Below are 51,330 nucleotides of genomic sequence, written 5' to 3'. Positions count from 1 at the left end.
AAATCCGGGCTACGATCCTTCAGCACGCACTAGGCCACTTGCCCTTCGCCCACCAGCTTCAAGCCCACGATGCCGCCGATGATCATCACCAGGCACAGCCCGCGCATCATCCCCAGTTGCTCGCCCATGAACATCGTCGCGTAGGCCACGGTGCCCAGGGTGCCGATGCCTACCCAGACGGCGTAGGCCAGCCCCAGCGGCAGATCGCGCACCGCCAGGCTCAGCAGGTAGATGCTCAGCAGCAGGAAAAAGCCGCAATAGAGGCTCGGCCAGAGCCGGGTAAAGCCATCCGTACGCGGGATGATCGACGCATACAGCACCTCGCAGAGCCCCGCCAGGATCAGGAAACCCCATCCGTTCAACCATGCCATTCTTCACCTCTCCCTCTTGCCAAACCCTAATGAAAGCGCCGACGCAATGCGTCGGCGCTTTGGGGTTGCCTTCTACTCAGAGCGCGTCTTCGCCCATCTCTCCGGTGCGTATCCGCACCACGCTCTCCAGATCCTGGACGAACAACTTGCCGTCGCCGATCTTGCCCGTGTAGGCCGCCTTGAGAATGGCGTCCATGGCGGCCTGGCACAGCGCGTCGCTGACGACCAGTTCCAGCTTGATCTTGGGCAGCAGCTCCACCACGTACTCGGCCCCCCGGTAGACTTCCGAGTGGCCTTTCTGCCGGCCGTAGCCCTTGACCTCGGTGACGGTCACGCCGTTGACGCCGGCCTCGGTCAGCGCTTCGCGCACCTCGTCCAGGCGGAAGGGTTTGATGATTGCGGTAATGAGTTTCATGGCCATGATCCTCAGCTCGAGTACTTGTAGCCGACTTCGCCGTGGGCGGAGAGGTCCAACCCGTCCACCTCAGCCTCCTCGCCTACGCGCAGCCCGCCGCACAATGCCGAAGCCACCTTGAAGGCGATCAGGCTGGTCACGGCCGAGAAGAGGATGCTGAACAGGATGGCGCCGCCGTTGACCAGCAATTGGTCCACCAGATCACGGCCTTCGGGGAAGCCCTGGCCGCCGATGGCGGTGAGGGCGAACACCGGGGTCAGCAGGCCGCCGAGGATGCCGGCCACGCCATGCACGCCGAACACGTCGAAGGCATCGTCCAGGCCGATCATCGGCTTGAGCTTGTCCACCGACCAGACGCACACCGGTCCTGCGATCAGGCCGAGCAGGATGGCGCCCATGGGGCCGACATATCCACAGGCCGGGGTGATGGCGACCAGGCCGGCAATGGCACCGGATACCGCGCCGAACAGGCTCGGACGACCACGGTGTTGCCATTCCACCAGCATCCAGCCCAGCGCACCGGCGCAGCTGGCGAGCATGGTGTTAACCATTACCAGCATGGCGAAGCCGTTGGCGGCCAGCGCGCAGCCGCCGCAGAAGCCCAGCCAGCCCACCCACAGCAGCGAGCCGCCGGTAAGGGTCATGGTCATGTTGTGCGGGGCCAGTGTCTGGGTGCCGAAACCGCGCCGGCGGCCGAGCAACCAGGCGCCCACCAGGGCGGCGATGCCGACGTTCAGGTGCACCACGTTGCCGCCGGCGAAGTCCTGCACGCCCAGGTTGAACACCCAGCCACCGCCCCAGGCCATGTGCGCCATGGGGATGTAGTTGATGGTCAGCCACACCGTCATGAACACCAGGACCGCGGCGAACTTCATGCGCTCGGCGAAGGCACCGACGATGATCGCCGGGGTGATGGCGGCGAACAGCAGCATGAACAGGAAGTACAGGTACTCGGGAATGGTGCCGACCACCGAATCCTTGGTGATGCCACTCATGAACAGCTTGTCCAGGCCGCCGATCACCGCCTGCAGCGAGCCGCCGTCGGTGAAGGTCAGGCTGTAACCGTAGATGGCGAACAGCACCGACATCAGCGAGGCGGTGCAGAACACCTGCATGAGGATCGACAGCACGTTCTTGGTCCGCGCCATGCCGCCGTAGAACAGCGCCAGGCCGGGCAGCGTCATCAGCAATACCACCAGTGAGCAGAGCGCCACGAACGCCGTGTCGCCGCTGTTGATCGCAGGTGCTGCGTCCTCCGCATTGGCGGCGAAACTGCCCAACAGAAGGGAAAGGCCGAACATACCGCGGCCCACATGTGAAAACCGGATCATTGCCTGCTGCCTCCAACCGACGGGGAAATTGGCCGGACCTCTGTCGGAAGAGCGGCCCGGCTTCGCGCCCCGAGGAAGGAGGCCGGAACTGCGCCTTTATCTTCCTGTGGGGCAACTTTGTTTCCCTACAGGCATAGCAATTGGCCTGCCAAGGTCGCAGCAAGCGCTTACATTTGTACTAAGTCGTTGAATGGGAAACGCTTTATTTCGCGGCTTGGAGAGGCAGTGGATATCGATGGCAAGTCATGGCGCATTTTCTTGGTGCGAATTTGATTTTCCTGCCAATCAATAAAGCAATGCGTTCACCAGGATGGTGCCAACCGAAAAAGAAAAAGGCCGGCCTTCGTTAACCGCCTTCGGAGTCAGTTTGTAGGATGGGTAGAGCGAAGCGAAACCCATGCGGTTGGCGCTCGGGATTGATGGGTTTCGCAGGCTCTACCCATCCTACGGCCGAACTCCTCTCCCGGAGGGAGAGGGCTGGGGTGAGGTGGATTCTTGCAACGCCTCCGGAGTCAGTAGCCCTGGCCCGGAATCCAGCTGGTGCCGGCCAGGGGCACGCGGGCCATGGCGGCGGCTTCCACGGTCAACGCCACCAGGTCTTCGGGGTCGAGGTTGTGCAGGTGGGACTTACCGCACGCCCGCGCCATGGTCTGGGCTTCCAGCACCAGCACGCGCAGGTAGTTGGCCAGGCGGCGGCCGGCTTCCACCGGGTCCAGGCGCTTGGACAGTTCCGGGTCCTGGGTGGTGATGCCGGCCGGGTCGCGGCCGTTCTGCCAGTCGTCGTAGTAACCGGCGGCGGAGCCGATTTTCTTCAGCTCGTCATCCAGGCGCGGGTGGTTGTCGCCCAGGGCGACCAGGGCGGCGGTGCCGATGGCCACGGCATCAGCGCCCAGGGCCATGGCCTTGGCCACGTCGGCACCGTTGCGGATGCCGCCGGAGACGATCAGCTGCACCTTGCGGTGCATGCCCATCTCCTGCAGGGCCTGCACGGCCTGCGGGATGGCCGGGAGAATCGGGATACCCACGTGCTCGATGAACACTTCCTGGGTGGCCGCGGTGCCGCCCTGCATGCCGTCGAGGACGATGACGTCGGCGCCGGCTTTCACCGCCAGCTTGACGTCGTAGTACGGGCGACTGGCGCCGATCTTCACGTAGATGGGTTTTTCCCAGTCGGTGATCTCGCGCAGCTCGGCAATCTTGATCGCCAGGTCATCCGGGCCGGTCCAGTCCGGGTGACGGCAGGCGCTGCGCTGGTCGACGCCGATGGGCAGGGTGCGCATGCCGGCGACGCGCTCGGTCACCTTCATGCCCAGCAGCATCCCGCCGCCGCCCGGCTTGGCGCCCTGGCCGAGGACAATCTCGATGGCGTCGGCCTTGCGCAGGTCGTCGGGGTTCATGCCGTAGCGCGACGGCAGGTACTGGTACACCAGGTGCTGCGACTGGCCGCGCTCTTCCGGGGTCATGCCGCCGTCGCCGGTGGTGGTGCTAGTGCCGGCGATGCTGGCGCCACGGCCGAGGGCTTCCTTGGCGTTGGCCGACAGCGCGCCGAAACTCATGCCGGCGATGGTCACCGGGATTTTCAGGTGGATCGGCTTCTTGGCGAAACGGGTGCCGAGCACGACGTCGGTGCCGCACTTCTCGCGGTAGCCTTCCAGCGGGTAGCGCGACACGGAAGCACCGAGCAGCAGCAGGTCGTCGAAGTGCGGCAACTTGCGCTTGGTGCCGCCGCCACGGATGTCATAGATGCCGGTTTCGGCGGCACGCTGGATTTCCTGGATGGTCAGACGGTCGAAGGTGGCGGATTCGCGCAGCACCGGAGTGTGTTTTTCGCTCATGGAATTGTCCTCGCTGCGGATCAGTACGCGGATGCGTTATCGACTTTGAAGTTGTACAGCTGGCGAGCCGAGCCGTAGCGCTTGAAGCTGGCCGGGTCTTCGGCGAAGCCAGCGCGGTTGAGCAGTTCCTGCAGTTCTTCCAGGTGCTCGGCGCGCATCTCTTTCTCGATGCAGTCCGAACCCAGCGACTTGACCGTGCCCTTCACGTAGATGCGGGTTTCGTAGAGCGAATCGCCCAGCGCATCGCCGGCATCGCCACAGACCACCAGGCGCCCGGCCTGGGCCATGAAGCAGCTCATGTGGCCGATGCTGCCGCCGACCACGATGTCGACGCCCTTCATGGAGATGCCGCAGCGCGCGCCGGCATCGCCCTCGATCACCAGCAGCCCGCCGTGGGCGGTGGCGCCGGCGGCCTGGGAGGCACTGCCCTTCACCCGCACCGAGCCGGACATCATGTTCTCCGCCACGCCAACGCCGACGTTGCCGTGCACGGTGACGCTGGCCTTCTGGTTCATGCCCGCGCAGTAGTAGCCGGCGTGGCCCTGGATATCGATGCTCACGGCCTGGTTCACGCCCACGGCCAGGTTGTGCTTGCCGTCCGGGTGGGTGACGACCCACTCGCGGTCCTGCATTTCGCCATGCAGGGACTGGTTCAGTTCACGCACCGAGGCGCTGGAAAGATCGATCGTTTTCATGTGCGTGCTCCTCAGGCGCGTTCCCAGATGTACATGGTGGCCGGCTCCGGCTCCCACACTTTGGCTTTATCGATGCCCGGCAGACTGGCCAGCGCCTGGTACTCCGAGGCCATGGCCACGTAGTCGTCGGTCTCGGCGAGGATGGCCGGCTTGCAGGCGATCGGGTCGCGGATCACCGCGAAGCCATTGCGGGTGCCGATGGCGAAGGTGAAGAAGCCGTCGAGGTCTTCCAGGGACTTGTCCAGCGCTTCCTTCAGGCTGTCGCCCTGCTGCAGGCACCAGGTCAGGTAGCCGGCGGCCACTTCGGTGTCGTTCTCGGTTTCGAAGGTGATGCCCTGGCGCTTGAGTTCCTGGCGCAGGCGGAAGTGGTTGGACAGCGAGCCGTTGTGCACCAGGCAAAGGTCGGCGCCGGTGGAGAACGGGTGGCTGCCTTCCATGGTCACCGCACTTTCGGTGGCCATGCGGGTGTGGCCGATGATGTGGCTGCCCTTCATGTTCGCGAGGCCGAAGCGCTCGGAAATTTCCTTCGGCAGGCCCATGCCCTTGAGGATCTCGATGCTCTGGCCGGCGCTCATGATGCGCACGTCGGGGGCGAGGTCAGCGAGGGCGGCGCGTACGCGCTCTTCATCGCAGTTGACCTTGAGCACCGCGGCGCTGGCGTTCTGGAACCAGTCCAGCGAGCAGCCCAGGCGGCCTTCCAGCGATCCCATCAGGTGCTTCCAGCCGTAGTCGGCCTCGATGGCCTGCAGGGTCAGCTTGACCCAGCCGTCGGCCACTTCATCACCGTAGATGGCGAAGCCGGCGCTGTCCGGACCGCGGTCGGTCATGGCTTCGAGCATGGGTTCGAACAGTTTGCCGAGCTGGCCTTCCAGCTCGGGCTTCTTCAGGTAAAGACCTACGATTCCGCACATGGCGTGTCTCCTCGGGGCAGGTAAATGGGCGACGGGCTGTCAGAAAAATTCGGTGTAGCGCTGGATCTCCCAGTCGGAGACATGGCGGCTGTACTCCACCCACTCCATGCGCTTCTGCTTGATGAATTCGTCGACGATTTCGGGGCCGAGCACCTCGCGGAACAGCGGGTCGGCTTCCAGGGCGTCGGTGGCTTCCTTGAGCGACTGCGGCAGGGTCTTGATGCCGCGCGCGGCGATCTCTTCGAGGCTCAGGTTGTAGAGGTTCTCGTTGCAGATCGTGTCCGGCTCCAGCTGACGGTCGATGCCGTCCAGGCCAGCGGCGATGATCGCGGCGGTGACCAGGTAGGGGTTGCAGCCGGCATCCGGCAGGCGGAATTCCAGGCGGCCGTAGGGCACGCGCACCATGGCCGAGCGGTTGTTGGCACCGAAGGCGATGAAGGCCGGCGCCCAGGTCGCACCGGAGAGCGAGCGCCCCACCACCAGGCGCTTGTAGGAGTTGACCGTGGGCGCGGCGAAGGCGCACAGGGCCGGGCCGTGGGCCAGCAGGCCGGCGGCGAAGTGGTAGGCCATTTTCGACAGGCCCATGCCGCTGGGATCGTTCGGGTCGTGGAAGAGGTTCTTGTTGCTGGCGCTGGCGATGGACAGGTGGAAGTGCATGCCGTTGCCGGCGCGCTTCGGGTCGGGCTTGGGCATGAAGGAGCAGATCATGCCCATGTCGTTGGCGATCTCGCCGGCGGCCATGCGGAAGAAGGTGAAGCGGTCCGCCGATTCCATGGCGTCGCTGTAGGTGTAGTTGATCTCGAACTGGCCGTTCGCGTCCTCGTGGTCGATCTGGTAGATGTCGAAGCCCACCGGTTGCAGGGCTTCGGTCAGTCGCTCGAGGAATTCGCGGGAGCGCGACAGGCCTTTGTAGTCGTAGCAGGGCTTGTCCAGGTTGTCGGTGGCGTCCACCAGTTGCAGCTTGCCGTCGGCGCCACGGCGGAACAGGCTGAATTCCGGCTCCAGGCCGGTGTTCAGGGTCCAGCCCTTGTCGGAGAGACGCTGGACCTGTTGTTGCAGCACGTAGCGGGTGTCGTACGCCCAGGGCTTGCCTTCCACATGACCGATGCACACCACCCGGCCGTAGCCCGGCTGCCAGGGCACCGGGATCAGGGTGGAGAGGTCGCCACGGGCCATGAAGTCCGGACCATGCGGTTCCATGCCCATGCCGCAGATGGCGAAACCGGCGAACCCGGCACCGTCCTCGGCCACCGCCTTGAGGCCGGAAATCGGCACGGACTTGGTCTTCGCGGCGCCGTGGATATCGACGAACTGGGCCAGCACGTACTTGATGCCGTGCTGATCGATGATGCGCTGCGTTTCAGTTGGCAACATGGGTCTTCACTCCTGGAAAAGGGCAAGGCGGTCATTGGATGGCAGGCGATCGAAGACGGGGCGGCGCACGACTGCCACCGGGGTCCGGATCGTCTGAATGAGCAGGTAGCGGTCGGGCTTTTTCATTGAATTCCACACAGGAAACTTAGTTTCCCATCAGGAATGCAAGCAGCTTGCCAATCTGGAACGCGGAGGGAGGAAGCACTCGGTTTTGCGCCGAGCTACTGTTTATATGGGAAAATCCTTTTCACTGTGGGAAAGTCCAGAGCCTTGAACCGGGGCAGGACACCCGATCTCGCACTTTCTCAGTGCGAAATATAATTTCTTGAACTGAAACCGTGCAGGACTCACCGCCCATGACCACCGAAACCCCACCGCGCCTCCGCCTGGAGCAATACCTGGGCATGCAGATCAAGCGCCAGCGCCAGGCGCAGGAACTGAAGCTGGCGGACGTGGCCCGTATCGCCGGAATCAGTCAGGGCATGTTGAGCAAGATCGAGAACGCCCAGGTCTCCACCAGCCTGGATACCCTGAGCCGCCTCTGCGACGTGTTGGGCATGCCCATGTCCAAGCTGTTCAGCCAGTACGACCAGCCGGACGGCAACGCCATCCTGGTGAAGTCCGGCGAAGGCATGGAAGTGGTGCGCCGCGGCACCGAGAAAGGCCACACCTACCACCTGCTCAACCACACCCGTGGCCCGAAGAAAAACTTCGAGGCCTACATGGTGAGCATGGATGACGCCAGCGAGGAGTTCCCCACCTTCGCCCACCCCGGCACCGAGTTCCTCCACCTGCTGGAAGGCGAACTGGTGTACCGCCACGGCAACCAGCTGTACCACATGCAGGCCGGCGACAGCCTGACCTTCGACGGCGACGTACCCCACGGCCCGGAGAAGCTGCTGCAGGTGCCGATTCGCTTGCTGTCGGTGATGAACTACGGGAGCGAGTGATCGCCGGCCAACGCGAGGTGGGCTTGGGGTTTGGGCGTTGCCGCGCGTGTTGCTTCATCAGTCCGATGAAGTTCGAGCGGCGATGTGCGAGCAGTAGCGCTTAGCGATCAGCTTCAGGACAGGCCATCACTCATTCGCTCGGGCCTTTGTCGCCCTCCTCGACCCGGAGAGTTGCAGTTCCGCTGAGCGGACCCGTTTGCTTGCGTTGAGGCTTGGCGCCGCGAGCCGGTGTTCTGGAAACAGGTTGCGGCTGCCCAAGCGGCGGCGCGTAAGTGGTCCTGGCCGCCAAGCACAGCCCCAGGCGCAGCCCGAACTTCCGCAGGATGCCGTCGATGGTATTGATGGTCGGATTACCCTTGTCCTTCTCGATCTGGTACAGGGCCTTGGTCGACAGGGCGCACATGGTAGCGAAGGTGTCCTGATCGAGACCGGTCACCTCAAGCCGCAGTCGGCGAATAGCCGTTCCCAGGGTTTCCTCCCCCATCGCGTGCCGCATCATGATGTCGTCAATGAGCCGCTTGCGCTCTTCGTTGGTGATCGTTTTCATCGAAGCCCCCATTCAGCCAGGCGCTTATCCAGATTGTTCAGCGGGATGGACGGCGCACTTCTGATTTCCGCAGGAACTTCGACCAGCAGATCCGGCAAAGCCCGAAACAGCTCAGCGGCTCCGCGCAGCCGCTCGAAGAGAATGTCCGGGCTGATCCAGTCCCCGAAGTACCCGCAGATCGCTCTCCAGTCCGGGTTTCCCAAATGCTCGGGCACCCACTTGGTCACTCGCGTGACCCCTTCCGGGTCGAGCACCATCGGGGCGAGGTCGTAGACAAATGCGGGATGCCCCCTGCTATCGACCTGGTTCCAGTTCAGCGGAAGGTTCACGCTGATGGCCGGCTCGAATAGCGTCTCCAACTGCTCGATTAAGTCGAGCAAGTAGGGCTGCTCGTAGGACACCTTGCACGGCGGCTCTTGAGCCTTCACAGGGTCGGAGACTGAAAGCACCATGGCATCGCGCCAATGGCCTTCAACGTAGGTCTGGATCGTGAGATGTCCTGGCATGGGGTGCGCAAGCTAATCGGAACTATGATGCCGAATAACGTAGTTCGCTTCTCAGCTTCCAGCAATATAGTTCCGGTTTACACTGAATCAGCACGATAAATCGGCATTAAAATACCGAATAAGCCAGCCTGCAGCGTGATGAGGTTGGCGGGCGTGGCACCGAAAAGGGCCTCGCAAGGCAGCTGCTCGCAGCGGCTGGTGCGGGAAGTTTGTTTTCGGCGGGAAGCGCTCGGGGCTGAGGTACCATGCTGAGCCGAAACCTCCGTCGAACCCTCTGGCTGCTTATGTCCTCCAACGCGCTGTACACCGACCTGTCCACCTATTACGACCTGATGTGCGCCGACATCGACTACCGGGCGCAGAGCCACAGCGTGCGCCGGCTGCACCAGATATTCGGCAATCAGGGGCGCAGGCATCTGGATCTCGCCTGTGGCACCGGGCCGCACGTGCGCCATTTCCTCGACTTCGGCTACCGCAGTGCCGGCCTGGACATCAATCAGCCAATGCTGGATATCGCCCAGCTGCGCTGCCCCGAGGCACAGTTCAGTCGGCAGGACATGGCGAGCTTCCGAGTAGACGAGCCGCTGGATCTGATCACCTGCTTCCTCTACTCGATCCACTACAACGCCGGGCTGGAGCAGTTGCGGGCGTGCCTGGCCAGCGTGCACGGCGCGCTTGAGGAGAACGGCGTGTTCTGCTTCAACACGGTGGACAAGCGGCAGATAGACAACCGCTCATTTGTGCGCCACACCGTGGAGCACGAGGGCAGCCACTTCACCTTCGGTTCCGGCTGGTACTACAGCGGCGAGGGCGAGCAGCAGGCACTGCGCCTCAGCATCGAGAAGACCACGGCGGGTGTGACCCAGACCTGGCAGGACGAACATGCCATGGTCGCCCTGAGTTTCACCGAGCTTGAGCAACTACTGCAGCCGCACTTCGAGGTGCACGTCTTCGAGCATGACTACGAACGGATTACGCCCTGGGGCGGCACGTCCGGGAATGCATTGTTCGTCTGCGTGAAGCGCTAAGAACCGGCCAGCGATCTCTTGATCGCTGGCGCAGGAACAGCTGCAAGCTGGCCAATCTGGCCGTCAGTGAATCGTCGGGAAACGCTCTTTCACCAATGCCTGAGCCTGATGGGCCAACTGGTCGAGCAGGCGGTCGCGTTTGTTCTCGGCCTCGCTCATGGCCTTCTTGCCGTGTTGCTGCACCAGGTAGGCATGGATCTGCCGCACTTCCTTGGATTGGAATATCGGGGCCAGATCCTGCACCGCCACCATGCCGTCCGAGCGGTGATCGCGGGTGTTCAGCAGCACGTGCGGCCCCTGCGCTGCCAGTACCTGAAACCCCATCGACTCGAAAGTCGGCACCTTGCTCGCCACGCAGGCCAGCTCGGCGTGGGGTCGACACTTGACCATCTGCTGCAACAAAGCCCGGGCAATACCGCGTCGGCGGTGGCTGGCCTTGACGGCCAAATAGGCCAGAGTGCAGGCCTCGGCATCGTCCTGGCTAGGCAGGTACAGGGCAAAACCCAGCACCTGGGAGGGGTCTTCATCATCCAGGGCCAGGATCAACCGCGCGGTGCTATCCAGAGCGCTGTTCATGGCCTGCAGATACAGGTGCACCTCGTAGCCAATCACGTACTGATACAACTGATAGAGCGGATTGCTAGGCGTCAGCGACACCGGGCTGATGTCGCTGAAGTAGTCCACCACCATTTGTAGAACCTGACTCTTCAGAGATTCGGGCGGCGATGTGTCCAGGTTTACAAGGGTGAACATCTGAAGCTGGCTCCGGGCGTGCCCGATCGGGGGATCGGCGCGGGCGCCCATTGTAACGCCCGTGAGCATCGAGCGTTCCCGCCGGACTCCCAATGGGCACTGAATCGCCCCTGTGCTGTCTGCCAGGCTGAATCCCCTCACACGCAATCGCGACTAGAATTTCGCTGCCGACTCCTCTGAAGCCAGGTCAGATTTCCCCATGCAACGTCAGGTCACGAGCGTAAGTTCGGTCTCCAGGATACGGGTATGACAAATCGACATGATAAAGCTGAAGCCGACGAGGATTTAGCACAGCTGGTAATAGGCCACGGACCCTGCACTTATCTAATGCTGCTCCTACTGGGCTTGATCCTCCTGTTTCCCTTTCTTGAGGAAGGTATCTTCGCCCGCACATTGCTCGGCATTCTGTTTTCAATCGTGCTGCTCTTGGGCGCTTTTGCCACCAGGCAGACTCGGTGGGGGTTCAGTCTCAAACTGGGCTTGGCGTTGCTCGGGGTTGGCCTTCAATGGGCGGCATTGTCGACTGCGAGTATCGCGATTCTTAAACTTGCCGGGGTAGCTTATGCGACGTCTCTTGCCGTCTCGTTCAGCGGAGTGCTTCGCTATATTCTCAAGCGCGGGCCAATTACAGCCGACAAGCTGCATGGCGCGCTCGCGGGCTACATCATGCTGGCCTTCATGTGGTCCTTCATCTATGCCATGGTCGAGATATCCAGCGCTGGCTCATTTGGCCCTGGACACCTCGATTTCACACAGCCCGGCACTTTTTTCAAACTGATCTATTTTAGCCTGACGACGCTCACGACCACCGGTTTCGGTGATGTTCTTCCATTGACCAATCACGCTCGCTCACTTGTGATGGTCGAAGAATTTTCAGGCGTCTTTTACGTCGGTGTTGTGATAGCGCGGCTCGCCGGTCTTTATCCGTCGAATCAGACTAAGTGACGCTCGACTTGCCTGAGCCACCTACATACACAATCACATCAGTCGGGTAATCACTGAGATCGGCAATTCATCCCACCTACTCGGATGTGAAAATCACCTTGATTCTCTCGATAGGCCAAAGATCGCTTTTCGCCGGTCTCTGCCTGTCGCGATCGGCTGGCTTGGATCGACATCAGCCATTTCAGCAACCGCCTCTCGCTTGCCCTGACCCGGCCACGGTCAATCCCGTGCCCGGGTTTGGCAGCCCGCATACGTTGGTGCGAATGCGCCGCAAGGTGCATGCGAGAAACGACGGAGGTTTCTTGCGGGCATATGCTCGCATGCAGCTTTTATAGCGGCTCTGCTCTATGGCAGGTCGCGCGGGGAGCCCTTCGGGTCTGCCGGAGTCGACGTACCGGTCTGTCAACATCGTTCGGCCTCGGTCGAGCCTGCGTCGCCATCGAAGCGGGCTCAATCGCACTTCAGCGCCGCGGGCGCCTTATCCTTTGAACCCTTTCCCCACCAGATAAACCTCCCTCGACCGTGGCCGCGACGCCTCTGGCTTGCGTATCACTACCTTCTCGAATGAGGTGCGAACGTCTTTCAGAAACTCGTCAGAGCCTTCGCCCTGAAAGACCTTGGCCACAAAGGTGCCATTGGGCTTGAGCACCTGCCGGACCATATCGAGGACGAGTTCGACCAGGTACATCGAGGACGCCTGGTCGGCGGCAGCGACGCCGCTGATGTTGGGGGCGATGTCGGAGATGATCAGATCGGGCTGGTTGCCGTCGAGCTTGTCGAGGATCTGTTGGAACACGGCATCGTCGGTAAAGTCGCCCTGGATGAAGTCGACGTTATCGAGTGGGTCCATCGGCAGGATGTCACTGGCCAGAACCCGCCCCTTCTCGCCCACGAGACGCCCGGCTACCTGCGACCAGCCACCGGGAGCCGAGCCAAGATCCATGACCAGCATGCCGGGGCGTATCAGCTTGTCCTTCTCGTTCAGCTCGATCAGCTTGTAGCTGGCACGGGAGCGCAAACCATCCTTCTGAGCCCGTTTGACGTAGGGATCGTTGACGTGTTCATCCAGCCAGCGACGGCTGCTTTTGGATCGTTTCATGATAGAGCCAACCACGGAGAATCAATGTGAGGAGCGGACCGATGCACGGGGCAGAGGGGAAGCTGTCGGACGCTGAGCGGCGGCAATTATAAGCCGATAACACTGTGCAGGTTACATTCGCAGGCAGGATCGCACAGCGCCGGCCAGCACGGCGCCTTCCGGCGAACCATCGGGCCAGGCCTGACAGGTGCTGGCGGCGGCGGGTACAATTCGCGCCTTACTCTCCCCTCTGTTGCTTCCTTTGCCGGAGTCACCGGCCAGGATTACCGCCATGATTCGCATCAACGAACTGTCCCTGCCCCTCGATCACTCCGCCGATGAGTTGCGTAACGCCATCGTCAAACGCCTGAACATCAGCGACGCCGATCTGCTGAACTTCACCGTGTTCAAGCGCAGCTACGATGCCCGCAAGAAGAACAGCGTCATTCTGTTCATCTACATCATCGATCTGGAGGCCCGCGACGAGGCGGCGATTCTGGCGCGCTTTGCCGATGACCACAACATACGTCCGGCCCCGGACACCCACTACTATCCAGTGGGACAAGCGCCGGCCGACTTGAGCGAGCGGCCGCTGGTCGTGGGCTTTGGCCCCTGTGGATTGTTCGCGGCGCTGTTGCTCGCGCAGATGGGTTTCAAACCCATCGTGCTGGAGCGCGGCAAGGATGTGCGCAGCCGCACCAAGGATACCTGGGCACTGTGGCGCAAAAAGATCCTGACCCCGGAATCCAACGTACAGTTCGGCGAGGGGGGTGCCGGTCTGTTCTCGGACGGCAAGCTCTACAGCCAGATCAAGGACCCCAAGTTCTACGCCCGCAAGGTTGTGCACGAGTTTGTCCGCGCCGGCGCTCCGGCGGAAATCATGTACGTGAGCAAGCCGCACATCGGCACCTTCCGCCTCACCGGCGTGGTGTCCACCATGCGCGAGGAGATCATCGCCCTCGGCGGCGAGGTGCGCTTTGAAAGCAAAGTCACCGATCTGCTGATCGACGATGGCCAGCTTGAAGGTGTGGTGCTGGCCAGTGGCGAAACGATCCGCAGCCGCCATGTCGTGCTAGCGCTGGGCCACAGCTCCCGCGATACCTTCCGCATGCTGCACCGGCAGGGCGTGTTCATCGAGGCCAAGCCCTTCGCCGTGGGTTTTCGCATCGAACACCCGCAGGGCATGATCGACCAGGCCCGCCTGGGCAAGTACGCCGGACATCCGGAGCTCGGCGCCGCCGACTACAAGCTGGTGCACCACGCCAAGAATGGCCGCGCCGTCTACAGCTTCTGCATGTGCCCCGGCGGCACCGTGGTGGCGGCCACTTCCGAGCCGGAACGCGTCGTGACCAACGGCATGAGCCAGTACTCGCGCAACGAACGCAATGCGAATGCCGGCATCGTCGTCGGCATCAACCCGGAGGAAGATTTCCCGGGCGGCCCACTGGCCGGCGTGGAGTTCCAGGAGCGCCTGGAATCCCGCGCCTACGAATTGGGCGGCAGCGACTACTGTGCGCCCGCGCAACTGGTGGGCGATTTCATTCGCGGCGTGCCATCGAGCGAATTTGGCGAGGTTGAACCCTCCTACAAACCCGGCGTGCGCCTGGGCGACCTTGCGCCCTCGCTACCGGCCTATGCGATCGAGGCCATCCGCGAGGCGCTGCCGGCATTTGGCAAGCAGATCCGCGGTTTTGATCGCCATGACGCCGTGCTCACCGGTATCGAAACCCGCACGTCCTCCCCGGTCCGCATCACCCGCGACAACGAGACGCTGCAAAGCCTCAACCTGCGCGGCCTGTTTCCCGCTGGCGAGGGCGCCGGTTATGCGGGGGGCATTCTGTCGGCGGGCGTGGACGGCATCAAAGTCGCCGAAGCGGTGGCCAAGTCGCTGCTGTCTCAGACCAAAGTGCAGAGCAACTGAGCGCCGCATTGATGAAACTCGACGACATCAAGAAGCTCCACCAGAAAAAATACCGGGCCGAGTTCGGCCATTTTCTGGTGGAGGGCGAACATCTGTTGCTGGAACTGCAAAAAGCGGCCTTGCAGAATCCGCTGCTACTGCGCAGTCAGCTGTATGTGACCAGCGCCTACGAGCACTGGCAAAGCCCGTTTGAAACCCATGTGATCAACGACCGCCAAATGGCGCAGATCGCCGACACCAAAACACCGCAGGGAATTATTGCGCTGGTGCCAATGCCGGCGACCGCCGCACCGGTTGCGGCCCCCGCTACTAACGAGCGCGCCATCTACCTGCATGAAATCCAGGACCCGGGCAATCTCGGCACCATCCTGCGCACACTGGCGTGGTTCGGTAACTTTCGCTGCCTGCTCAGTCCCGGCAGCGTTGATCCGTATAACCCCAAAGTCGTGCGCTCCAGCATGGGCGCCATTTTTCATGCGCCCATGGAACTGGATGTGGAACTGGATTCCTTGCGCACACGCTTTGAACGCATCGCCTGCCTGGATATGAATGGCGAGCGCTTGCAATCCGCCAGTTTCAAATCGTTCGATTGTTATCTGTTCGGCAACGAAGCGCGCGGCGTGCCCCGCGAGCAACTGCTCGCACTCAACGCCCAGCCTTTCACGATTCCCGGCTGTGGCGCCATCGAATCGCTCAACCTGGCCGCGACGGTCAATATGTGCGCGTACGAGCTGAACAGATAAGGGGTTGCGGAGCCCGGCCAGTCCCGGGCCTTTCAACGACCCGGGATAGTTCGACGCAGGATTGATGGTCGTTGCTGGGCCGGCCGCATAAGGCTGAGTGCCATCGTCGCGATGCCGTCCTAGGTTGGCACCGAGCGCAGCGAAGCCCAATGCAGCAAGGCATGCGCGCATGGCCCACCCCGCCGATGGCTATCGCCCCGCTCGACCCATCCTACGCACGGTAGCGGGGTCGGCCGGGGGCGCCGGCTTCAGCCATGTTTTCACCCGCAAAACTTTCCTCTCAAGATAAAAATTTTCCCAACAGGCTAGACCTGCACCTTCGCTTCGCCTATAAAAGCGCCACAGGAATTTTATTTTCCTGCCAGTAAAAATTCTTCATGGACGAAATCCTGTTTTACCCATGCAATTTTTCCGCCTTGCGATGAGCTGCCGCCCCCCAATCGAGGACCCGACATGCAACATGCCACCAGCCACTTCATCCTCAAGATCAGCTGCCCGGCCACGTCCGGCATCGTTGCGGCGGTGACCACCTACCTGGCGGACAAGGGTTGCTACATCAGCGAGATGTCGCAGTTCGACGACGACACCAGCGGCCGCTTCTTCATGCGCGCGGTGTTCCGCTTTAACGACCAGTACGAAGGCGACATCGATGAGGTCGAGCAGGGTTTCGACGCGGTGGCCCGGCGCTTCGAGATGGACTGGTCCCTGCACGGCACTGCCCAGCCGATGCGCGTGCTGCTGATGGTGAGCAAGTACGACCATTGCCTGTCCGACCTGCTCTATCGCCACCAGAAGGGCGAGATGGACATGCAGATCACCGCCATCGTTTCCAACCACCTCGAGCTGCGCCCGATGGCCGAGCGCGAGGGCATCCGCTTCATCTACCTGCCGGTGACCCGCGACACCAAGGCCCAGCAGGAAGCGGCGCTGATGCAGATCGTCGACGAAACGCAGACCGAGCTGGTGGTCCTGGCCCGTTACATGCAGATCCTCTCCGATGACCTGTGCAAGCAACTCTCGGGGCGCGCCATCAACATCCACCATTCCTTCCTGCCCGGCTTCAAGGGCGCCAAGCCCTATCACCAGGCCTATGAGCGCGGCGTGAAGCTGATTGGCGCCACCGCGCACTACGTCACCTCGGACCTCGACGAAGGCCCGATCATCGAGCAGGAAGTGCAGCGCGTGGACCACGCCTATCTGCCGGATGACCTTGTCGCCATCGGCCGGGATACCGAGACGGTGGCCCTCTCCAAGGCGGTGAAATACCACCTGGAGCACCGGGTCTTCCTCAATGGCGACCGCACGGTGATCTTCCGGTGAACACGCAAACCGCTCCGAAACTGATCGACGGCAAGGCCGCCGCCGCGCGCGTGCTGGCCGAGGTGGCCGAGGACGTGCGCGAGATGAAGACTCTCGGCATCGAGCCCGCGCTCGCCGTGGTGCTGGTCGGCCAGGACCCGGCCAGCCAGGTCTATGTGCGCAACAAGGTGCTGCGCGCCGAGGAATGCGGCATTCGTTCGCTGGAGCACAAGCTGCCGGCGGACACCGCCGAAGCCGACCTGCTGGCACTTATCCACAGCCTGAATGCCAACGACAGCGTGCACGGCATCCTCGTGCAACTGCCGCTGCCGGCGCACATCGACGAAACCCGCGTGCTGCAGGCCATCGACCCGCTCAAGGACGTCGACGGCTTCCACGCCGAAAACGTCGGCGGCCTCAGCCAGGGCCGCGACGTGCTCACCCCCTGCACCCCGGCCGGTTGCCTGCGCCTGTTGCAGGACACCTGCGGCGACCTCGCCGGCCAGCACGCGGTGGTCATCGGCCGCTCCAACATCGTCGGCAAGCCGATGGCCGCCCTGCTGTTGAAAGCCCATTGCTCGGTGACCGTGGTGCATTCCAGGAGCGCCAACCTGCGCGAGCTGTGCCGGCAGGCCGACATCGTCGTTGCCGCCGTCGGCCGCCCGCGCCTGGTGGATGCCGACTGGCTGAAGCCCGGCGCCGTGGTCATCGATGTGGGCATCAATCGCATCGAGGAAGACGGCCGTTCGAAGCTGGTGGGTGACGTGGACTTCGACAGCGCCCTCACCCGCGCCGCCGCCATCACCCCGGTTCCCGGTGGCGTCGGCCCCATGACCATCGCCTTCCTGATGAAGAACACCCTGGCCGCGGCGCGACTCCAGCACCCGGCACCCATCACCCAAACCCCGCTTCCGGAGGCGCCATGCCTTTCAATCTCCTGAAATACGGCCTGAGCTCCGAATACCCGGTGGAGGTGGACCTTCCGCCGCCCACCGAACTCAAGCCGTCCTATGACGTGGTCATCATCGGCGGCGGCGGCCACGGCCTGGCCATCGCCTACTACCTGTCCAAGTACCACGGCATCACCAATGTCGCGGTGCTGGAGAAGTCCTACCTCGGTGGCGGCAACACCGCGCGCAACACGGCGGTGATCCGTTCCAACTACCTCACCTCCGAGGGCGTGCGCTTCTATGCCGAGTCGGTGAAGCTGTTCCAGAACCTCTCCAACGAGTTCGACTTCAACATCATGTATTCCGAGCGCGGCCAGCTCACCCTGGCCCACACGGATGCCACGGTGCGCGCCTTCCGCCAGCGCGCCGAAGTGAACAAGCACTTTGGTGGTCGCACCGAGATGATCGACCGCCAGCAGATCCGCGAACTGGTGCCGACCCTCAACCTCGACCCCGGCCACTTGCCGGTGCTCGCCGGCCTCTGGCACATCGACGGCGCCACCGCCCGCCACGACGCCGTGGCCTGGGGCTACGCCAAGCAGGCGGCCAAGCGCGGGGTGGAAATCCACCCGCTCACCGAAGTGCAGGACCTGGTGATCGAGAACGGCCGCATCACCGCCGTGAAGACCAATCGCGGCACGGTGAAATGTGGCTGCGCGGTGCAGGCCATCGCCGGCCACAGCTCGCTGATGCTGGCCAAGGCGGGCATCCGCGCGCCGATCCACACCTACCCGTTGCAGGCGATGGTGACCCAGCCGTTCAAGCCTTTCCTCGATCCGCTGGTGAGCTCCTCTGCCCTGCACTGCTACGTGCAACAGACCAGCCGGGGCGAGATCGTCTTCGGCGGCGGCTCCGACCCCTACCCGCTGTACAACACCCGCTCCACCCTCGACCTGAAGGAAAGCCTGCTGGCCCACGCCATCGAGATGTTCCCCTTCATGGCCAACGCCAAGCTGATGCGCCAGTGGGCGGGCATCACCGACATGACCCCGGACTACAGCCCGATCATGGGCCTGTCACCGGTGCAGAACTATTACCTCGACGCCGGCTGGGGCACCTGGGGCTTCAAGTCCACGCCCATCTGCGGCAAGACCATGGCCGAGCTGGTGGCCAGCGGCGGCAAGGTGCCGGACCTGATCAAGCCCTTCGCCCTGGAGCGCTTCAGCACCTTCCAGCAGGTCAACGAAATGGGCGCCACCGCCGCCAGCCACTGACAGATTCCCCCTCGCCCTTCAGGGAGAGGGGCCGGGGGAGAGGGTTACCGACATGAAGATCATGAATTGCCCGCTGAACGGGCCCCGCAACATCAGCGAATTCACCTACGGCGGCGAGTTCAAGCAGATGCCCGATCCGGCCACCTGCACCGACGCCGAATGGGCCGACTACGTATTCAACAGCGACAACGCCGCCGGCGTGGTGCGCGAGTGGTGGATGCACAACGCCTCCAGCTACTGGTTCCTCGCCGAACGCCACACGGTCACCGACCAGATCATTCGCACCTTCGACCCGAAGGAACTCTTCACCCAGCGGGTCGAGTTCGCCCCGCACACCCAGGAGATCGCCGGATGAGCCAGCCCAGCCGCCTCCCCGCCCCCATGGGCCTGCTGATCGACCGCGACCAGCCGCTGGCCTTCGATTTCGATGGCACCGCCTACCAGGGCTTTGCCGGCGACAGCATCGCCAGCGCCCTGCTCGCCAACGGCCGCTGGCTGCTCTCGCGCTCGTTCAAATACCACCGCCCGCGTGGCCCGCTGACCATGGCCGGGCAGGACGCCAACACCCTGGTGCAACTGCCGGACGAGCCCAATGTGCTAGCCGATGCACAGGCGATTCGCTCGGGGCTCAGCGTCACCGCGCAGAACGTCAACGGCAGCCTGGACAACGACCGCGACGCCTACCTCGGCACGTTCTCGAAGTTCATGCCGGTGGGCTTCTATTACCGCTCCTTCTACAAGCCCAAGGGCATGTGGAAGGTCTGGGAACCGCTGATCCGCAAGAAGGCGGGCCTCGGCGTGCTCGACCTCAACTTCAAGCCGCAGTACTACGACAAGGCCTATCTGTTCGTGGATGTGGCCATCGTCGGCGCCGGCCCCGCTGGTCTTTCCGCCGCGCTGACCGCCGCCAATGCCGGTGCCAAGGTGCTGCTGATCGAGCAGCAGCCGGTGCTCGGTGGCTCGCTCACCTATGCCCGCTTCGATGTGGAAGGCCGCCGCGCCGAGCTGCTACGTCGCGAGCTGGTGGCTGCGGTCGAAGGCCACGCCAATATCCAGGTGCTGAAGGAGGCCACCTGCAACGCCTGGTTCACCGAGAACTACCTGCCGGTGATCCAGGGCCGCCGGATGTACAAGGTGCGGGCGAAGCAATGCATCGTCAGCGCCGGTTCCTTTGACCAACCGGTGGTGTTCCGCAACAACGACCTGCCCGGCGTGATGCTCACCAGTGCTGCCCAGCGCCTGATGAAGCTGTATGCGGTGAAGCCCGGCAAACGCGCCGTGGTGCTCACCGGCAACGACGACGGCTACCTCGCCGCCCTCGACCTCGCCGAACAGGGCGTGCAGGTGGCGGCCCTGGTGGACATGCGCCAGCAGCCCGCCGACGCCGCGCTGAAAACCGCGGTGGAAAAGCAGGGCATCCCTTGTCACCTCGGCAGCACGGTTTATGAAGCCCTGCACGAGAAGGGCATGCGCCATGTCAGCGGTGTGGATATCCGCCGCATCACTGCCCAAGGCCAGGTTGCCGAGCACGGCCTGCAACTGTCCTGCGACCTGCTGTGCATGTCCGCCGGCTACATGCCCGTCTACCAGTTGCTCTGCCAGGCGGGCGGCAAGCTGGCCTACGAGGAGCAGCGCGCCGAGTTCGCCATCAGCGGCCTGCCGGAAGGCCTGGCCATCGCCGGCTCGGTGAACGGCCGCCACAGTCTGGACAATGTGTTGCAGGATGGTGCCCAGGCCGCCGCGCACGCCAGCAAGGCCCTCGGCCTGGATGCCGGCATCGGCGAAGCCGGGTTCAATGGCGAGGCGCGGGTCAACTTCGACTGGCCGATCTTCCCCCACCCCAAAGGCAAGGATTTCGTCGACTTCGATGAAGACTTGCAGGTGCGCGACATCGTCAACGCCACGCGCCACGGCTACCGCGACGTGCAGCTGGTGAAGCGCTTCTCCACGGTCGGCATGGGCCCGTCCCAGGGTCGTCACTCGGCGCTGCCCACTGCGCGCCTGGTGGCCAAGGCCACCGGCCGCAGCATCAGCGAAACCGGCGTCACCACCGCGCGCCCGCCGTTCGAGGCAGAGAAGCTCGCCCACGTTGCCGGCCGCGCCTTCGACCCTTACCGGCAAACGCCCATGCACAGCCGTCACGTGGCGGCTGGCGCCAAGCTGATGCCAGCCGGCATCTGGCAGCGCCCGGCCTTCTATGGCAAGGCCGAGGACCGCGAACGCTGCATGCAGGAGGAAGCCCGCCACGTGCGCGAGCAGGTCGGCCTGATCGACGTCTCCACCCTGGGCGGCCTCGACGTACGCGGCCCGGACGCCGCCGAGTTGCTGGAGCGCATCTACACCCTGCCCTTCAAGAAGCAGCCGGTGGCGCGCACCCGCTATGCGCTGATGACCAACGAACACGGCGTGGTGATCGACGACGGCGTCTGCGCGCGCCTGGCCGAGAACCATTTCTACGTCACCGCCACCACCAGCGGCGTCGACCGCATCTACCAACAGATGCTCAAGTGGAACGCCCAGTGGCGCCTCAATGTGGACATCGCCAACGTCACCGCCGCCCTGGCTGCGGTGAACCTGGCCGGGCCGTTGTCGCGCAAGGTGCTGCAGAAGTTCTGCGATGATGTCGACCTGTCCGCCGAAGGCTTCCCCTACCTCGCCGTGCGCACCGGCACCGTGGCCGGCATTCCGGCGCGGCTGATGCGGGTCGGTTTCGTCGGTGAGCTGGGCTACGAGGTCCACGTACCCGCCCGCCACGGCGGCAAGCTGTGGGATGCACTGATGGCTGCCGGCACCGAGTTCGGCATCCGCCCGTTCGGCGTCGAGACCCAGCGCCTGCTGCGCCTGGAAAAGGGTCACGTGATCATCAGCCAGGACACCGACGGCATGACCCATCCGGGCGAGATCGACATGGAATGGGCGATCGGCCGCAAGAAGGCCTTCTTCGTCGGCAAGCGCTCCATCGAAATCCTCGAAGCGCAGCCACTGAAGCGCAAGCTGGTGGGCTTCACCCTGCCCAAGGGCAGCGCGCAGCCGCTGGAAGGCCACCTGGTGCTGAACGGCCCGGACATCAGCGGCAACGTCACCTCCTGCGAGTACTCCGGCACCCTCGGCCAGATCATCGGCCTGGCCTACGCGGGCGCGGACCAGGCCGAGCCGGGCTCGCTGATCCCGATCCGCGTCGAGGGTGGCCAGGTGGTCCAGGCCACCGTGGTGCAACTGCCCTTCTTCGACCCCGACAACAAGCGCCAGGAGCTCTGAGCCATGACCAGCCTCAACCCCATCGAGCGCTGCGCGCTCATCGACCTCACCGACCTGCCGCGCGTGGGCTTTCGCGGCATCGACGCCGCTGCCTTTCTCAGCGAACGCGGCTACACGCTGCCGGAGGCGCCCAACCGGGCGATGACGCAGGCTGACGGCGCACTGGTTGCGCGCCTGTCGCAGACCGAGTACCTGCTGCTGGGCAGCCTCGCCGACCGGGGCGAACGCATCGCCACCGAGGAGGCGGGCTGGCAGATCAGCGACAAGGGCAACTACCTGCTGCCGCGCCAGGACAGCCACGCCTGGCTGCAACTCTCCGGCCGCCACGTGGCGGAGGTGATGGCCAAGGTCTGCGGCGTTGACCTGCGCCCCGAAGCCTTCCCCGTGGGGGCCGTGGCGCAGACCTCGGCGGCGCGGATCAACGTCATCGTGATCAACGCCGGCACCGGCGAGCTGCCGCGATTCCACATCCTCTGCGACCGGGCATCGCTGGACTACTTCCACGGCGCCATGCTGGATGCCATGGAAGAGTTCGGCGGCCAGCCGGTGTCGTTGGAAGCCTTGCTGGCCTGAACCGTTGGGTTTCGCTGCGCTCAACACCAACCTACAGGGAGGAGCCCCGATGACCGCCATCGAAACCCCGGAACGGGAAGCCGAATACCGCGTGCCCGCCCTGCAACGCGGGCTGACCATCCTCGGCATGTTCAATGCGCGCGTGCGCAGTCTGAGCATGAACGAGATGGCCGAACGCCTGGCGGTCAGCCCCTCGGCCGTCTACCGCATCGTGCAGACGCTGGTGGACATGGGCTACCTGCAGAAGGCCGGGCGCAGCGCCTTCGAGCTGGGCCCCCAGGTGATTGCCGACGGTTTCGTCTACCTGGCCAGCCGCGACATCGTCGAAGTCGCCATGCCCTACCTCAATGAGTTGCGCGACCGGACTTCGCTGTCCTGCCACCTGAGCATCCGCGAACAGACCGAGAGCCTTTACCTCTACCGCGCCTTCGCGCCCCAGCGGCTGACGGTGAACATCCCCATCGGCACCCGCCTGCCGTGCCACAGCACCGCACTGGGCCGGGTGCTGCTGACCGCGCTGGACGAAGTCGAGCTGAGCCAGCTCTACCAGCACGTGCGCCTGGACGATTACCCACCGCCGGCGCCGCGCACCCTGCCCGAGTTGCAGCAACTGATCGGCCAGGATCGCGAGCGCGGCTGGGTATTGCACCGCTCCGACTATTCCACCGCCATCGCCACCGGCATCCGCGACCACAGCGGAAAGGTGGTCGCCGCCATCAACCTCTCCGGCCCCGATGCCGTGATGGACAGCCCCGATGCCCAGGCCACCTTCCTCCACGCCCTCGGCCAGACCCAGGCGCTGATCTCAGCGCAGCTCGGGGCTCCGGGGCTGGCCTGACGGACGCCTGCTTCTTGTGGGGGCGAATTCATTCGCCAAGGGACGCGCAGCGGCCCCAATGGTCCTCAAGGCCGAACCTGCGGTTCGGTTGGCGAATGAATTCGCCCCTACGGGATTAGTGGAATCTCGTATTACGGTATTCCACGTTTTACCTTATCCTTCGCGCCCCTTCCGCCGCGCACACGGCGCGGCGCTCCTGGCCTTTCTCCCTTTTCGAACGACCTTCCGTCGCCAATGCCGGCCCTCCCCTGGCGGCTGACTCTTGCATATTCAATATTATGGTATACCATCAGACAGCAAGAGACTTCCCAAACCAGGAGAGCCCAATGAGCTTCGAAATCCGCAAGATCGTCAGCTACGTGGAAGAGACCTTCATCGAAGGCGGCAAGGCCACCGACAAGCCGGTGACCATGGTGGGGCTGGCCGTGGTGATCAAGAACCCATGGCTCGGCCGTGGCTTCGTCGAAGACCTCAAGCCCGAGATCAAGGCCAACTGCTCCGACCTCGGCGCGATGATGGTCGAGCGCCTGACCGCTGCCATCGGCGGCGCCGCGAAGATCGAGGCCTATGGCAAGGCCGCCGTGGTCGGTGCCGACGGCGAGATCGAGCACGCGTCCGCGGTTATCCACACCCTGCGCTTCGGCAATCACTACCGCCAGGCCGTGAATGCCAAGAGCTACCTGAGCTTCACCAACAAGCGCGGCGGCCCGGGCACCTCGATCCAGATCCCGATGATGCACAAGGACGATGAGGGCCTGCGTTCCCACTACATCACCCTTGAAATGCAGATCGAAGACGCACCGCGTGCCGACGAAATCATCGTCGTGCTGGGCGCCGCCAACGGTGGCCGCCTGCACCCGCGCATCGGCAACCGCTACATCGATCTGGAAGAGCTGGCCGCCGAGCAGGCCCAGTGATCCCAAGGCCCGTGCAGGAGCGATCCATGATTCGGCTCACCGCTGAACGCACACCGGCCGGCACCAGTTATCTGGCGACCGGCCAAGGCCACCCCGTGGTACTGATCCACGGCGTCGGCCTGAACAAGGAAATGTGGGGCGGCCAGATCGTCGGCCTGGCCCCGCACTTCCAGGTCATTGCCTACGACATGCTTGGCCATGGCGCCAGTCCGCGCCCGGAAACGGGCACCGGGCTGCAGGGCTATGCCGAGCAACTGCGTGAACTGCTGGAGCACCTGAAGCTGGAGCGGGCGACCGTCATCGGCTTTTCCATGGGTGGCCTGGTGGCACGGGCCTTCGCGCTGCACTACCCGCAGCACCTGGAGGGCCTGGTGATTCTCAACAGCGTGTTCAACCGCAGCGCCGAGCAGCGCGCCGGGGTGATCGAACGCACGCGCCAGGCCGCCGAACATGGCCCGGATGCGAACGCCGAAGCGGCCCTGTCGCGCTGGTTCAGCCGCGAGTACCAGGCGGCCAACCCGGCGCAGATCGCCGCCATCCGCCAGACCCTTGCCAGCAACGATCCGCAGGGCTATCTGACTACTTATGAGCTGTTCGCCACCCAGGACATGTACCGCGTGGACGACCTGGGCAGCATCAGCGTGCCAACGCTGGTCGCCACCGGCGAACTGGACCCGGGCTCGACGCCCGAAATGGCCCGGCAACTGGCCGAGCGCATTCCCGGTGCCCAGGTGGCGGTGCTCGACGAGCAGCGGCACATGATGCCGGTGGAGTCGCCGCGTCTGGTCAACCAGGTGCTGCTGGACTTTCTCCAGCACGCGCAGACCTTACAGAACCAAGCAAAGGGGATCGTCGCATGACGCTCGCACGCTTCCAGATGTGCATCGACGGCCAGTGGGTCGATGCGCTGTCCGGCAAGACCTTCGAAAGCCTCAACCCGGCCCTGGCCGAGCCCTGGGCGGAACTGCCCGATGCCGACGAGGCGGACGTGGAGCGTGCCGTGCAGGCGGCCCAGAAGGCCTTCACGAACCCGGCCTGGCGCGGCCTTTCCGCCACTGCGCGAGGCAAGCTGCTGCGCCGCCTGGGCGATCTGATCGCCGAGAACAAGGAACACCTGGCCCAGCTGGAAAGCCGCGACAACGGCAAGCTGATCCGCGAAACCCGTGGCCAGGTCGGCTACCTGCCGGAATTCTTCCACTACACCGCGGGCCTGGCCGACAAGCTGGAAGGCGGCACCCTGCCGCTGGATAAGCCCGACCTGTTCGCCTACACGGTGCACGAGCCACTGGGCGTGGTCGCCGGGATCATTCCCTGGAACAGCCCGCTTTACCTGACCGCGATCAAGCTGGCCCCGGCCCTGGCCGCCGGCAACACCATCGTGCTGAAACCCTCCGAGCACGCCTCTGCGACCATCCTGGAACTGGCGCGCCTGGCGCTGGAAGCCGGCATCCCGGCGGGCGTGGTCAACGTGGTCACCGGCTTCGGCCCGAGCACCGGCGCGGCGCTGACCCGCCATCCGCTGGTGCGCAAGATCGCCTTCACCGGCGGCGCCGCCACCGCGCGTCATGTGGTGCGCAGCAGCGCGGAGAACTTCGCCAAGCTGTCGCTGGAACTGGGCGGCAAGTCGCCCAACATCATCTTCGCCGACGCCGACCTGGACAGCGCCATCAACGGCGCAGTGGCCGGTATCTACGCCGCCTCCGGGCAGAGCTGCGTGGCCGGTTCGCGCCTCTTGGTGCAGGACGAGATCTACGACGAGTTCGTCGAGCGCCTGGTAGCCCGCGCCCAGCGCATCCGCATTGGCAACCCGCAGGACGAGAGCAGCGAGATGGGCCCCATGGCCACCGCGCAGCAACTCGCCGTGGTCGAAGGCCTGGTCGCTGACGCCCTCGCCGAAGGCGCGCGCCTGCGCATGGGCGGCAAGCGCCCGGCAATCGACGCACAGGGCTGGTACTACGAGCCGACCCTGTTCGAGTGCGACAGCAACTCGATGAAGATCATGCAGGAAGAAGTCTTCGGCCCGGTGGCCTCGGTCATCCGCTTCAAGGACGAGGCCGAGGCGCTGGCCATCGCCAACGACTCCCAGTTCGGCCTCGCCGCCGGCATCTGGACCCGCGACCTGGGCCGCGCCCACCGCATGGCCCGCGACGTGCGCTCCGGGATCATCTGGGTCAACACCTACCGCGCGGTCTCGGCCATGGCGCCCATCGGCGGTTTCCACAACAGCGGCTACGGTCGCGAGAGCGGCATCGATTCGGTGCTGGCCTACACCGAGCTGAAAACGGTGTGGATCAACCTCTCGCAAGCACCCATGCCCGACCCCTTCGTGATGCGCTGAGAGGACATCCCCATGATCGAACCCGGCATCTACAAAGAAGTGATGGGCTCCTTCCCGTCCGGCGTCACCGTGGTCACCACCCTGGACGCCGAGGGCGACATCGTCGGCATCACTGCCAGCGCCTTCAGCGCCCTGTCCATCGACCCGGCCCTGGTGCTGTTCTGCCCCAACTATGCTTCGGACACCTACCCGATCCTGCGCGATAGCAAGCAGTTCGCCATCCACCTGCTCTGCGCCGACCAGCAGGCCGAAGCCTACGCCTTCGCCAAGAAGGGCAAGGACAAGGCCAAGGGCATCGACTGGCACCTGAGCGAGCTGGGCAACCCGCTGCTGACCAAGGCCACCGCGATCATCGAGTGCGAGCTGTGGCGCGAGTACGACGGCGGCGACCACGCGATCATCGTGGGGGCGGTGAAGAACCTGATCCTGCCCAAGGACGAGGTCACGCCGATGCTCTACCACAAGGGCAAGCTGGGCGCCTTGCCGGAGATTTCCTGAGTCACCTTCAGGGCCGCTGGTCGCCACTCTCGACAGCGGCTCTTTTTTATTCCCGTACCTGTAGGAGCGAGCCTGCTGGCGAACCTGTCCCTGGAGCCTTCGCTGAGAGGCCAGCTCCTACAGAAGAAAAGGAGTCCCCCAATGAGCAACGAGAAATACGAAAAGGGCCTGGAGATCCGTACCCAGGTGCTGGGCGAGGCCTATGTGAACAAGTCGATCCAGAACGCCGACGACTTCACCCGCCCGCTGCAGGAGCTGGTCACCGAGTACTGCTGGGGCCACGTCTGGGGCCGGGACGGCTTATCGCTGAAAGAACGCAGCATGATAAACTTGGCGATGATTTCGGCGCTCAACCGCCCCCACGAGCTGAAGCTGCATGTTCGCGGCGCCCTGCGTAACGGCCTGTCCCGCGAGCAGATCCGCGAAATCCTCCTGCAAGTCGGCATCTACTGCGGTGTGCCGGCGGCAGTGGACAGCTTCCGCATCGCCCGCGAGGCCTTCGCCGAGGCCGACGCAGAAGCTCAAGGTTGATCGCCGGCGCCACCCGATGAGGGAGCACGCGCAAGTGCTCCTTCGTTTCTCCTACGGACAGCCATAACCAGAGCGGACCACATGAAACGCTTGCCCCTAGACGACAGCTTCAAGGTCAACCGCAATCCCGTCACCCTGCGCGAGATCGTCCTCGACAAGCTGCGGGGCGCCATCCTGAACTTCCAACTGCTGCCGGGCGACCGCCTGGTGGAGCGCGACCTCTGCGACCGCCTGGGCGTCAGCCGCACGTCCGTGCGCGAGGCCCTGCGCCACCTGGAATCGGAAGGTCTGGTGGAATTTGCCGATGCCAAGGGTCCGCGCGTTGCCATCATCACCCTGGAAGACGCCTGCGACATCTACGAGCTGCGCTGCGTGCTCGAAGGCCTGATCGTCCAGCTCTTCACCCTCAACGCCAAGGCCAAGGACATCCGCGCCCTGGAGCGCGCCCTGGAGGAGAACCGCGAGGCCCTCGAACAAGGCGAGCTGCAACAGGTGCTGGAGTCCGTACAAGGTTTCTACGATGTGCTGCTGGAAGGCTCCGGCAACCACATCGCCGCGACCCAGCTGCGCCAGTTGCAGGCGCGCATCAGCTACCTGCGTGCGACCTCCGTTTCCCAGGAGAACCGTCGCGGCGCCAGCAACAAGGAAATGGAACGCATCGTCGAAGCCATCAAGAGCGGCGACCCGCTGGCCGCCCACCAGGCGTCGGTGGACCACGTGCGCGCCGCCGCAAAAGTCGCCCTGGACTACCTCAAGTCCAAGCAGGACGAGCCGGGCAAGGTCCGCGAGATCGCCAGCCCCATCGCCCTGAAAGAGCCGCGCATCGGGCGCTGATGACATGCCCTCCCCGCGCTTCTGTCCCGGTTGCGGCAGTGGCGGCCTGAGCCGCCAGTGCCCCGTCGGGGACACCCACGAAAGGCTGGTGTGCGCGGACTGCGGCTACATCCACTACGAAAACCCGAAGATCATCGCCGGCTGCATCATCGAGCAGGACGGCAAGTACCTGCTCTGCCAGCGCGCCATCCCGCCGCGCCCCGGCACCTGGACGCTCCCGGCCGGTTTCATGGAGAACGGCGAAACCACCGAGGAAGCGGCCCTGCGCGAAGTCTGGGAAGAGAGCGGCGTACGCGCCGAGATCGTCTCGCCCTACTCCATCTTCAGCGTGCCGAAGATCAGCGAGGTCTACATCATCTTCCGCGCCACCGTGCTGGAAGAAACCGGCCAGCACGGCCCGGAAACCCTGGACTACCGCTTCTTCGCCCCCGAGGACATCCCCTGGGACGCCATCTACTACCCGGCCATCCGGCAGATCCTCGAACGCTACATCGAGGAGCGCGAGGCCGGGGTGTATGGCATCTACATGGGCAACGACGATACCGGGAAGATTCACTTCATCCGGTAGCCCTCCGTTAAGCCTCAACCCCCTCCACAATGATTACCTCCGCCTTGGCCACGCCCTGGCGATATCCACAGGCTTCCTGGTATTCCGCCGAGCGGTAGCAGGCCAGGGCCTGGTCATAGGATTCGAACTCGATCACCACGCTACGCTGGGGTGTAGGGCGGCCTTCCATCGCCTCCGAACGGCCGCCACGGGCCAGCAACTTGCCGCCATATGTGGCGAAAGCGGCCGGGGCGCGGCGGGTGTATTCGCTGTAGCGTTCCGGGTCCGTCACATCGACGTGGGCGATCCAGTAAGCCTTCATGCTGACCTCTGCAGTTCCGGTTAAATTGGTATTATGGTATACCAGAAACCTTCCCTCTTGATCCAGCCAGGTGTCATGTCATGCCGTTCAACCGTATCGAAGAAATCATCGAAGACTTCCGCCAGGGCAAGATGGTCCTGCTGGTGGACGACGAGGACCGTGAGAACGAGGGCGACCTGCTGCTGGCGGCGGAAAAGTGCACCCCTGAAGCCATCAACTTCATGGCCCGTGAGGCCCGCGGCCTGATCTGCCTGACCCTGACCGACGAACACTGCGAACGCCTTGGCCTGGAGCAGATGGTGCCGGCCAATGGCAGCGCCTTCGCCACCGCCTTCACCGTCTCCATCGAAGCCGCCAGCGGCGTGACCACCGGCATCTCCGCGGCCGACCGTTCCCACACCGTGCTCACCGCCGTGGCCCCTGAGGTCACGGCAGACGACCTGGTACAGCCCGGCCATATCTTCCCGTTGCGCGCCCGCGAGGGTGGCGTACTGAACCGCGCCGGCCACACCGAAGCCGGCTGCGACCTGGCCCGCCTGGCCGGCTTCACACCGGCTTCGGTGATCGTCGAAGTGATGAACGATGACGGCAGCATGGCCCGCCGCCCTGACCTCGAAGCCTTCGCCGAAAAGCATGGCATCAAGATCGGCACCATCGCCGACCTCATCCACTACCGCCTCAGCACCGAGCACACCGTCACCCGCATTGGCGAGCACGAGCTGCCCACGGTGCATGGCACCTTCCGCCTGGTGACCTACGAGGACCGCATCGAGGGCGGCGTGCACATGGCGATGGTGATGGGGGATATCCGTCGCGACGAACCGACCCTGGTGCGGGTTCACGTGATCGATCCGTTGCGCGACCTGGTGGGCGCCGAGTACACCGGGCCGAAGAACTGGACCCTCTGGGCCGCCCTGCAAAAGGTGGCGGAAGTCGGCCACGGCGTGGTGGTGGTCCTGGCCAGCAACGAATCCTCCCAGGCCCTGCTGGAGCGCGTACCGCAGCTCACCCAGCCACGCCGACAGTTCAGCCGCTCGCAGTCGCGCATCTACTCCGAGGTGGGCACCGGCGCGCAAATCCTCCAGGACCTGGGCGTGGGCAAGCTGCGCCACCTCGGCGCCCCGCTGAAGTACGCCGGCCTCACCGGCTATGACCTGGAAGTGGTAGAGACCCTGCCGTTCGAGGGCTGAACACCACAGATACCCCTTAACCTGTAGGGGCGAATTCATTCGCCAAGCAGGCCGCAGGCCTGCCCTGCAAGGCCGATGGGGGCTGCTACGCCGTCCATGGCGAATAAACTGGCTATGTCTGCATTACGTATTGTAGGCAGCTGCATTGCCTGTAGGAGCTGGCTTGCCAGCGAATGGCGGCGTTTCGCTGGCAAGCCAGCTCCTACAAGGCTCCTGGCCCGATGGTCAATCTCTCGCAACAGCTAACGCAGACATAGCCAATAAATTCGCCCCCACACGTGCATCCCCAAGGGCTGCTGACCACGACGCCACTCGTCCCCCGTAACCCGGCTAGCGCCCTCAATGGCGATAGCCGGCAAGGCGAAGTACTTGCACAAAGCTTGGAATACCATAATATGACATTCCGTAGGCCGGAGATTTATTGCGAGTGCGCCCGCCAGGGACCAGCATGAACAAGAGCACTCGACACGGCCGCCCTTGACGGCCCCATTGGGGTCCCCTGCTCCTGATAAGCGGGTTGAAGCGAAGCCCGCTTGCGTACAAACACAACAATGAGGGCAAGCAAGATGGTGTTCAAAAAACGTGCAACCGCGGTTCTCGCCGCAGCCTTCCTGGCCGCGACCGGTAACGTCGCCATCGCCGCCGACAACATCAGCTTCGTGAGCTGGGGCGGTACTACCCAGGATGCGCAGAAACAGGCCTGGGCCGAGCCCTTCAGCGAAGCCAGCGGCATTCGCGTGGTGCAGGACGGCCCGACCGACTACGGCAAGCTCAAAGCCATGGTCGAGAGCGGCAACGTGCAGTGGGACGTGGTGGACGTCGAGGCTGACTTCGCCCTGCGTGCCGCCGCCGAAGGCCTGCTGGAACCCCTGGACTTCGGCGTGATCCAGCGCGACAAGATCGACCCGCGCTTCGTGTCCGACCACGGCGTCGGCTCCTTCTTCTTCTCCTTCGTGCTCGGCTACAACCAGGGCAAGGTCGGCGCCAACGCCCCGCAGGACTGGACCGCCCTGTTCGACACCGCCAAGTACCCGGGCAAGCGCGCCCTCTACAAGTGGCCGAGCCCCGGCGTGCTGGAACTGGCCCTGCTGGCTGACGGCGTAGCCGCCGACAAGCTCTACCCGCTGGACCTGGACCGCGCCTTCAAGAAGCTCGACACCATCAAGCAAGACATCGTCTGGTGGGGCGGCGGCGCCCAGTCCCAGCAACTGCTGGCCTCCGGCGAAGCCACCCTCGGCCAGTTCTGGAACGGCCGCGTCTATGCCCTGCAGCAGGATGGCGCGCCGGTTGGCGTGAGCTGGAAGCAGAATCTGGTCATGGCCGATTTCCTGGTCATCCCCAAAGGCGCCAAGAACAAGGACGCGGCCATGAAGTTCCTGGCCAACGCCAGCAGTGCCAAGGGCCAGGCCGACTTCGCCAACCTCACGGCCTACGCCCCGGTGAACGTCGACAGCGTCGGTCAGATCAACGGCGAACTCGCCCCCAACCTCCCCACTGCCTACGCTAAAGATCAGATCACCCTCGACTACGCGTACTGGGCCAAGAACGGCCCGGCAATCGCCGCGCGGTGGAACGAATGGCTGGTCAAGTGAAGATGGCTGCCATCCAGCCCAACCCGCCGGCCAAGGCCACCGGAAGCGCAGCCCGCGCTTCCGGCAGCCCCCAGCCCAAGGCTGCGTCGATGAATCAAGTCAACGAGACCACCCTGCGCTGGCGCGGTGCCCGCAACCTGATCCCGGCCCTGCTGTTTCTCGGCCTGTTCTTCCTCGCGCCGCTGATCGGCCTGCTGCTGCGCGGCGTGCTCGAACCCACGCCGGGGCTGGGCAACTACGAGCAACTGTTCGCCAACTCGGCCTATGCCCGCGTGCTGTTCAACACCTTCGCCGTCGGCGGCCTGGTGACCCTGATCAGCCTGCTGCTGGGCTTCCCCCTGGCCTGGGTGATCACCCTGGTGCCGCGTGGTTGGGGCCGCTGGCTGCTGAACATCGTGCTGCTGTCGATGTGGACCAGCCTGCTGGCACGCACCTACTCCTGGCTGGTGCTGCTGCAGGCCTCGGGCGTGATCAACAAGATGCTGATGGCGCTGGGCATCATCGACCAGCCGCTGGAAATGGTGCACAACCTCACCGGTGTGGTGATCGGCATGAGCTACATCATGATTCCGTTCATCGTGCTGCCGCTGCAGGCCACCATGTCGGCCATCGACCCGATGGTGCTGCAGGCCGGCTCCATCTGTGGTGCCAGCCCCTGGACCAACTTCTTCAAGGTGTTCCTGCCGCTGTGCCGTCCGGGGCTGTTCTCCGGTGGCCTGATGGTCTTCGTCATGTCGCTGGGTTACTACGTCACACCGGCCCTGCTGGGTGGCGCGCAGAACATGATGCTGCCGGAGTTCATCGTCCAGCAGGTGCAGTCCTTCCTCAACTGGGGCCTGGCCAGCGCCGCCGCCGCGCTGCTGATCGCCATCACCCTGGCTCTGTTCTACGTCTACCTGAAGCTGCAGCCGGAATCGCCGGTGGCTTCGAGTACTGCGAGGTAAGCCATGCTGCTGTCACCCAACGCCATGGGCCTGCGCCTGCGCATCGGCCTCTACCTCACCACCGGGACGATTGCGGCCTTCCTGCTGCTGCCGATCCTGTTCATCGTGCTGCTGTCGTTCGGCTCGTCCCAATGGCTGGTGTTCCCGCCGCCGGGCTGGACGCTGAAGTGGTACGAGCAGTTCTTCTCCAACGCCGAGTGGATGGAGTCGGCCCTGGCCAGTCTCAAGGTCGCCGTGCTGACCACGATCTGCTCCGTGGCCCTGGGCTTGCCCACCGCCTTCGCCCTGGTGCGCGGCAAGTTCCCCGGCCGCGAGTTTCTCTACGGCCTGTTCACCCTGCCGATGATCGTGCCGCTGGTGATCATCGCGGTGGCCGTGTACGCGCTGTTCCTCAAGCTGGGCTACACCGGAACGCTGTTTTCCTTCGTGGTCAGCCACGTGATCGTCGCCCTGCCCTTCACCATCATCTCGATCATCAACTCGCTGAAGCTGTTCGATCAGTCCATCGAGGATGCCGCGGTGATCTGCGGCGCCACGCGGCTGCAAGCGGTGTACAAGGTGACCTTCCCGGCGATCCGCCCCGGCATGATGGCCGGCGCCCTGTTCGCCTTCCTGGTCTCCTGGGATGAAGTGGTGCTGAGCGTGATGATGGCCAGCCCGACCCTGCAGACCCTGCCCGTGAAAATGTGGACTACCCTGCGCCAGGACCTGACTCCGGTGATCGCCGTCGCCTCGACGCTGCTGATCGGCCTGTCCGTCCTGGTCATGGTGATCGCCGCCGTGCTGCGCCGGCGCAACCCTGCAAGCGCCTGAGCGCCGAGGTAAAGAAAATGAGTGCCGTTATCCAAGACACCCGCGAAAACAAGACCCTGGTCAGCCTGCGCAACCTGAACAAGCACTACGGCGACTTCGCCGCCGTGGACAACATCTCCCTGGACATCCAGGACGGGGAATTCCTCACCTTCCTCGGCTCCAGTGGCTCGGGCAAGAGCACCACGCTGTCGATGCTGGCCGGCTTCGAGACGCCCAGCTCCGGCGAAATCCTGGTGGACGGCAAGTCCCTGGTGAACGTGCCGCCGCACAAGCGCGACATCGGCATGGTGTTCCAGCGCTACTCGTTGTTCCCGCACCTGAATGTGCGCGACAACATCGGCTTCCCGCTGGACATCCGCAAGCAGGCCGCCGGCGAACGCGAGCGCCGCGTGGAAGCCATGCTCAAGCTGGTGCAACTGGAGCAATTCGCCCAGCGCCGTCCCGCCCAGCTTTCCGGTGGCCAGCAGCAGCGTGTCGCCATCGCCCGTGCGCTGGTGTACGAACCGCGCATCCTGCTGATGGACGAACCCCTGGGCGCGCTGGACAAGAAGTTGCGCGAAGACCTGCAGGATGAGCTGCGCCACCTGCACCGTCGCCTCGGCATCACCATCGTCTACGTCACCCACGACCAGGAAGAAGCCATGCGCCTATCCCAGCGCATCGCCATCTTCAGCCACGGCAAGATCGTCGGCCTGGGCAGCGGTTACGACCTCTACCAGAGCCCGCCGAACGCTTTCGTCGCCTCCTTCCTCGGCAATTCCAACTTCCTCAAGGTGAAGGCCCAGGGCAACGCCGGCGCCAGTTTCGAAGGTCAGTCGCTGTCAATGCGTCCCACCGCCGGCCTGCACAACGGCCAGGACCTGATCCTGATGGTGCGTCCGGAAAAGGCCCAGGTGCTGAGCCCGGAACAGGCGGCCAGCGAGCCATTGGCCGCCGGTTGGAACCAGATCCAGGCCAAGGTGGCGGAAACCGTGTTCCTCGGCGAAAGCCTGACCTGCAGCGTGATCACCGCAGGCGGCACCAGCCTGACCTTGAAGGAACTCTCCGGCACCACCGCGCCCCTGCAACCGGGCGCAACGGTGATGGTGCGCTGGGCCGCGGCGGATGCCTGCGTCTACACCGAGTGGAAGGAAAGCGACCTGGCCAAGGGCGCCGGGGCGCATTGAAGAAACAGGCACCAGGGACGGTTAACGCCCTTTAATCCCACACCGGTGTGTGGAAGCGCGCCGCGTTGTGGGCGGAAGAGCGCACGGTCGCCTCAGCACGCCACCCGCTCATTAGCCCGGGTCATCTCCTCCACCAGGAAATCGATGAAGGCCCGTGTCTTCTGTGGCAGGCGGCGCGCCGAGGGGTAGACGGCGTTGATGCTGATGGGCGGTGCCTGCCATTCGCAGAGCACCGCCACCAGTCGCCCCGCCGCCAGGGCCTCGTCGACGATGAAGCTCGGCAGCAGGGCGATACCCATGCCGGCCTCCGCGACCTGGGCGAGGAAGTCGCCGTTGTTGGCCTGCAGTGGACCGTTCAATTGCACGCGGCGGGTTTCCTCGCCGTTGCTGAGCGCCAGGCTGACACCGCTCTGCAGGTAGCCGTACCCGAGGAAGGCATGGCTGGCGAGTTCCTCCGGCAACTGCGGCACGCCGGCCCGTTCCAGGTAGGCCGGTGAAGCCACCAGGTAACGCGGTGCCGGCGCAATGGTGCGGGCGACCATGGAGGAGTCCGCCAGGCTGGCGATGCGGATGGTCACATCGAAGCCGCCGCGCACCGGGTCTACCTGCTGGTCGCTGAGCACCAGTTGCAGTTCGATCTGCGGATGCCGTTCATGGAAGAGCGGGATCAGCGGTCCCAGCTTGCGCAGCCCGAAGGACATGGGCGCATTCACCCGCAACACCCCTCGCAGCTCCCCCACCCCATCGCGCGCACGTTGCTCGGCCTCGTCCAGGGCTGCCAGCAGGTCCCGCGCCGACTCGAAGTATTCCGCACCCGCCTCCGTCAGATGCAGGCTGCGCGTCGTGCGCACCAGCAACTGCACACCGATCGCCTCCTCCAGCGCCTGCACCTGCTTGCTCACGGTGGAGCGCGGTACGTCCAACGCCCGCGCCGCCGCCGCAAAGCCGTTGCTGCGCACGGTTTCGACAAAGGCGCGCATGCACTCGACCCTGTCCATCAGTGTCTCCAATTCAGAATCAATGAAGTTCAATTATGCCTAATTGTTTCCCTTAATGGGCGCGATCAGAATTCATCCCACGTCGGAACCAAACAGCCTCACGAACGAGGCACCGGCCAGGAAGCAATCAGACAACCCACGCTCCAGGAGAAATGCCATGTCCATCCGCGAACTGCTGAACCCGACCAATTCCGCACTGATCCTGATCGACCACCAGCCGCAAATGGCCTTTGGCGTGCAGTCCATCGACCGCCAGCAACTGAAGAACAACACCGTGGCCCTGGCCAAGAGCGCCAAGATCTTCAACGTGCCGACCATCCTCACCAGCGTCGAAACCGAAAGCTTCAGCGGCTACATCTGGCCAGAACTGCTGGGCGTGTTCCCGGGCCAGCAGCCCATCGAACGCACCTCGATGAACTCCTGGGAAGACGACAAGTTCGTCGCCGCCGTGAAGGCAACCGGCCGCAAGAAACTGATCATGGCCGCCCTCTGGACTGAAGTCTGCCTGACCTTCCCCGCCCTGGAAGCCATCGAAGCCGGCTACGAGGTCTACATTGTCACCGACGCTTCCGGCGGCACCTCCAAGGAAGCCCATGACATGTCGGTGCAACGCATGATCCAGGCCGGCGCCATTCCGGTGACCTGGCAGCAGGTCCTGCTCGAGTACCAGCGCGACTGGTCGAAGAAGGAAACCTACGACGCCGTGATCGGCCTGGTGCAAGAGCACAGCGGCGCCTACGGCATGGGCGTGGACTACGCCTACACCCTGGTGCACAAGGCGCCCCAGCGCCAAGTGAACTAAGCCCCGGCAGGCCGGAGGCGCCCAGCGCGTCCGGCCTTCTTCATCGCCTTGCACGGAGCACCTCACCATGACCACCGACGACATCGTCACCCTGCTGATCCGCCATCGGGTCAAGGAAGGCCGGGAACAGGAATACGAAGGCTGGCTGCGCCGCATCATCGGCATCGCCCAGGGCTACCCCGGCCACCTCGGTATCGACGTGGTGCGGGATCGGAAAGACGGCCTGCATCTGTTCACCTGCGTCCTGCGCTTCGCCAGTACCGCTCAACTCCAGGCCTGGCTGGATTCCACCGACCGTAGCAGCCTGATCGAGGAGGTCAGCCACCTGCTGGCCGATGGCGACCAGGTGGAGATCAACCCCGAGCGCGAATTCTGGTTTACCCCGGAAAACGCCGACGCGCCGCAACCGCCGCGCTGGAAGCAGGCCTGCGTGACCTTCCTGGTGATCCTGCCGCTGGCCCTGCTGGTGCCGCTGCTCTGGCAGCCGTTGTTCAAACTGCAGCCCTGGTTGGCCGGCTACGTCGCTAGCAACGTGGTGATCACGGCCAGCATCGTGCTTCTGGTGGTCTACTTCTTCATGCCTCCGGTGACGCGTTTCTTCGCCGGCTGGTTGAACCAACGCTGACATCGGGAGGGTTGCATGGGCGAGTGAACATCCACGTTCGTAGAACGTGGACTTGCCGATGGCCCCCTCGGATGCAGCCGGGCTAATGACGTGTAGGAGCGAGCCTGCTCGCGAAATATCCTGCTCGGACTGTTCGCGAGCAAGCTCGCTCCTACAGACAATCCGACTTCATCCTGTAAATCAGGCATTTCGATCGTCACAGGCAGAGCCGATGACTCATGACCACGCCATAAGGACGTGGTTTCCCACGTTCGAATGAATTCGCCCCACAGGAAGAGCCGTTCGCACCCCACAGCCTCACCTGATCCCACTCTCCTTGAACGCCTCCGCCAAGAAGTCGATCAGGGTCCGCACCGAGGGCAACAGCCCACGCCGGGACGGAAACGCGGCATGCACGATGCCGGTCCTGGGTACCCAGTCCGGGGTCACCTCTATCAGTTTGCCGCTGGCCAGCCCATCCCGTGCCACCACCCAGGGAATATGCACCACGCCCACCCCCGCCTCGGCTGCCTGGCGCAGCACCAGCAGGTCATCCGTAACCAGCCGGGGATGATGGCGCACGGCGGCGCTCGCCCCGTCCGGGCCGTCCAGTTGCCAGGTGTACTCGCGCAATGCAGCGCCCCAATGCAGGCTCGGCAGGCCGGCCAGATCCGCTGGCACCAACTGCTGCGGCAGGCCTTCCAGCAGGGTCGGAGCGGCCACCAGACACTGGGTGCTATTGGCCAGCACCTTCATCACCAGATCGGTGTCGTCCAGAGGCGGGAAGCGCACCCGCAGGGCGATGTCGATGCCTTCCTGGATCAGGTCCACCTGGCGGTTGGTGCTCTCGATATGCAACTCCACCAACGGGTACTCCACCATGAAGCGCGTCAGCATCGGCCCCACCCAGAAGTCCAGCAGCGCCGTGGGGCAGCTGATCCGCACCACGCCCTGGGGTTCGGAGCGGTTGCGCTCGATCACCTCGGCGGCGCCTTCCGCTTCCACCATCATCGCCACGCAATGGCGGTAATACTCCTGGCCGATCTCGGTGACCGAGAAATGCCGTGTCGAGCGCTGGATCAACCGCACGCCCAGTCGCTCTTCAAGGTTGGCGATACGCCGGCTCAGCTTGGACTTGGGCATGTCCAGCGCCCGCCCGGCCGGGGCAAAACCGCCGTATTCCACCACCTGGGCGAAGTAGTAGAGGTCGTTGAGGTCTTCCACCAGCGTTCTCCAAATAGGACTCTGAGAGCAATTTAGCCCGACTACCGGAGTCAGTGTTGCAGTTTCAAGATGTGCCCCATGCACGTCAGGAGGCACACCATGAAAAAGATCCGTGGCATCTACACCAGCCCCAGGCCCCATTGGGTGGGTGACGGTTTTCCGGTTCGCACGCTGTTTTCCTACGACAGCCTGGGCAAGCACATCAGCCCGTTCCTGCTGCTGGACTACGCCGGTCCCGCCGAGTTCGCCCCAGCTGATCGTCCACGCGGCGTCGGCCAGCATCCGCACCGGGGTTTCGAGACCGTGACCATCGTCTACCGGGGCGAACTGGAACACCGGGACTCCACCGGTGCCGGCGGACTGATCGGCCCCGGCGACGTGCAGTGGATGACGGCGGCCTCGGGCATCCTCCACGAGGAGTTCCACTCCGAAGCCTTCACCCGCAGTGGCGGCACCCTGGAAATGGTCCAGCTCTGGGTCAACCTGCCGGCCCGCGACAAGCTGGCAGCCCCCGGCTACCAGACCCTCCTCGACGCTGAAATTCCCCACCTGCCATTACCCGACGCTGCCGGCAGCCTGCGCCTGATTGCCGGCGAGTTCTCCGGCAAGCGCGGGCCGGCACGCACCTTCACGGAAATGGATGTCTGGGACATCCGCCTGAACCGTGGCAGGCCGGTCAACCTGGGCCTCCGGCCCGGCCGCAACACTGCCCTGGTGGTGCTGCGCGGCGCCCTGCTGGTGAACGGCGAAGAATTGGTGCGCGAAGGGCAACTGGCGCTGTTCGAACCCGCCGGCGACGAACTGCTGCTGGAGGCCAACGACCAGGCCCTGGTACTGCTGCTTTCCGGCGAGCCCATCGACGAGCCGATCGTCGGTTACGGCCCCTTCGTGATGAACAGCGAAAGCGAGATTCGCCAAGCGATCCAGGACTTCCAGAGCGGCCGTTTCGGCCACATGGACGACTGACGGTCACACACCGGGCCGGGCGCTTGCCTAGTCTGGACAATCCCCCACGACGGAAACGTGGGCCGGCGGGCAACCGCTTCGGCCAGGACGGCCATCACCCTGAAAAAGAGGTAAGACGCCATGAGCAACTTCGCCCAAGTCGCCAACTTCAATGGACAGATTCCGAGAATCGACCCCGATGATGCCGCGATGCTGCTGATCGACCATCAGAGTGGGCTGTTCCAGACGGTCAAGGACATGCCCATGACCGAGCTGCGGGCCAATGCCATCACCCTGGCGAAGGTCGCCACCCTGGCCAGGATGCCAGTCATCACCACCGCTTCGGTGCCCCAGGGCCCGAACGGCCCCTTGATCCCGGAGATCCACGAAGCCGCGCCCCACGCCCAGTACGTGGCGCGCAAGGGCGAGATCAACGCCTGGGACAATCCCGAGTTCGTCGCCGCCGTAGAGAAAACCGGCCGCAAGACCCTGATCATTGCCGGCACCATCACCAGCGTATGCATGGCCTTCCCCAGCATCAGCGCGGTGAACGCCGGCTACCGAGTGTTCGCTGTCATCGACGCGTCAGGGACCTACTCGAAGATGGCCCAGGAGATCACCCTGGCGCGCGTCGTCCAGGCCGGTGTGGTGCCGATGGACACCGCGGCCGTCTGCTCCGAAGTGCAACGAACCTGGAACCGTCCGGATGCGGCCCAGTGGGCCGAAGCCTACAGCCATGTATTCCCGCACTACCAACTGCTGATCGAGAGCTACATGAAGGCTCAGCAGGTGGCCAAGGACAACGAAGTGCTGGATTCGCAACGCTGACCCCCGCTGTCCACCTCTCGAAGGCGGACGACCAATCGAAGCAAGGAGAACCACCATGTCTTTCCAATACAAACGCCTGGACAAGAACGACGCCGCAGTACTGCTGGTCGATCATCAGACCGGCCTGCTCTCGCTGGTACGGGACATCGATCCCGACAAGTTCAAGAACAACGTGCTGGCCCTGGGCGACCTGGCCAAGTACTTCAAGCTGCCGACTATCCTCACTACCAGTTTCGAGACCGGCCCCAACGGCCCGCTGGTGCCTGAGCTGAAAGAGCAGTTCCCCGATGCGCCCTACATCGCCCGCCCCGGCAACATCAATGCCTGGGACAACGAAGACTTCGTCAAGGCGGTGAAGGCCACCGGCAAGAAGCAGCTGATCATCGCCGGGGTGGTGACCGAGGTCTGCGTGGCCTTCCCGGCATTGTCGGCCCTTGAAGAAGGCTTCGACGTATTCGTCGTCGCCGACGCGTCCGGCACCTTCAACGAAGTCACCCGTGACGCTGCCTGGCGCCGAATGGAAGCTGCCGGGGCGCAATTGATGACCTGGTTCGGCGTGGCCTGCGAGCTGCACCGCGACTGGCGCAACGACATCGAAGGCCTCGGTACCCTGTTCTCCAACCACATTCCCGACTATCGCAACCTGATCACCAGCTACAGCACCCTCACCGCCAAGTGAGCCATACAGGGGCCGCGTCGTATCGGCGCGGTTCCCTGCCCGGATGCACGCCCCTGCTCTAAGATGTCGCCCCCCACGAGCACCACACAAAGGAGTGACACATGCCCCACGACGGCAACCTGCTGCAGGTCGCAGTGATTTTCCTGGTCGCAGCCGTCCTCACGGTGCCCCTGGCCAAGCGCTTGCAACTGGGAGCCGTACTGGGTTACCTCGCCGCCGGGGTGCTGATCGGCCCGTCCGCACTGGGTCTGATCAGCGACACGGAAAGCGTTGCCCGCCTCTCCGAACTGGGCGTGGTGTTGCTGCTCTTCATCATCGGCCTGGAACTCTCGCCACGGCGCCTCTGGGTCATGCGCCACTCGGTATTCGGTATCGGGCTTGCCCAGGTGCTGCTGACCAGCCTCGCCATCGGCGCCGTCGCCTGGCTGGGCTTCGCCCAATCGCTGAACACCGCCGCGGTGCTGGGCCTTGGCCTGGCGCTGTCATCCACAGCCTTCGGCCTGCAGATACTCGCCGAGCGCAAGGAACTGACCAGCCCCCACGGCCGCCTGGCCTTCGCCATCCTGCTGTTCCAGGACATCGCCGCCATCCCGCTGATCGCCCTGCTTCCGGTCATCAGTGGCGCCGGCGAGCTGGAGGCCGATCGCGACACGCTGGTCCACCTGCTCCAGGTCGTGGGCAGCGTGGGGGCGGTCATCGTCGGCGGCCGCTACCTGCTGCGGCCGGTGTTTCGCATCGTCGCCAAGACCAATCTGCAGGAAGTCTCCACTGCCACCGCGCTGCTGGTGGTCATCGGAACTGCCTGGCTGATGGAACTGACGGGCGTCTCCATGGCCCTCGGCGCTTTCATCGCCGGCTTGCTGCTGGCGGACTCGGAATACCGCCACGAGCTGGAATCCCAGATCGAACCGTTCAAGGGCCTGCTGCTGGGCCTGTTCTTCATCAGTGTGGGCATGACCGCCGACCTCAGCCTGTTGCTGAACCAGCCACTGGTAGTGATCGGCCTGACCCTGCTGCTGGTGCTGATCAAGCTGCCGCTGCTGTTCCTGGTCGGCCGTCTTGGCGGCGGGCTGGATAACGCCCACGCACTGCGCCTGGGCATCGTTCTCGCGGCCGGCGGCGAATTCGCCTTCGTGGTGTTCAAGCTGGCCTTCGAGCAGAACCTGCTGGATAACCACCTGCACAACCTGCTGGTGCTCGCCATCACCCTCTCCATGGCCATCACCCCGCTGCTGGTGCTGACCCTGTTCCGCCTGTTCAAGACCAGGCCGGCGCCGGTGACCGTACCGGAGGAATACACCCGCATCGACAACGACGCGCCGCGCGTGGTGGTCGCCGGCATGGGTCGCATGGGCCAGATCATCGCGCGGATGCTGCGCGCCCAGCGGGTGCCCTATGTGGCGCTGGACACCAACGTGGAAATGATCGAGTACGGTCGTAGCCTGGGCCGCATGCCCATCTACTACGGCGACCCGCTGCGCCCGGAAATCCTTCGCGCGGCCAAGGTGGACAAGGCCGAATTCTTCATCGTCGCCACCGATGATCCGGACACCAACCTCAAGACCACCGAGCTGGTGAAACGCCTCTACCCGCACATCAAGGTCATCGCCCGCGCGCGCAACCGCCAGCACGTCCATCGCCTGCTGGACCTCGGTGCCGTGCCAGTGCGCGAAACCTTCCACTCCGCCCTGGAAATGAGCCGCCAGGCGCTGCTCGGCATGGGCCTCGACGAGGATCAAGCCAATGCCCGCATCCGCCGCTTCCAGCGCCACGACGAAGAAGTGCTGGCCGCCCAGCACCTGGTCTACGACGACGAGGCCGCCGTGATCCAGACCGCCCGCGAGGCCCGTGCCGAGCTGGAACACCTGTTCGACGCCGACCTGATCGAAGACAAAGGGGTGAAGTAACCGCAGAAAGCCGTCGATTGCGCGAGTTCTTCGTAGGATGCGGTGGAGCACAGCGATACCCATCACTCCCATTTGGCCAATATGAAGGACGCTGGAGGAAAGTCGCCCGTGAGCAATACTCAGTCGCTGGACCGTGACTACCTCTAGCCAAAAAGGCGGCAATCATCATGAACAGGGACCCGATCAGCTCAACGGCAGACGTGGAAGAAGGCGCTGCCTCCCGGTTGATCGACGCGAGAATCAGGGAGCTGGATGATTGGCGGGGCGAGATGCTCGCCCGGGTCAGAACGCTCATCAGGCAGGCCGACCCCGACGTGGTCGAGGAATGGAAGTGGCGAGGGGTTCCGGTGTGGTCGCACGCCGGCATCATCTGCACCGGGGAGACGTACAAGCACGTCGTGAAACTGACCTTCGCCAAGGGCGCGTCGCTGGCGGACCCTTCAGCCCTCTTCAACGCCAGCCTCGACGGCAACACCCGCCGCGCCATCGATATCCATGAAGGCGACAGCCTCGATGAAAAGGCACTGGCGGCGCTGATTCACGCCGCCGTGGCACTCAACACGGCCAGTTCCCAGAAAAAGAAGCAAGCCAGACCCGCCGGATAAGCAACGCTCCGAGAAGTCTCAGCCGGCCCGGTTACTCATATGCCGCCGGTATTGTCGTGCGCGGTGCAGGGTCTTCCACTGCTCCTGCAGCAATGCCCGCAGGGGGGAGGCGTTCGGGTCCGGCTGGTTGCCGCGCGCCAGGCGCTGCATCTGGAGTTTCACCAGGGACATGTAGGCCAGCGCAGCGAAGGCCTTGCGCTTCCAGCGGATCGGCGGCAGCTCGGCGCTGGCCAGGGCCTGGCCCGCTTGCCAGAGCCGCGGCAGGGCCGGGTTGACCGCCAGTGCAGTGGCGATGCCAGCCATGGCCACGCCGCCGGCCAGCACCTGTTCCACCACCGGCAGGCGACGGATTCCGCCGGTGACCATCACCGGCACGGTCGCTATTGCAGCGATCTCCTGGGCGAACTCCAGGAAGTAGGCTTCGCGGGCCAGGGTGCGGCCATCGCGGGCATCGCCCTGCATGGCCGGCGCCTCGTAGCTGCCACCGGAGAGCTCCACCAGGTCCACCGACAGCTCGCTGAGCCAGAGCACCACCTGGCGCGCATCGCTCGGCTCGAAGCCGCCGCGCTGGAAGTCTGCCGAGTTCAGCTTCACCGCCACGCAGAAGCCCGGCGATACCGCTGCGCGCACAGCCTTCACCACCTCCAGCAACAAGCGCGCACGGTTCTCGATGGAGCCGCCCCAGCGGTCCTCGCGGCGGTTGCTCAGGGGCGAGAGGAACTGGCTCAGCAGGTAGCCGTGGGCGGCATGCACTTGCACCCCGCTGAAGCCGGCCTGTTCGGCCAGCGCTGCGGTGCGGGCGAAGCGCTGGATCAGCGCGGCAATCTCCGCTTCATCCAGCGCCTTGGGCACCGGGAACAGCTTCGACAGCCCCCCCATGTCCAACGCCACGGCAGAGGGCGCCACGGTGGGCTGGCCGAGGTTGGCCTGCATCTGCCGGCCGGGGTGGTTGATCTGCATCCAGAACTGCGCCCCTTGCGCCCGGCCGATGCGTGCCCATTCGCGGAAGCGCTCCAGCCGCTGCCCCTCCTCCAGCACCACGCCGCCGGGGCCGGTCATGGCGCGGGCGTCCACCATCACGTTGCCGGTCAGCAGCAGCCCGGCGCCCCCCTCGGCCCAGGCGCGGTAGAGGCGCAACAACTGGTCGGACGGGGTCTGGTCCTGATTGGCGAGGTTTTCCTCCATCGCCGCCTTGGCGATGCGGTTCGGAATGACGGCGCCATTGGGCAACTGCAGGGACTGGAAGGGCGACATGGAGGCTCTCCGGAAAGGTGGGGCGCCGTGCGTCGGTTTGTGGATAACCGGGCGAAGGCGGGACTATGTCGCGGCAAAGCCTAAGGTTAAAGTCAACTTTAAAGTCAATAGGGGAGCCCCATTCAATGAAGATCGGCGAACTCGCCCGGCGCAGTGGCCTGGCCACCTCGCGCATCCGCTTCTACGAAGCCAGCGGCCTGATCAGCGCCCGGCGCCTGGGCAACGGCTATCGCGACTATTCCGAGCAGACACTGCACGCGCTGGAGATCATCGCCTGTGGACAACAGGCTGGCTTCAGCCTGGAGGAAATGCGCAACCTCATGCCCGACCCCACCCAGCGCACCAGCAACCACGCCCTGCTGCTGGAAAGTCTTCAGCGCAAGGTCAGCGAGATCGACGCGATGCAGCAACGCCTGGCGCAGAACCGCGCGCGGCTGCTGGAAATCATCGCCGGCATCGAAGGCAAACCCGAAGGCATGGCCTGCGAGGAAAACGCCCAGCGCATGCTGGCCGGGTGGCGGGACGGCGCGAACGGGGCTGAACGCTAGTGCGCGCCGGCTTGACGCGGGTTGGACCGCGTCGGGTCGAAAGCCGACTGGCGCCACCCCAGTGCCTCCAGATGCTCCGTGGTCTGTGCCACGCCCATCTTCCCTATCCTGCCTCGGCCACGGTCACGTAACATCCGCTGCACGCGAGGTGGCGCTGGTAGCACAGCGTTCACCCCAGCCGCTGGCCTTTTCAACCTACGGCCTATTTTTGCCTTGAGCCAAAGCCTTGAGCGGCCCCATTGCGCTGTGCTCCGTCATGACGGATGTCTCCAGCCTTGAGGCGATTGATATCTCAATCAGCTACGAATCCATGCGGCAAATCATCATGCAGTCCCAGCATTCCTGCCTGGTGGTGCTCGATGGCACATCGGCTGGTTCTCCCCGTGGTTACATCTTGAAAAAACAACTGGCCATTGAGCTGTTGACCGGAAATCGTCCCAACCTTGAACGTCTGATTGTGTTCGGGCCTTCTTTTGCCGCGGATGTCAGCCTTGCTGAAGCGGCTAGCGGCCTTGCCGCCAGCGACGCTCATCTGGGTTCTGTCCTCAGCGAGGGTCGGCTGATCGGCATAGTCACCCCGAGCGATGTTGAAAATGCTCTGGCGAAGTCCCAGATATCCGAGCCTGCGAATCGGCCAGCTGACAAGCCTTAGAGTGTTCCTAGACTCACCTTTTCAGTCTCGGCCTTACCCTGGTTCGCCAGGCCCCTTAAATAACAGCGCCGGATCATCCGGCCATGATCTGAGCAGATCGCTTGGGTTTATTTCGACAGCACCCCGATAAAGGTGCGAAGGAGACAGGTGGTGGAAATCTTTGCGTTGGCCTTGCTGATTGTCCTGAATGGCGCGTTCGCCATGTCGGAAATCGCACTGGTTGCGGCCAGGCGGGCCAGGCTGATGAAGTTGGCAGCAGATGGAGACTCGTCGGCAGCGGTGGCCCTTAAGCTGGGCGAGGATCCTACTCAGTTCCTGTCCACCATCCAGATTGGCATCACCTCCATCGGTATCCTCAACGGTATCGTGGGTGAGGCGGTGCTGGCGGAGCCGTTATCGAAATGGCTGCAGTCAGTGGGAGTCCCTGAAACGACTGCTGCCATTGGCGCTACCGCTGGCGTGGTTATCGTCATCACGTATTTCTCCATTGTGATCGGCGAATTGGTGCCCAAGCGCATCGGCCAGCTCAACCCAGAGGCCATCGCGCGCATGGTGGCCCGCCCCATGGTGACGTTGTCCTTCCTTACCAGGCCCTTCGTGCTCCTGCTGTCCTGGTCGACCCATACCATCCTGCGCATCATGGGCGTGCGGCAGGTCAACAACTCGGGGGTCACCGAAGAAGAAATCCACGCCATGCTGGAAGAGGGGTCGGAGTCCGGCGTGATTGAGCAACATCAGCATGAAATGGTCCGCAATGTGTTTCGCCTGGACGACCGTCAACTGGGGTCCCTGATGATTCCCCGCTCGGACCTGGTGTTTGTCGATATCCGTAAATCGCCCGAGGAAAACCTTCGGCTGATGATCGAGTCGGAGCACTCGCGTTTTCCGGTCTGCGACGGCAGCCTGGACAACCTGCTCGGCGTCATTCATACGAAACAGGCCCTGGCGCAATTGGCCCAGGGGCAGGCACCGGACTTCACCGAGCATCTCCAGTCCTGCGTCTTCGTTCCGGAAACCTTGACCGGCCTGGAGTTGTTGGAGCAGTTCCGAGGCAACAGCATGCAGATGGCCTTCGTCATCGACGAGTACGGTGAGTTGGAAGGCATTGTCACCTTGCAGGATTTGCTCGAGGCGGTAACCGGTGAGTTCACACCGAACAACGCCGAGGACGCATGGGCGGTCCAGCGGCACGACGGTTCCTGGTTGCTCGATGGCGCCATTCCAATCCCGGAGTTGAAGGATCGTCTGTCCTTGAAAACCGTCCCCGAGGAAGCGCGCAATCGTTACCACACGGTCAGTGGGATGTTCATGCTGCTGCTCGGTCGGGTTCCGTCGACAGGGGAGCGCGTTCAATGGGGCGGATGGATGTTCGAGGTTGTGGACATGGATGGAAAACGCATCGACAAGATCCTTGCGACGCCCGTTGAGGAAGATTCAGGGGAATCGGCTGAGGGTCCTAACGCTTCCGGCAGTGAGCCTGGCGAGCGCGATAGCAGGGATTCGAACTCCTAGGCGACCTTGTGAATGCAGTGGGGGGGCGAGAGTCCCCCGACTGCATAGCGTCCTGCGAGCGCGCGAGGTACCGTCTTTCTTCTGGGCGACCCTACCGTGCGCACGCCAGGCAATCTGATCTCGTCACTGAGTATGTTATGTTGTAACAACTTCATACTGAGACTCTCACCATGCGTCATCTTCCCTCCCTTTTGGTCGCCGCCTCGATGGCATTCACCTTTGCCCCGTCTGCCGGGGCGGAGGTTCGTGTCCTGACCAGTATCAAGCCACTCCAGTTGATTGCCGCCGCCGTCCAGGATGGCGTCGGCACGCCTGAGGTACTGCTACCGCCTGGCGCTTCGCCACACCATTTCACCTTGCGGCCGTCCGATATTCGCCGGGTGCGGGAAGCAGATCTGCTGTACTGGATCGGGCCAGATCTGGAGAGCTTCCTGCCGCGGGTGCTTGAGGGGCGGAGCGACCCCAGTTTGGCTGTGCAGAACATCGACGGTCTGCACCTGCGTCACTTCGGCGAGGAGCACCGGCATGAGGATGGACATGCCGAAGAGCATGAAGATGACGAATCCACTGATGGCGAAGCAGAGGGCGAGCATGACGATCTGCATCGCCCTGGCGCGCTGGACGCCCATCTTTGGCTGGACCCAGGTAATGCACGTTTGATCGCTGCGCGTATGGCGAGCGATCTGGCGGCTGCCGACCCGGAGAACGCCGCCCGGTACCAGGCAAATCACAAGGCGTTCGACCAGCGTCTTTCTGCCGTGGACGCAAAGCTCAAGGCGCGCCTCAAGCCGTTGTCCGGCAAGCCCTTCTTTGTCTTCCATGAGGCCTTCGACTACTTCGAAGAGGCCTACGGTTTGAAGCATGCAGGGGTCTTTGCGGTCAGTGCTGACGTGCAGCCGGGGGCCAGGAAAGTGGCCAACATGCGTGAGCGTCTGGAGTCCGCCGGACCGAGTTGTGTGTTCAGTGAGCCGCCGATGCAGCCACGCTTGGCACAGACCTTGAGCGAGGGGTTACCTGTTCGGATGGCGCTGCTGGATGCGCTCGGATTTGACCTCAAGGTCGAGGCGGATGGCTATGAGCGTCTGCTGATGTCGTTGGGTAACGATCTAGCCAACTGCCTCGAGCAGTTGTAACGCTGTTTGAACAGCTCAACTCGGACGTGACAACAAGTAAAGAGACCGGCCCCTTGCGGGGCCGGTCCTGTTTTCAGATCACGCGCTTGATGCTGATGTAATCGCCCTGGGTACGCAGGGTGACGGTCACCGGCTTGTTGGTGCGGTTGCGCCAGAACCAGCCGTGCTTGCCGTCGAAGGCGGCTTCCAGCACGCCGGAGTCTTCCGGAGTGGCGCGGCCCTTGCCATAGCCGTGGTAGAAGTCGCGCGGGGCGTTGTAGGGGTCGCCATGGGTGTCGTAGTTCACCACGCTGCCGTTGGCGGTCCACAGGTAGTTCACTTTGGCGCCCTCCTTCATCTCCAGCTTGATCTCGGCCCCCTGGTTCGGCTTCAGGGTGATGCTCATCTCATGCTGTTGGCCAGCCACTTGCGGCTGAGGCGCGGCCGGTGCTTGGGCGGGAGCAGCTTCAACAACCGGGGCGGGAGCCGGGGCGGACTGGACTGGGGCCGCAGCAGGCGCGGGCGCCGGGGCGGCAGCAGCCACGACCGGAGCAGCTGCAGGGGCTTGAGAGTTCGGGGCAGCGGCTTCGTCAGCGACGGCCTCCTCGGCCAGTTGCAGCTTGATCTCGCCCATCTGGGTCAGGCCAAGCGCTCGGCCGACGCCGGTGGGGTCGATGGCGTATTCCGAAGGCATGACCACGGTAACCAGCAGCACACCGGCGGTGATCAGCGCAATCACGGTGGAACGCAGCAGCTGAGCCGAAGACGGGAGTTCGTTGAGGGTCGGGAGCTTGGTATTGAACATGGTGAGAATTCCTTACTGAGAGACGATGAGACCGGTGAACTGGTAGCCCATGAGCAGGAAGCCTGCGCTCATCATGGCGACGTTGGCGGTATAGGCATGGCGCCAGAAGCTGGCGGTGCGTCGCCAGTAACCCATCAGAATAAGAATGGTGCCGAGGGCCAGGAGTTGGCCGATCTCGACGCCGACGTTGAAGGCGATCAGGTTGGCGATCAGGCCGTCTGGGGAAATCTCGAATTCCTGGATCTTGGTAGCCAGGCCGAAGCCGTGGAGCAGGCCGAAGATCAGCGTTGCTGCGCGGGTATCGGGTTGGTAGCCGAACCAACGCTGGAAGGCGCCGAGGTTATCCAGGGCCTTGTAGACCACCGAGAAGCCGATGATTGCATCGATGACGTAGGCGCTGATGCTGATGTTGCTGAGCACGCCGAACAGTAGGGTGACCGAGTGGCCGACCGCGAACAGAGTGACGTAGAGCCCTACGTCCTTCATGCGGTAGAGGAAAAAGATCACGCCGAAGAGGAACAGCAGGTGATCGTAACCGGTGATCATGTGCTTGGCGCCCATGTAGATGAAGGGCAGCAGAAGCACACCGGTACTTTCCTGGATGAAGCCCTTGTCGCCTTCTGGTACGCCATGGGCCAGCGCGTCGGGCATGACCGCGAACAGGAGGGCGATTGCCAGCAAGGGCAGGAGCAGCGGCCGACGCAGGCGCGCGACGACGGCACCCACTCCGCTCTGGAATTGCGAATGCATTGAGATAGTCCTGGTTGTGATGGTCGGGGCTGCGTAGCGGCAGCGTTCAGAGCACAAGCCGGGAGCGCGGGGGCCTTTCGATCAGGAATATCGGTGCGTTGGGCATGGGCAACTGCGGCAATGCAGCGGGAAAACTGCGATCAGGCTGAGCCGGAAGATCCAGCCGCGCGTTGAGGTGTGGGGTCTCGTGCAAGTGATCAGCGGTGTAGGGAGCGTGAAAGTGATCACTGCACGTCCGGCAGCCCTGCGGTTCCAGATCGTCGTGCGAATGGGGCTGCATCGCCTCTGAGACGGGCGGTTTTGAGCTGGACAGCAACGCAGAAGCGTGCCCCACCCAGGCCATGAACATGGCCAGGAGCAGCGCTAATACCACGTGCGTTCTGACAGCGTTGCCTAGCATTTCCGATCTTCAAGCCCCGAAAGATGACCGCCTGCGCGCTTGATAGCATCCCCCCCAGGGGGATAGGATGCAACGATCCATATCGTTGCACGGGGCTCTTGCGATGAGCAAGCACGAACACGGTCATCAGCACCAAAGTCATAGCGAAATCATCAAAAGGTTGAAGCGGGCAGAAGGCCATCTGCGCAGCATCGTCACCATGATCGAGGATGGCCGGGCCTGCGTGGATATCGCGCAGCAGCTGCATGCCGTAGAGAAGGCCGTCTGCCAGGCCAAGCGTACGCTGATCCAGGACCACATCGATCACTGCCTGGAGCACACCGTGGGTGCGCTGACCAACGGTGAGCGCGCCCCGCTTGAAGAGTTCAAGCAGATCACCAAATACCTCTAGGCCCGCCATGTCCAGTTTCGCCGAACTGCTGCAACAGGGCACGGCTCACGCCTGGCTCTACTTCCCCAGCGCCATTCTCCTGGGAGC

Annotated in this window: 54 protein-coding genes (1 of these 54 cut by a window edge); 37 read left to right on the top strand and 17 right to left on the bottom strand. The window is 63.9% G+C overall.

Annotated features, from left to right (window positions below; translation table 11 throughout):
* Positions 1–29: 29 nt before the first annotated feature.
* From FFS60_RS13560 to glnT, 7 genes are all read right to left on the bottom strand, one after another.
* Positions 30–371, bottom strand: coding sequence for a multidrug efflux SMR transporter (locus tag FFS60_RS13560; RefSeq protein ID WP_028630318.1), 342 nt, complete (start codon positions 369–371; stop codon positions 30–32).
* A 76-nt stretch (positions 372–447) separates the two neighbouring features.
* Positions 448–786 carry a P-II family nitrogen regulator gene (locus FFS60_RS13555; RefSeq protein ID WP_028630317.1) on the bottom strand — a complete coding sequence of 113 codons (339 nt, stop codon included), beginning with the start codon at positions 784–786 and terminating at the stop codon, positions 448–450.
* An 11-nt stretch (positions 787–797) separates the two neighbouring features.
* A complete protein-coding gene (locus tag FFS60_RS13550; RefSeq protein WP_028630316.1) occupies positions 798–2,117 on the bottom strand; it encodes an ammonium transporter in 1,320 nt (439 codons plus the stop codon).
* Between the two features lie 512 nt (positions 2,118–2,629).
* Positions 2,630–3,952 carry an FMN-binding glutamate synthase family protein gene (locus tag FFS60_RS13545; RefSeq protein ID WP_137822258.1) on the bottom strand — a complete coding sequence of 441 codons (1,323 nt, stop codon included), beginning with the start codon at positions 3,950–3,952 and terminating at the stop codon, positions 2,630–2,632.
* A 20-nt stretch (positions 3,953–3,972) separates the two neighbouring features.
* Positions 3,973–4,647 carry a protein glxC gene (locus tag FFS60_RS13540; RefSeq protein ID WP_137822257.1) on the bottom strand — a complete coding sequence of 225 codons (675 nt, stop codon included), beginning with the start codon at positions 4,645–4,647 and terminating at the stop codon, positions 3,973–3,975.
* An 11-nt stretch (positions 4,648–4,658) separates the two neighbouring features.
* On the bottom strand, positions 4,659–5,558 hold the full coding sequence (locus tag FFS60_RS13535; protein ID WP_028630313.1) for a glutamine amidotransferase family protein: 900 nt from the start codon (positions 5,556–5,558) through the stop codon (positions 4,659–4,661).
* A gap of 39 nt (positions 5,559–5,597) precedes the next feature.
* Positions 5,598–6,932 (bottom strand): type III glutamate--ammonia ligase, encoded by a 1,335-nt coding sequence (gene glnT / locus FFS60_RS13530; RefSeq protein WP_137822256.1) that lies wholly within the window; start codon positions 6,930–6,932, stop codon positions 5,598–5,600.
* A gap of 356 nt (positions 6,933–7,288) precedes the next feature.
* On the opposite strand from glnT, the gene FFS60_RS13525 reads away from it, so the two are divergent.
* The gene (locus FFS60_RS13525; RefSeq protein ID WP_028630311.1) at positions 7,289–7,882 is read left to right on the top strand and encodes a helix-turn-helix domain-containing protein; all 594 of its coding nucleotides are present in this window, start codon (positions 7,289–7,291) and stop codon (positions 7,880–7,882) included.
* A 130-nt stretch (positions 7,883–8,012) separates the two neighbouring features.
* On the opposite strand, the gene FFS60_RS29055 is transcribed toward FFS60_RS13525, so the two are convergent.
* Together FFS60_RS29055 and FFS60_RS13515 are read right to left on the bottom strand one after the other, a co-directional pair.
* Entirely contained in the window at positions 8,013–8,429 is a 417-nt protein-coding gene (locus FFS60_RS29055) for a helix-turn-helix transcriptional regulator (RefSeq protein WP_256658080.1), read from the bottom strand.
* Positions 8,426–8,935 carry a hypothetical protein gene (locus FFS60_RS13515; protein ID WP_137822255.1) on the bottom strand — a complete coding sequence of 170 codons (510 nt, stop codon included), beginning with the start codon at positions 8,933–8,935 and terminating at the stop codon, positions 8,426–8,428. The genes FFS60_RS29055 and FFS60_RS13515 overlap by 4 nt, the downstream gene beginning before the upstream one ends.
* A gap of 284 nt (positions 8,936–9,219) precedes the next feature.
* Here FFS60_RS13515 and FFS60_RS13510 point away from each other — a divergent pair, with 284 nt between their 5' ends.
* Positions 9,220–9,963, top strand: a complete 744-nt coding sequence (locus tag FFS60_RS13510; RefSeq protein WP_137822262.1) for a class I SAM-dependent methyltransferase — start codon at positions 9,220–9,222, stop codon at positions 9,961–9,963.
* Positions 9,964–10,026: 63 nt separating this feature from the next.
* Here the strand turns inward: FFS60_RS13510 and FFS60_RS13505 are convergent, their stop codons facing one another.
* Positions 10,027–10,716, bottom strand: coding sequence for a GNAT family N-acetyltransferase (locus FFS60_RS13505; protein ID WP_028630307.1), 690 nt, complete (start codon positions 10,714–10,716; stop codon positions 10,027–10,029).
* Between the two features lie 246 nt (positions 10,717–10,962).
* Between FFS60_RS13505 and FFS60_RS13500 the strand changes: the two genes are divergently transcribed.
* Positions 10,963–11,661, top strand: a complete 699-nt coding sequence (locus FFS60_RS13500; protein ID WP_028628054.1) for an ion channel — start codon at positions 10,963–10,965, stop codon at positions 11,659–11,661.
* A 478-nt stretch (positions 11,662–12,139) separates the two neighbouring features.
* On the opposite strand, the gene rlmE is transcribed toward FFS60_RS13500, so the two are convergent.
* A complete protein-coding gene (gene rlmE, locus FFS60_RS13495) occupies positions 12,140–12,760 on the bottom strand; it encodes a 23S rRNA (uridine(2552)-2'-O)-methyltransferase RlmE (protein WP_028628065.1) in 621 nt (206 codons plus the stop codon).
* 271 nt (positions 12,761–13,031) lie between these two features.
* Between rlmE and FFS60_RS13490 the strand changes: the two genes are divergently transcribed.
* The 16 genes from FFS60_RS13490 to FFS60_RS13415 all read left to right on the top strand — a co-directional run bounded on the left by FFS60_RS13490 (position 13,032) and on the right by FFS60_RS13415 (position 29,221).
* On the top strand, positions 13,032–14,660 hold the full coding sequence (locus FFS60_RS13490; RefSeq protein WP_028628066.1) for an NAD(P)/FAD-dependent oxidoreductase: 1,629 nt from the start codon (positions 13,032–13,034) through the stop codon (positions 14,658–14,660).
* A gap of 11 nt (positions 14,661–14,671) precedes the next feature.
* A complete protein-coding gene (locus tag FFS60_RS13485) occupies positions 14,672–15,403 on the top strand; it encodes an RNA methyltransferase (protein ID WP_028628067.1) in 732 nt (243 codons plus the stop codon).
* Positions 15,404–15,856: 453 nt separating this feature from the next.
* Complete coding sequence (gene purU, locus FFS60_RS13480) at positions 15,857–16,723, top strand: formyltetrahydrofolate deformylase (RefSeq protein WP_137822254.1); 867 nt, start codon at positions 15,857–15,859, stop codon at positions 16,721–16,723.
* Positions 16,720–17,643 carry a bifunctional methylenetetrahydrofolate dehydrogenase/methenyltetrahydrofolate cyclohydrolase FolD gene (gene folD / locus FFS60_RS13475; protein ID WP_137822253.1) on the top strand — a complete coding sequence of 308 codons (924 nt, stop codon included), beginning with the start codon at positions 16,720–16,722 and terminating at the stop codon, positions 17,641–17,643. Before purU ends, folD begins: the two co-directional genes overlap by 4 nt.
* Positions 17,625–18,866 (top strand): FAD-dependent oxidoreductase, encoded by a 1,242-nt coding sequence (locus FFS60_RS13470; RefSeq protein ID WP_028628070.1) that lies wholly within the window; start codon positions 17,625–17,627, stop codon positions 18,864–18,866. The genes folD and FFS60_RS13470 overlap by 19 nt, the downstream gene beginning before the upstream one ends.
* A gap of 52 nt (positions 18,867–18,918) precedes the next feature.
* Positions 18,919–19,221 (top strand): sarcosine oxidase subunit delta, encoded by a 303-nt coding sequence (locus FFS60_RS13465; protein WP_137822252.1) that lies wholly within the window; start codon positions 18,919–18,921, stop codon positions 19,219–19,221.
* Complete coding sequence (locus FFS60_RS13460) at positions 19,218–22,124, top strand: FAD-dependent oxidoreductase (protein ID WP_137822251.1); 2,907 nt, start codon at positions 19,218–19,220, stop codon at positions 22,122–22,124. Before FFS60_RS13465 ends, FFS60_RS13460 begins: the two co-directional genes overlap by 4 nt.
* A gap of 3 nt (positions 22,125–22,127) precedes the next feature.
* Positions 22,128–22,697, top strand: coding sequence for a sarcosine oxidase subunit gamma (locus FFS60_RS13455; RefSeq protein ID WP_028628073.1), 570 nt, complete (start codon positions 22,128–22,130; stop codon positions 22,695–22,697).
* Between the two features lie 49 nt (positions 22,698–22,746).
* Complete coding sequence (locus tag FFS60_RS13450) at positions 22,747–23,535, top strand: IclR family transcriptional regulator (RefSeq protein ID WP_137822250.1); 789 nt, start codon at positions 22,747–22,749, stop codon at positions 23,533–23,535.
* 326 nt (positions 23,536–23,861) lie between these two features.
* Positions 23,862–24,452: an amino acid synthesis family protein gene (locus FFS60_RS13445; protein WP_028628075.1), complete on the top strand. Its 591-nt coding sequence runs from the start codon at positions 23,862–23,864 to the stop codon at positions 24,450–24,452.
* A gap of 26 nt (positions 24,453–24,478) precedes the next feature.
* A complete protein-coding gene (locus tag FFS60_RS13440) occupies positions 24,479–25,312 on the top strand; it encodes an alpha/beta fold hydrolase (RefSeq protein ID WP_028628076.1) in 834 nt (277 codons plus the stop codon).
* Positions 25,309–26,790, top strand: coding sequence for an aldehyde dehydrogenase (locus tag FFS60_RS13435; RefSeq protein WP_137822249.1), 1,482 nt, complete (start codon positions 25,309–25,311; stop codon positions 26,788–26,790). Before FFS60_RS13440 ends, FFS60_RS13435 begins: the two co-directional genes overlap by 4 nt.
* Positions 26,791–26,802: 12 nt before the next feature.
* Positions 26,803–27,288, top strand: coding sequence for a flavin reductase family protein (locus FFS60_RS13430; RefSeq protein ID WP_137822248.1), 486 nt, complete (start codon positions 26,803–26,805; stop codon positions 27,286–27,288).
* A gap of 141 nt (positions 27,289–27,429) precedes the next feature.
* On the top strand, positions 27,430–27,819 hold the full coding sequence (locus FFS60_RS13425) for a carboxymuconolactone decarboxylase family protein (protein ID WP_028628079.1): 390 nt from the start codon (positions 27,430–27,432) through the stop codon (positions 27,817–27,819).
* An 81-nt stretch (positions 27,820–27,900) separates the two neighbouring features.
* The gene (locus FFS60_RS13420) at positions 27,901–28,653 is read left to right on the top strand and encodes a GntR family transcriptional regulator (RefSeq protein WP_028628080.1); all 753 of its coding nucleotides are present in this window, start codon (positions 27,901–27,903) and stop codon (positions 28,651–28,653) included.
* 4 nt (positions 28,654–28,657) lie between these two features.
* Positions 28,658–29,221, top strand: coding sequence for an NUDIX hydrolase (locus FFS60_RS13415; protein WP_137822247.1), 564 nt, complete (start codon positions 28,658–28,660; stop codon positions 29,219–29,221).
* A 7-nt stretch (positions 29,222–29,228) separates the two neighbouring features.
* On the opposite strand, the gene FFS60_RS13410 is transcribed toward FFS60_RS13415, so the two are convergent.
* A complete protein-coding gene (locus FFS60_RS13410) occupies positions 29,229–29,522 on the bottom strand; it encodes a DUF1330 domain-containing protein (protein WP_137822246.1) in 294 nt (97 codons plus the stop codon).
* An 80-nt stretch (positions 29,523–29,602) separates the two neighbouring features.
* Between FFS60_RS13410 and ribBA the strand changes: the two genes are divergently transcribed.
* The 5 genes from ribBA to FFS60_RS13385 all read left to right on the top strand — a co-directional run bounded on the left by ribBA (position 29,603) and on the right by FFS60_RS13385 (position 35,227).
* Positions 29,603–30,712: a bifunctional 3,4-dihydroxy-2-butanone-4-phosphate synthase/GTP cyclohydrolase II gene (gene ribBA, locus FFS60_RS13405; RefSeq protein WP_028628083.1), complete on the top strand. Its 1,110-nt coding sequence runs from the start codon at positions 29,603–29,605 to the stop codon at positions 30,710–30,712.
* 566 nt (positions 30,713–31,278) lie between these two features.
* A complete protein-coding gene (locus tag FFS60_RS13400) occupies positions 31,279–32,304 on the top strand; it encodes an ABC transporter substrate-binding protein (RefSeq protein WP_028628084.1) in 1,026 nt (341 codons plus the stop codon).
* A complete protein-coding gene (locus FFS60_RS13395; RefSeq protein WP_028628085.1) occupies positions 32,289–33,248 on the top strand; it encodes an ABC transporter permease in 960 nt (319 codons plus the stop codon). Before FFS60_RS13400 ends, FFS60_RS13395 begins: the two co-directional genes overlap by 16 nt.
* 3 nt (positions 33,249–33,251) lie before the next feature.
* On the top strand, positions 33,252–34,061 hold the full coding sequence (locus tag FFS60_RS13390) for an ABC transporter permease (RefSeq protein WP_028628086.1): 810 nt from the start codon (positions 33,252–33,254) through the stop codon (positions 34,059–34,061).
* 17 nt (positions 34,062–34,078) lie between these two features.
* Positions 34,079–35,227, top strand: coding sequence for an ABC transporter ATP-binding protein (locus FFS60_RS13385; RefSeq protein WP_137822245.1), 1,149 nt, complete (start codon positions 34,079–34,081; stop codon positions 35,225–35,227).
* A gap of 92 nt (positions 35,228–35,319) precedes the next feature.
* Here the strand turns inward: FFS60_RS13385 and FFS60_RS13380 are convergent, their stop codons facing one another.
* Entirely contained in the window at positions 35,320–36,225 is a 906-nt protein-coding gene (locus FFS60_RS13380) for a LysR family transcriptional regulator (RefSeq protein ID WP_137822244.1), read from the bottom strand.
* A gap of 157 nt (positions 36,226–36,382) precedes the next feature.
* Between FFS60_RS13380 and FFS60_RS13375 the strand changes: the two genes are divergently transcribed.
* Positions 36,383–37,027, top strand: coding sequence for a hydrolase (locus FFS60_RS13375; RefSeq protein ID WP_028628106.1), 645 nt, complete (start codon positions 36,383–36,385; stop codon positions 37,025–37,027).
* A 67-nt stretch (positions 37,028–37,094) separates the two neighbouring features.
* Entirely contained in the window at positions 37,095–37,652 is a 558-nt protein-coding gene (locus tag FFS60_RS13370; RefSeq protein ID WP_137822243.1) for an antibiotic biosynthesis monooxygenase, read from the top strand.
* A gap of 297 nt (positions 37,653–37,949) precedes the next feature.
* Here the strand turns inward: FFS60_RS13370 and FFS60_RS13365 are convergent, their stop codons facing one another.
* Positions 37,950–38,858 (bottom strand): LysR family transcriptional regulator, encoded by a 909-nt coding sequence (locus tag FFS60_RS13365; protein ID WP_137822261.1) that lies wholly within the window; start codon positions 38,856–38,858, stop codon positions 37,950–37,952.
* Between the two features lie 96 nt (positions 38,859–38,954).
* Here FFS60_RS13365 and FFS60_RS13360 point away from each other — a divergent pair, with 96 nt between their 5' ends.
* The 5 genes from FFS60_RS13360 to FFS60_RS13340 all read left to right on the top strand — a co-directional run bounded on the left by FFS60_RS13360 (position 38,955) and on the right by FFS60_RS13340 (position 43,819).
* Positions 38,955–39,821 (top strand): pirin family protein, encoded by an 867-nt coding sequence (locus tag FFS60_RS13360; protein WP_137822242.1) that lies wholly within the window; start codon positions 38,955–38,957, stop codon positions 39,819–39,821.
* Between the two features lie 120 nt (positions 39,822–39,941).
* On the top strand, positions 39,942–40,628 hold the full coding sequence (locus FFS60_RS13355) for a hydrolase (protein ID WP_137822241.1): 687 nt from the start codon (positions 39,942–39,944) through the stop codon (positions 40,626–40,628).
* A gap of 55 nt (positions 40,629–40,683) precedes the next feature.
* Positions 40,684–41,307, top strand: coding sequence for an isochorismate family cysteine hydrolase YcaC (gene ycaC, locus FFS60_RS13350; RefSeq protein WP_028628111.1), 624 nt, complete (start codon positions 40,684–40,686; stop codon positions 41,305–41,307).
* A 101-nt stretch (positions 41,308–41,408) separates the two neighbouring features.
* Positions 41,409–43,214, top strand: coding sequence for a monovalent cation:proton antiporter-2 (CPA2) family protein (locus FFS60_RS13345; protein ID WP_137822240.1), 1,806 nt, complete (start codon positions 41,409–41,411; stop codon positions 43,212–43,214).
* Positions 43,215–43,381: 167 nt separating this feature from the next.
* Positions 43,382–43,819, top strand: coding sequence for a DUF1801 domain-containing protein (locus tag FFS60_RS13340; RefSeq protein WP_137822239.1), 438 nt, complete (start codon positions 43,382–43,384; stop codon positions 43,817–43,819).
* A gap of 18 nt (positions 43,820–43,837) precedes the next feature.
* Here FFS60_RS13340 and FFS60_RS13335 read toward each other — a convergent pair whose 3' ends face one another.
* Positions 43,838–45,073: an NADH:flavin oxidoreductase/NADH oxidase family protein gene (locus tag FFS60_RS13335; protein WP_137822238.1), complete on the bottom strand. Its 1,236-nt coding sequence runs from the start codon at positions 45,071–45,073 to the stop codon at positions 43,838–43,840.
* Positions 45,074–45,198: 125 nt separating this feature from the next.
* Here FFS60_RS13335 and FFS60_RS13330 point away from each other — a divergent pair, with 125 nt between their 5' ends.
* The 4 genes from FFS60_RS13330 (at position 45,199) to znuA (ending at position 48,918) form a co-directional block, all read left to right on the top strand.
* A complete protein-coding gene (locus tag FFS60_RS13330) occupies positions 45,199–45,621 on the top strand; it encodes a MerR family transcriptional regulator (RefSeq protein WP_137822237.1) in 423 nt (140 codons plus the stop codon).
* Between the two features lie 226 nt (positions 45,622–45,847).
* Complete coding sequence (locus FFS60_RS13325; protein WP_137822236.1) at positions 45,848–46,273, top strand: hypothetical protein; 426 nt, start codon at positions 45,848–45,850, stop codon at positions 46,271–46,273.
* Positions 46,274–46,423: 150 nt separating this feature from the next.
* Positions 46,424–47,785 (top strand): hemolysin family protein, encoded by a 1,362-nt coding sequence (locus FFS60_RS13320; RefSeq protein ID WP_137822235.1) that lies wholly within the window; start codon positions 46,424–46,426, stop codon positions 47,783–47,785.
* Between the two features lie 170 nt (positions 47,786–47,955).
* The gene (gene znuA, locus FFS60_RS13315; protein WP_137822234.1) at positions 47,956–48,918 is read left to right on the top strand and encodes a zinc ABC transporter substrate-binding protein ZnuA; all 963 of its coding nucleotides are present in this window, start codon (positions 47,956–47,958) and stop codon (positions 48,916–48,918) included.
* Positions 48,919–48,991: 73 nt separating this feature from the next.
* Here znuA and FFS60_RS13310 read toward each other — a convergent pair whose 3' ends face one another.
* Both FFS60_RS13310 and FFS60_RS13305 read right to left on the bottom strand, forming a co-directional pair.
* The gene (locus FFS60_RS13310; RefSeq protein ID WP_028628118.1) at positions 48,992–49,702 is read right to left on the bottom strand and encodes a hypothetical protein; all 711 of its coding nucleotides are present in this window, start codon (positions 49,700–49,702) and stop codon (positions 48,992–48,994) included.
* Between the two features lie 12 nt (positions 49,703–49,714).
* Positions 49,715–50,452 carry a HupE/UreJ family protein gene (locus FFS60_RS13305; RefSeq protein WP_137822233.1) on the bottom strand — a complete coding sequence of 246 codons (738 nt, stop codon included), beginning with the start codon at positions 50,450–50,452 and terminating at the stop codon, positions 49,715–49,717.
* A gap of 503 nt (positions 50,453–50,955) precedes the next feature.
* Between FFS60_RS13305 and FFS60_RS13295 the strand changes: the two genes are divergently transcribed.
* Positions 50,956–51,243 carry a metal-sensing transcriptional repressor gene (locus tag FFS60_RS13295; protein ID WP_137822232.1) on the top strand — a complete coding sequence of 96 codons (288 nt, stop codon included), beginning with the start codon at positions 50,956–50,958 and terminating at the stop codon, positions 51,241–51,243.
* Positions 51,244–51,250: 7 nt separating this feature from the next.
* Positions 51,251–51,330: the 5' end (the start) of a nickel/cobalt efflux protein RcnA gene (locus FFS60_RS13290; RefSeq protein ID WP_137822231.1), read on the top strand. The gene runs 1,054 nt beyond the window's last position; only the first 80 of its 1,134 coding nucleotides appear in the window; its start codon is at positions 51,251–51,253; the stop codon falls past the right edge of the window.

The organism is Pseudomonas sp. D(2018) (assembly GCF_005502555.1).
GTDB classification, from domain to species: Bacteria; Pseudomonadota; Gammaproteobacteria; order Pseudomonadales; family Pseudomonadaceae; genus Metapseudomonas; species Metapseudomonas resinovorans.
This window is presented reverse-complemented; position numbering and strand designations above follow the sequence as displayed.

Excerpts from the sequence above, each read along its gene's own strand:
- FFS60_RS29055 (WP_256658080.1), bottom strand. The coding sequence starts at position 8,429 with ATGAAAACGATCACCAACGAAGAGCGCAAGCGGCTCATTGACGACATC.
- FFS60_RS13540 (WP_137822257.1), bottom strand. The coding sequence starts at position 4,647 with ATGAAAACGATCGATCTTTCCAGCGCCTCGGTGCGTGAACTGAACCAG.
- FFS60_RS13305 (WP_137822233.1), bottom strand. The coding sequence starts at position 50,452 with ATGCATTCGCAATTCCAGAGCGGAGTGGGTGCCGTCGTCGCGCGCCTG.
- FFS60_RS13375 (WP_028628106.1), top strand. The coding sequence starts at position 36,383 with ATGTCCATCCGCGAACTGCTGAACCCGACCAATTCCGCACTGATCCTG.
- FFS60_RS13435 (WP_137822249.1), top strand. The coding sequence starts at position 25,309 with ATGACGCTCGCACGCTTCCAGATGTGCATCGACGGCCAGTGGGTCGAT.
- FFS60_RS13385 (WP_137822245.1), top strand. The coding sequence starts at position 34,079 with ATGAGTGCCGTTATCCAAGACACCCGCGAAAACAAGACCCTGGTCAGC.
- FFS60_RS13465 (WP_137822252.1), top strand. The coding sequence starts at position 18,919 with ATGAAGATCATGAATTGCCCGCTGAACGGGCCCCGCAACATCAGCGAA.
- FFS60_RS13450 (WP_137822250.1), top strand. The coding sequence starts at position 22,747 with ATGACCGCCATCGAAACCCCGGAACGGGAAGCCGAATACCGCGTGCCC.
- FFS60_RS13545 (WP_137822258.1), bottom strand. The coding sequence starts at position 3,952 with ATGAGCGAAAAACACACTCCGGTGCTGCGCGAATCCGCCACCTTCGAC.
- FFS60_RS13445 (WP_028628075.1), top strand. The coding sequence starts at position 23,862 with ATGAGCTTCGAAATCCGCAAGATCGTCAGCTACGTGGAAGAGACCTTC.
- FFS60_RS13330 (WP_137822237.1), top strand. The coding sequence starts at position 45,199 with ATGAAGATCGGCGAACTCGCCCGGCGCAGTGGCCTGGCCACCTCGCGC.
- FFS60_RS13400 (WP_028628084.1), top strand. The coding sequence starts at position 31,279 with ATGGTGTTCAAAAAACGTGCAACCGCGGTTCTCGCCGCAGCCTTCCTG.
- purU (WP_137822254.1), top strand. The coding sequence starts at position 15,857 with ATGCAACATGCCACCAGCCACTTCATCCTCAAGATCAGCTGCCCGGCC.
- FFS60_RS13370 (WP_137822243.1), top strand. The coding sequence starts at position 37,095 with ATGACCACCGACGACATCGTCACCCTGCTGATCCGCCATCGGGTCAAG.
- FFS60_RS13425 (WP_028628079.1), top strand. The coding sequence starts at position 27,430 with ATGAGCAACGAGAAATACGAAAAGGGCCTGGAGATCCGTACCCAGGTG.
- FFS60_RS13415 (WP_137822247.1), top strand. The coding sequence starts at position 28,658 with ATGCCCTCCCCGCGCTTCTGTCCCGGTTGCGGCAGTGGCGGCCTGAGC.
- FFS60_RS13515 (WP_137822255.1), bottom strand. The coding sequence starts at position 8,935 with ATGCCAGGACATCTCACGATCCAGACCTACGTTGAAGGCCATTGGCGC.
- FFS60_RS13460 (WP_137822251.1), top strand. The coding sequence starts at position 19,218 with ATGAGCCAGCCCAGCCGCCTCCCCGCCCCCATGGGCCTGCTGATCGAC.
- FFS60_RS13550 (WP_028630316.1), bottom strand. The coding sequence starts at position 2,117 with ATGATCCGGTTTTCACATGTGGGCCGCGGTATGTTCGGCCTTTCCCTT.
- FFS60_RS13395 (WP_028628085.1), top strand. The coding sequence starts at position 32,289 with ATGGCTGGTCAAGTGAAGATGGCTGCCATCCAGCCCAACCCGCCGGCC.
- FFS60_RS13485 (WP_028628067.1), top strand. The coding sequence starts at position 14,672 with ATGAAACTCGACGACATCAAGAAGCTCCACCAGAAAAAATACCGGGCC.
- FFS60_RS13505 (WP_028630307.1), bottom strand. The coding sequence starts at position 10,716 with ATGTTCACCCTTGTAAACCTGGACACATCGCCGCCCGAATCTCTGAAG.
- FFS60_RS13535 (WP_028630313.1), bottom strand. The coding sequence starts at position 5,558 with ATGTGCGGAATCGTAGGTCTTTACCTGAAGAAGCCCGAGCTGGAAGGC.
- FFS60_RS13410 (WP_137822246.1), bottom strand. The coding sequence starts at position 29,522 with ATGAAGGCTTACTGGATCGCCCACGTCGATGTGACGGACCCGGAACGC.
- FFS60_RS13390 (WP_028628086.1), top strand. The coding sequence starts at position 33,252 with ATGCTGCTGTCACCCAACGCCATGGGCCTGCGCCTGCGCATCGGCCTC.
- FFS60_RS13430 (WP_137822248.1), top strand. The coding sequence starts at position 26,803 with ATGATCGAACCCGGCATCTACAAAGAAGTGATGGGCTCCTTCCCGTCC.
- FFS60_RS13355 (WP_137822241.1), top strand. The coding sequence starts at position 39,942 with ATGAGCAACTTCGCCCAAGTCGCCAACTTCAATGGACAGATTCCGAGA.
- FFS60_RS13360 (WP_137822242.1), top strand. The coding sequence starts at position 38,955 with ATGAAAAAGATCCGTGGCATCTACACCAGCCCCAGGCCCCATTGGGTG.
- rlmE (WP_028628065.1), bottom strand. The coding sequence starts at position 12,760 with ATGAAACGATCCAAAAGCAGCCGTCGCTGGCTGGATGAACACGTCAAC.
- FFS60_RS13490 (WP_028628066.1), top strand. The coding sequence starts at position 13,032 with ATGATTCGCATCAACGAACTGTCCCTGCCCCTCGATCACTCCGCCGAT.
- FFS60_RS13340 (WP_137822239.1), top strand. The coding sequence starts at position 43,382 with ATGAACAGGGACCCGATCAGCTCAACGGCAGACGTGGAAGAAGGCGCT.
- FFS60_RS13380 (WP_137822244.1), bottom strand. The coding sequence starts at position 36,225 with ATGGACAGGGTCGAGTGCATGCGCGCCTTTGTCGAAACCGTGCGCAGC.
- FFS60_RS13440 (WP_028628076.1), top strand. The coding sequence starts at position 24,479 with ATGATTCGGCTCACCGCTGAACGCACACCGGCCGGCACCAGTTATCTG.
- FFS60_RS13310 (WP_028628118.1), bottom strand. The coding sequence starts at position 49,702 with ATGTTCAATACCAAGCTCCCGACCCTCAACGAACTCCCGTCTTCGGCT.
- ycaC (WP_028628111.1), top strand. The coding sequence starts at position 40,684 with ATGTCTTTCCAATACAAACGCCTGGACAAGAACGACGCCGCAGTACTG.
- FFS60_RS13345 (WP_137822240.1), top strand. The coding sequence starts at position 41,409 with ATGCCCCACGACGGCAACCTGCTGCAGGTCGCAGTGATTTTCCTGGTC.
- FFS60_RS13555 (WP_028630317.1), bottom strand. The coding sequence starts at position 786 with ATGAAACTCATTACCGCAATCATCAAACCCTTCCGCCTGGACGAGGTG.
- FFS60_RS13510 (WP_137822262.1), top strand. The coding sequence starts at position 9,220 with ATGTCCTCCAACGCGCTGTACACCGACCTGTCCACCTATTACGACCTG.
- znuA (WP_137822234.1), top strand. The coding sequence starts at position 47,956 with ATGCGTCATCTTCCCTCCCTTTTGGTCGCCGCCTCGATGGCATTCACC.
- FFS60_RS13295 (WP_137822232.1), top strand. The coding sequence starts at position 50,956 with ATGAGCAAGCACGAACACGGTCATCAGCACCAAAGTCATAGCGAAATC.
- FFS60_RS13500 (WP_028628054.1), top strand. The coding sequence starts at position 10,963 with ATGACAAATCGACATGATAAAGCTGAAGCCGACGAGGATTTAGCACAG.
- FFS60_RS13470 (WP_028628070.1), top strand. The coding sequence starts at position 17,625 with ATGCCTTTCAATCTCCTGAAATACGGCCTGAGCTCCGAATACCCGGTG.
- glnT (WP_137822256.1), bottom strand. The coding sequence starts at position 6,932 with ATGTTGCCAACTGAAACGCAGCGCATCATCGATCAGCACGGCATCAAG.
- FFS60_RS13455 (WP_028628073.1), top strand. The coding sequence starts at position 22,128 with ATGACCAGCCTCAACCCCATCGAGCGCTGCGCGCTCATCGACCTCACC.
- FFS60_RS13525 (WP_028630311.1), top strand. The coding sequence starts at position 7,289 with ATGACCACCGAAACCCCACCGCGCCTCCGCCTGGAGCAATACCTGGGC.
- FFS60_RS13335 (WP_137822238.1), bottom strand. The coding sequence starts at position 45,073 with ATGTCGCCCTTCCAGTCCCTGCAGTTGCCCAATGGCGCCGTCATTCCG.
- ribBA (WP_028628083.1), top strand. The coding sequence starts at position 29,603 with ATGCCGTTCAACCGTATCGAAGAAATCATCGAAGACTTCCGCCAGGGC.
- FFS60_RS13560 (WP_028630318.1), bottom strand. The coding sequence starts at position 371 with ATGGCATGGTTGAACGGATGGGGTTTCCTGATCCTGGCGGGGCTCTGC.
- FFS60_RS13420 (WP_028628080.1), top strand. The coding sequence starts at position 27,901 with ATGAAACGCTTGCCCCTAGACGACAGCTTCAAGGTCAACCGCAATCCC.